The sequence below is a fragment of the Vibrio sp. SCSIO 43132 genome (assembly GCF_019904195.1).
Taxonomy (GTDB): domain Bacteria; phylum Pseudomonadota; class Gammaproteobacteria; order Enterobacterales; family Vibrionaceae; genus Vibrio; species Vibrio nigripulchritudo.
Genome location: NZ_CP063199.1, coordinates 922,744 through 980,414, shown reverse-complemented (window position 1 = coordinate 980,414; position 57,671 = coordinate 922,744). Strand labels below are relative to the sequence as shown.

53 protein-coding genes and 1 other RNA gene (2 of these 54 only partly in view) are annotated in these 57,671 nt (G+C 45.1%); 33 read left to right on the top strand and 21 right to left on the bottom strand.

Annotated features, from left to right (window positions below; all coding sequences use genetic code 11):
• Together INR79_RS04425 and INR79_RS04420 are read right to left on the bottom strand one after the other, a co-directional pair.
• On the bottom strand, positions 1 to 311 hold the 5' portion of the coding sequence (locus tag INR79_RS04425) for an RnfH family protein (protein WP_223096163.1). It extends 13 nt beyond the left edge of the window; the window shows 311 of its 324 coding nt (coding positions 1–311); it begins with the start codon at positions 309 to 311; its stop codon lies beyond the left edge, outside the window.
• Complete coding sequence (locus tag INR79_RS04420) at positions 311 to 742, bottom strand: SRPBCC family protein (RefSeq protein WP_004408522.1); 432 nt, start codon at positions 740 to 742, stop codon at positions 311 to 313. Before INR79_RS04420 ends, INR79_RS04425 begins: the two co-directional genes overlap by 1 nt.
• A 170-nt stretch (positions 743 to 912) precedes the next feature.
• Here INR79_RS04420 and INR79_RS04415 point away from each other — a divergent pair, with 170 nt between their 5' ends.
• The 5 genes from INR79_RS04415 (at position 913) to INR79_RS04395 (ending at position 5,480) form a co-directional block, all read left to right on the top strand.
• Positions 913 to 2,259, top strand: coding sequence for a response regulator (locus INR79_RS04415; RefSeq protein ID WP_223096161.1), 1,347 nt, complete (start codon positions 913 to 915; stop codon positions 2,257 to 2,259).
• Between the two features lie 18 nt (positions 2,260 to 2,277).
• Positions 2,278 to 2,763 (top strand): SsrA-binding protein SmpB, encoded by a 486-nt coding sequence (gene smpB, locus INR79_RS04410; RefSeq protein WP_004408524.1) that lies wholly within the window; start codon positions 2,278 to 2,280, stop codon positions 2,761 to 2,763.
• 68 nt (positions 2,764 to 2,831) lie between these two features.
• Positions 2,832 to 3,199, top strand: a transfer-messenger RNA (tmRNA) gene (ssrA, locus tag INR79_RS04405).
• Positions 3,200 to 3,426: 227 nt separating this feature from the next.
• Positions 3,427 to 4,383 (top strand): tyrosine-type recombinase/integrase, encoded by a 957-nt coding sequence (locus INR79_RS04400; protein ID WP_223096160.1) that lies wholly within the window; start codon positions 3,427 to 3,429, stop codon positions 4,381 to 4,383.
• A 23-nt stretch (positions 4,384 to 4,406) separates the two neighbouring features.
• Complete coding sequence (locus INR79_RS04395; RefSeq protein ID WP_223096159.1) at positions 4,407 to 5,480, top strand: ATP-grasp domain-containing protein; 1,074 nt, start codon at positions 4,407 to 4,409, stop codon at positions 5,478 to 5,480.
• Here INR79_RS04395 and INR79_RS04390 read toward each other — a convergent pair.
• On the bottom strand, positions 5,459 to 7,933 hold the full coding sequence (locus INR79_RS04390) for an AAA family ATPase (RefSeq protein WP_223096158.1): 2,475 nt from the start codon (positions 7,931 to 7,933) through the stop codon (positions 5,459 to 5,461). The two genes, INR79_RS04395 and INR79_RS04390, sit on opposite strands and share 22 nt — an antisense overlap.
• 524 nt (positions 7,934 to 8,457) lie before the next feature.
• On the opposite strand from INR79_RS04390, the gene INR79_RS04385 reads away from it, so the two are divergent.
• From INR79_RS04385 to thiD, 9 genes are all read left to right on the top strand, one after another.
• Positions 8,458 to 9,159: a biotin/lipoate A/B protein ligase family protein gene (locus INR79_RS04385; protein ID WP_223096157.1), complete on the top strand. Its 702-nt coding sequence runs from the start codon at positions 8,458 to 8,460 to the stop codon at positions 9,157 to 9,159.
• Between the two features lie 93 nt (positions 9,160 to 9,252).
• Complete coding sequence (locus INR79_RS04380; RefSeq protein ID WP_223096156.1) at positions 9,253 to 10,131, top strand: hypothetical protein; 879 nt, start codon at positions 9,253 to 9,255, stop codon at positions 10,129 to 10,131.
• Positions 10,132 to 10,263: 132 nt separating this feature from the next.
• Entirely contained in the window at positions 10,264 to 11,259 is a 996-nt protein-coding gene (locus INR79_RS04375) for a 3-oxoacyl-ACP synthase III family protein (protein ID WP_223096155.1), read from the top strand.
• Positions 11,256 to 12,242, top strand: coding sequence for an NAD-dependent epimerase/dehydratase family protein (locus INR79_RS04370; protein WP_223096153.1), 987 nt, complete (start codon positions 11,256 to 11,258; stop codon positions 12,240 to 12,242). The genes INR79_RS04375 and INR79_RS04370 overlap by 4 nt, the downstream gene beginning before the upstream one ends.
• Complete coding sequence (locus tag INR79_RS04365; protein WP_223096151.1) at positions 12,211 to 13,074, top strand: MBL fold metallo-hydrolase; 864 nt, start codon at positions 12,211 to 12,213, stop codon at positions 13,072 to 13,074. Before INR79_RS04370 ends, INR79_RS04365 begins: the two co-directional genes overlap by 32 nt.
• A complete protein-coding gene (locus INR79_RS04360; RefSeq protein WP_223096149.1) occupies positions 13,071 to 14,327 on the top strand; it encodes a F390 synthetase-related protein in 1,257 nt (418 codons plus the stop codon). The genes INR79_RS04365 and INR79_RS04360 overlap by 4 nt, the downstream gene beginning before the upstream one ends.
• The gene (locus tag INR79_RS04355; RefSeq protein WP_223096147.1) at positions 14,320 to 15,447 is read left to right on the top strand and encodes a carboxylate--amine ligase; all 1,128 of its coding nucleotides are present in this window, start codon (positions 14,320 to 14,322) and stop codon (positions 15,445 to 15,447) included. The genes INR79_RS04360 and INR79_RS04355 overlap by 8 nt, the downstream gene beginning before the upstream one ends.
• Complete coding sequence (locus INR79_RS04350; protein ID WP_223096145.1) at positions 15,441 to 16,514, top strand: GNAT family N-acetyltransferase; 1,074 nt, start codon at positions 15,441 to 15,443, stop codon at positions 16,512 to 16,514. Before INR79_RS04355 ends, INR79_RS04350 begins: the two co-directional genes overlap by 7 nt.
• A 142-nt stretch (positions 16,515 to 16,656) precedes the next feature.
• A complete protein-coding gene (gene thiD / locus INR79_RS04345) occupies positions 16,657 to 17,466 on the top strand; it encodes a bifunctional hydroxymethylpyrimidine kinase/phosphomethylpyrimidine kinase (RefSeq protein WP_223096143.1) in 810 nt (269 codons plus the stop codon).
• Between the two features lie 50 nt (positions 17,467 to 17,516).
• On the opposite strand, the gene INR79_RS04340 is transcribed toward thiD, so the two are convergent.
• The 3 genes from INR79_RS04340 to INR79_RS04330 all read right to left on the bottom strand — a co-directional run bounded on the left by INR79_RS04340 (position 17,517) and on the right by INR79_RS04330 (position 19,962).
• Positions 17,517 to 19,106, bottom strand: coding sequence for an AbgT family transporter (locus INR79_RS04340; protein WP_004401612.1), 1,590 nt, complete (start codon positions 19,104 to 19,106; stop codon positions 17,517 to 17,519).
• A 437-nt stretch (positions 19,107 to 19,543) separates the two neighbouring features.
• A complete protein-coding gene (ykgO, locus tag INR79_RS04335; RefSeq protein WP_004401614.1) occupies positions 19,544 to 19,687 on the bottom strand; it encodes a type B 50S ribosomal protein L36 in 144 nt (47 codons plus the stop codon).
• Positions 19,687 to 19,962 carry a type B 50S ribosomal protein L31 gene (locus tag INR79_RS04330; RefSeq protein WP_004401615.1) on the bottom strand — a complete coding sequence of 92 codons (276 nt, stop codon included), beginning with the start codon at positions 19,960 to 19,962 and terminating at the stop codon, positions 19,687 to 19,689. The genes ykgO and INR79_RS04330 overlap by 1 nt, the downstream gene beginning before the upstream one ends.
• A 133-nt stretch (positions 19,963 to 20,095) precedes the next feature.
• Here INR79_RS04330 and tsaA point away from each other — a divergent pair, with 133 nt between their 5' ends.
• The 5 genes from tsaA (at position 20,096) to INR79_RS04305 (ending at position 24,069) form a co-directional block, all read left to right on the top strand.
• A complete protein-coding gene (gene tsaA, locus INR79_RS04325) occupies positions 20,096 to 20,794 on the top strand; it encodes a tRNA (N6-threonylcarbamoyladenosine(37)-N6)-methyltransferase TrmO (protein ID WP_022591679.1) in 699 nt (232 codons plus the stop codon).
• Between the two features lie 127 nt (positions 20,795 to 20,921).
• On the top strand, positions 20,922 to 22,637 hold the full coding sequence (locus INR79_RS04320) for a proline--tRNA ligase (protein ID WP_223096141.1): 1,716 nt from the start codon (positions 20,922 to 20,924) through the stop codon (positions 22,635 to 22,637).
• A 152-nt stretch (positions 22,638 to 22,789) separates the two neighbouring features.
• Positions 22,790 to 23,470, top strand: coding sequence for a tellurite resistance TerB family protein (locus INR79_RS04315; RefSeq protein WP_223096139.1), 681 nt, complete (start codon positions 22,790 to 22,792; stop codon positions 23,468 to 23,470).
• A 200-nt stretch (positions 23,471 to 23,670) separates the two neighbouring features.
• Positions 23,671 to 23,877, top strand: coding sequence for a YaeP family protein (locus INR79_RS04310; protein WP_022549882.1), 207 nt, complete (start codon positions 23,671 to 23,673; stop codon positions 23,875 to 23,877).
• On the top strand, positions 23,878 to 24,069 hold the full coding sequence (locus tag INR79_RS04305) for a DUF4250 domain-containing protein (RefSeq protein WP_022549881.1): 192 nt from the start codon (positions 23,878 to 23,880) through the stop codon (positions 24,067 to 24,069). It begins immediately after the preceding gene.
• 47 nt (positions 24,070 to 24,116) lie between these two features.
• Here the strand turns inward: INR79_RS04305 and INR79_RS04300 are convergent, their stop codons facing one another.
• A complete protein-coding gene (locus INR79_RS04300) occupies positions 24,117 to 25,466 on the bottom strand; it encodes a sodium-dependent transporter (protein WP_004402226.1) in 1,350 nt (449 codons plus the stop codon).
• Positions 25,467 to 25,849: 383 nt separating this feature from the next.
• On the opposite strand from INR79_RS04300, the gene INR79_RS04295 reads away from it, so the two are divergent.
• Positions 25,850 to 28,393 carry an Ig-like domain-containing protein gene (locus tag INR79_RS04295; RefSeq protein WP_223096137.1) on the top strand — a complete coding sequence of 848 codons (2,544 nt, stop codon included), beginning with the start codon at positions 25,850 to 25,852 and terminating at the stop codon, positions 28,391 to 28,393.
• A gap of 69 nt (positions 28,394 to 28,462) precedes the next feature.
• Here the strand turns inward: INR79_RS04295 and INR79_RS04290 are convergent, their stop codons facing one another.
• Together INR79_RS04290 and INR79_RS04285 are read right to left on the bottom strand one after the other, a co-directional pair.
• On the bottom strand, positions 28,463 to 29,209 hold the full coding sequence (locus INR79_RS04290) for a YggN family protein (protein ID WP_038141969.1): 747 nt from the start codon (positions 29,207 to 29,209) through the stop codon (positions 28,463 to 28,465).
• Positions 29,210 to 29,278: 69 nt separating this feature from the next.
• The gene (locus INR79_RS04285; protein WP_022604676.1) at positions 29,279 to 29,761 is read right to left on the bottom strand and encodes a transcription elongation factor,GreA/GreB; all 483 of its coding nucleotides are present in this window, start codon (positions 29,759 to 29,761) and stop codon (positions 29,279 to 29,281) included.
• Between the two features lie 69 nt (positions 29,762 to 29,830).
• On the opposite strand from INR79_RS04285, the gene INR79_RS04280 reads away from it, so the two are divergent.
• A complete protein-coding gene (locus INR79_RS04280; protein ID WP_223096135.1) occupies positions 29,831 to 31,753 on the top strand; it encodes an ATP-dependent DNA helicase RecQ in 1,923 nt (640 codons plus the stop codon).
• On the opposite strand, the gene dinB is transcribed toward INR79_RS04280, so the two are convergent.
• On the bottom strand, positions 31,750 to 32,817 hold the full coding sequence (dinB, locus tag INR79_RS04275; RefSeq protein WP_022604687.1) for a DNA polymerase IV: 1,068 nt from the start codon (positions 32,815 to 32,817) through the stop codon (positions 31,750 to 31,752). The genes INR79_RS04280 and dinB overlap by 4 nt on opposite strands.
• 337 nt (positions 32,818 to 33,154) lie before the next feature.
• On the opposite strand from dinB, the gene INR79_RS04270 reads away from it, so the two are divergent.
• The 8 genes from INR79_RS04270 to INR79_RS04235 all read left to right on the top strand — a co-directional run bounded on the left by INR79_RS04270 (position 33,155) and on the right by INR79_RS04235 (position 43,907).
• The gene (locus INR79_RS04270; protein ID WP_004403064.1) at positions 33,155 to 34,378 is read left to right on the top strand and encodes a diguanylate cyclase; all 1,224 of its coding nucleotides are present in this window, start codon (positions 33,155 to 33,157) and stop codon (positions 34,376 to 34,378) included.
• A gap of 227 nt (positions 34,379 to 34,605) precedes the next feature.
• Positions 34,606 to 35,631 carry a porin family protein gene (locus INR79_RS04265; protein ID WP_223096134.1) on the top strand — a complete coding sequence of 342 codons (1,026 nt, stop codon included), beginning with the start codon at positions 34,606 to 34,608 and terminating at the stop codon, positions 35,629 to 35,631.
• A 5-nt stretch (positions 35,632 to 35,636) separates the two neighbouring features.
• Positions 35,637 to 36,206: a tetratricopeptide repeat protein gene (locus tag INR79_RS04260; protein ID WP_223096133.1), complete on the top strand. Its 570-nt coding sequence runs from the start codon at positions 35,637 to 35,639 to the stop codon at positions 36,204 to 36,206.
• Entirely contained in the window at positions 36,203 to 38,008 is a 1,806-nt protein-coding gene (locus tag INR79_RS04255; RefSeq protein WP_223096132.1) for a FliG C-terminal domain-containing protein, read from the top strand. Before INR79_RS04260 ends, INR79_RS04255 begins: the two co-directional genes overlap by 4 nt.
• A complete protein-coding gene (locus INR79_RS04250; protein WP_223096131.1) occupies positions 38,008 to 38,787 on the top strand; it encodes a motility protein A in 780 nt (259 codons plus the stop codon). The genes INR79_RS04255 and INR79_RS04250 overlap by 1 nt, the downstream gene beginning before the upstream one ends.
• 1 nt (position 38,788) lies before the next feature.
• Complete coding sequence (locus INR79_RS04245) at positions 38,789 to 39,433, top strand: flagellar motor protein MotB (protein ID WP_223096130.1); 645 nt, start codon at positions 38,789 to 38,791, stop codon at positions 39,431 to 39,433.
• A 172-nt stretch (positions 39,434 to 39,605) separates the two neighbouring features.
• A complete protein-coding gene (locus INR79_RS04240) occupies positions 39,606 to 43,529 on the top strand; it encodes an AsmA family protein (RefSeq protein WP_223096129.1) in 3,924 nt (1,307 codons plus the stop codon).
• Positions 43,530 to 43,538: 9 nt separating this feature from the next.
• Positions 43,539 to 43,907 (top strand): hypothetical protein, encoded by a 369-nt coding sequence (locus INR79_RS04235; RefSeq protein WP_022549861.1) that lies wholly within the window; start codon positions 43,539 to 43,541, stop codon positions 43,905 to 43,907.
• A gap of 109 nt (positions 43,908 to 44,016) precedes the next feature.
• Here INR79_RS04235 and nqrM read toward each other — a convergent pair whose 3' ends face one another.
• The 9 genes from nqrM to INR79_RS04190 form a co-directional block, all read right to left on the bottom strand.
• The gene (gene nqrM, locus INR79_RS04230; protein WP_004403034.1) at positions 44,017 to 44,250 is read right to left on the bottom strand and encodes a (Na+)-NQR maturation NqrM; all 234 of its coding nucleotides are present in this window, start codon (positions 44,248 to 44,250) and stop codon (positions 44,017 to 44,019) included.
• 15 nt (positions 44,251 to 44,265) lie between these two features.
• Entirely contained in the window at positions 44,266 to 45,270 is a 1,005-nt protein-coding gene (locus INR79_RS04225) for an FAD:protein FMN transferase (RefSeq protein WP_223096128.1), read from the bottom strand.
• Between the two features lie 141 nt (positions 45,271 to 45,411).
• Positions 45,412 to 46,635, bottom strand: coding sequence for an NADH:ubiquinone reductase (Na(+)-transporting) subunit F (gene nqrF / locus INR79_RS04220; protein WP_022594729.1), 1,224 nt, complete (start codon positions 46,633 to 46,635; stop codon positions 45,412 to 45,414).
• Between the two features lie 17 nt (positions 46,636 to 46,652).
• Positions 46,653 to 47,249: an NADH:ubiquinone reductase (Na(+)-transporting) subunit E gene (gene nqrE / locus INR79_RS04215; RefSeq protein WP_004403029.1), complete on the bottom strand. Its 597-nt coding sequence runs from the start codon at positions 47,247 to 47,249 to the stop codon at positions 46,653 to 46,655.
• A 7-nt stretch (positions 47,250 to 47,256) separates the two neighbouring features.
• Positions 47,257 to 47,889 carry an NADH:ubiquinone reductase (Na(+)-transporting) subunit D gene (locus INR79_RS04210; protein WP_004403027.1) on the bottom strand — a complete coding sequence of 211 codons (633 nt, stop codon included), beginning with the start codon at positions 47,887 to 47,889 and terminating at the stop codon, positions 47,257 to 47,259.
• Positions 47,889 to 48,677: a Na(+)-translocating NADH-quinone reductase subunit C gene (locus INR79_RS04205; RefSeq protein ID WP_004403025.1), complete on the bottom strand. Its 789-nt coding sequence runs from the start codon at positions 48,675 to 48,677 to the stop codon at positions 47,889 to 47,891. Before INR79_RS04205 ends, INR79_RS04210 begins: the two co-directional genes overlap by 1 nt.
• Positions 48,667 to 49,911, bottom strand: coding sequence for an NADH:ubiquinone reductase (Na(+)-transporting) subunit B (locus INR79_RS04200; RefSeq protein ID WP_004403018.1), 1,245 nt, complete (start codon positions 49,909 to 49,911; stop codon positions 48,667 to 48,669). Before INR79_RS04200 ends, INR79_RS04205 begins: the two co-directional genes overlap by 11 nt.
• 3 nt (positions 49,912 to 49,914) lie before the next feature.
• Entirely contained in the window at positions 49,915 to 51,255 is a 1,341-nt protein-coding gene (locus INR79_RS04195; RefSeq protein ID WP_022549858.1) for a Na(+)-translocating NADH-quinone reductase subunit A, read from the bottom strand.
• 444 nt (positions 51,256 to 51,699) lie between these two features.
• Complete coding sequence (locus INR79_RS04190; RefSeq protein WP_004403014.1) at positions 51,700 to 52,014, bottom strand: BolA family protein; 315 nt, start codon at positions 52,012 to 52,014, stop codon at positions 51,700 to 51,702.
• A gap of 363 nt (positions 52,015 to 52,377) precedes the next feature.
• On the opposite strand from INR79_RS04190, the gene INR79_RS04185 reads away from it, so the two are divergent.
• The 4 genes from INR79_RS04185 (at position 52,378) to INR79_RS04170 (ending at position 56,376) form a co-directional block, all read left to right on the top strand.
• Positions 52,378 to 53,514 (top strand): methyltransferase, encoded by a 1,137-nt coding sequence (locus INR79_RS04185; RefSeq protein ID WP_223096127.1) that lies wholly within the window; start codon positions 52,378 to 52,380, stop codon positions 53,512 to 53,514.
• A gap of 306 nt (positions 53,515 to 53,820) precedes the next feature.
• On the top strand, positions 53,821 to 54,393 hold the full coding sequence (locus INR79_RS04180) for a YajG family lipoprotein (RefSeq protein ID WP_004403012.1): 573 nt from the start codon (positions 53,821 to 53,823) through the stop codon (positions 54,391 to 54,393).
• Positions 54,393 to 54,935 (top strand): peptidylprolyl isomerase, encoded by a 543-nt coding sequence (locus INR79_RS04175; protein WP_022549856.1) that lies wholly within the window; start codon positions 54,393 to 54,395, stop codon positions 54,933 to 54,935. The genes INR79_RS04180 and INR79_RS04175 overlap by 1 nt, the downstream gene beginning before the upstream one ends.
• Before the next feature lie 61 nt (positions 54,936 to 54,996).
• Positions 54,997 to 56,376, top strand: a complete 1,380-nt coding sequence (locus INR79_RS04170) for an AmpG family muropeptide MFS transporter (RefSeq protein WP_022591697.1) — start codon at positions 54,997 to 54,999, stop codon at positions 56,374 to 56,376.
• A gap of 88 nt (positions 56,377 to 56,464) precedes the next feature.
• Here the strand turns inward: INR79_RS04170 and INR79_RS04165 are convergent, their stop codons facing one another.
• Both INR79_RS04165 and INR79_RS04160 read right to left on the bottom strand, forming a co-directional pair.
• Positions 56,465 to 57,148, bottom strand: a complete 684-nt coding sequence (locus tag INR79_RS04165; RefSeq protein WP_223096126.1) for a ChrR family anti-sigma-E factor — start codon at positions 57,146 to 57,148, stop codon at positions 56,465 to 56,467.
• On the bottom strand, positions 57,145 to 57,671 hold the 3' portion of the coding sequence (locus INR79_RS04160; RefSeq protein WP_045961902.1) for a sigma-70 family RNA polymerase sigma factor. 7 nt of this gene lie beyond the right edge of the window; the window shows 527 of its 534 coding nt (coding positions 8–534); its start codon lies off the right edge, out of view; the stop codon is at positions 57,145 to 57,147. Before INR79_RS04160 ends, INR79_RS04165 begins: the two co-directional genes overlap by 4 nt.

Sequence of the window (57,671 nt, the reverse complement as noted above, 5' to 3'; positions counted from 1 at the left end):
TTTGCCTGTTCGGCTTCTAGCTTGGCTTGCTCAGCGCGTTTTCTACGAATTTCTTTCGGATCAGCCAAAAGTGGGCGATAAATTTCAATTCTGTCTTTGTCCGTCACCGTAGAATCCAGCTTCACGTTGCGGCTGAACACACCGACTTTGTTCTTAGCCAAATCAATCTCGGGGTAGATATCCATCACTCCAGATTGCTCGATGATTTCTTTCACCGTCATTTCCGCTTCCACCGCTAGGGTGATCACCCGCTGTTCTAACGGTAATGCGTACACCACTTCTACGTGGATCATGTTCGGTTCACTACTCATTACACGTACACCTGTTTCGCACGCTGGGTAAAGGCATTCACCATATTATTGGTCAGCTCGTTAAACACTTTGCCAAACGCCATCTCAACGAGCTTACTGGTGAACTCAAACTCGAGTTTCAGTTCGACCTTACATGCCGTCTCATCCAACGGCGTAAATTCCCAACCGCCGTGGAGATGCTTAAAAGGACCATCCACCAGTTGCATCAAGATCTTTCGCCCCGTTTCCAGTTGATTAGACGTTGTAAATGTCTTGCTAATCCCAGCTTTAGACACATCAACCGATGCCACCATAGCGGTTTCCGAGTTTTCTATAATTCTTGAGCCAGAACAGCCAGGAAGGAAATTGGGGTAGCTGGCAACATCATTCACTAGGTTAAACATCTGTTCAGCGCTAAACGGCACTAACGCGCTGCGGGTCACTTGCGGCATATTTTCCCACTTAAACAAAACATTGGGGTTGTACAAAATAACTTAGGTTTTTCAGTTATATGACAATATCGTGACTGATTCAATCGTCCTATAATATCGAGCTGACTCTGGCTATGTTACCAACACCAGCTCTTTCAACCTCACCTTATGGTACTTCACGCAACCTCCCTATGAAAGTTTTGATTATTGAAGACTGCCCGACCACGCAACTGGCTATGACGCGAATGTTGGTAAAGATTGGTTTGAAAGAAAACAATATCACTTTCAGCTCAAACGCTGAAAAAGGTATCTGGCTTATCAGCCAACGTGAATTCGACCTTATCTTCATCGACCAAAATCTGGGGCAAGGAAGTACTGGTCTGGACTTGCTAGAAGCCGTGCGTATACAAAATTTGCTTCCCGACACCACCACACTTATCGCACTTTCTTCAGATTCAACTCGTTATGTTAAAGAAAGTTTTCTCGATTTGGGTGTACACCAAATCGAACGTAAACCGATTCTGATAGACAGGCTGGATCGGATCGTAAGCGAGCACTATCAGTTCAAAAAAGCGTTAAACACCGTACTTACCTCTTATAAACAGAGTGGTATAAAAGTCGCTGCATCAGGCTTGAAGCTCGCCAAAACACGCACACACATCCTGCGTATTACCCTTATCCTGGCAAACAAGCTGAAAGAACGAGGGCTTTTTAAGCTCGCTTCCAATTTGTGCCAAAAAGTGAATATGCAGCTCAAGAATCCTGAATTGAGTGCCACAATCCACGACCTCAACTTCGAACATATCTCTCCGCAAGAGAGTTTTGAGTTGGTATCGCAAGAAGCAGAGCGAATTGAGTTGCCGCAAGAAGTTGCGGACGTATACAGCAAAATGTTGCTCCAAAAAAAACACATTCAGCCTCTTAGCAAATCGTTGCAGCAAAACCTTGATAAATACCCAACGTCTTTGACTCGACTTATGCAAAACGTGTGGCTCCACCTAGTTACTCCTGACTGTTCGCAAAGACAGGCTAAAATTGTTCAGTCATTTGAAAAGATCGCCCCCACCTCCATCGCACTCGATAGCGATATCAAGATGCTTATCTTATGGGCACTAGAAAAATCAAACCAAGACGGTATAAACACAATAAAAGAACAATGGGCAAAATTCCCGACTAAAACCAAACGATTAGAGTTAGAAAAGTCCATATTCGATCTACTTGCACTTTGGAATCAGGCAAATCAATCAGAAAATAAGTTGATGGATGAAATTCTTGATATACAAAACCGAGTTGAAAGGATGGCAGGTCAAGCGTTTAGCTTACCTAGAGCATTGCTGTTGTTAGACGCAGGCAGACGACTAGAGATGGATGAATTCACACAGCAGATGCTACAAAATGCTATGGGTTTAGCCGCCAAAGAAAACAGCCTGCTGTCACGGTCCCTTATTCATACCAGCATCAAGCACTTACAGAGTTCCAAAAATCAGCAAAGCTTACACCAACCCCACGAGAATAGTCTTTCCCTAATGGGAGACTAGGCATATAATGCGCCTGTTATGGCAAAGAAAAACTCAAAATCAAAAGCGGGTAGCAATACCATCGCGCAAAACAAACGAGCTCGCCACGAATATTTCATTGACGACGAAATCGAAGCTGGTCTTGAACTTCAGGGTTGGGAAGTGAAATCCCTGCGCCAAGGTAAAGCCAACATCGCCGAAAGCTATGTATATATCCGCGATGGTGAAGCATTCATTAGTGGGATGAGCATCATTCCACTACAACAAGCAAGTACCCACATCGTTGCTAACCCAACACGTGTGCGCAAACTGCTGATGTCTCGTCGTGAAATCGACAATCTCTTTGGCAGAGTAAACCGTGAAGGCATGACTCTGGTTGCAACCACTATGTATTGGTCCCGATCTTGGGTAAAAATCAAAGTAGGTGTAGCCAAAGGTAAAAAACTGCACGACAAACGTACTGATATGAAAGAAAAAGACTGGGCTCGCGATAAAGCTCGGGTTATGAAGAGCAATCTGCGCTAATCTTGACCACTTGAGTTGCACAGTGCTAGACACGTTAAGCTTTTCTGGTACTATGCAACCTACACTTTGGGGCTGATTTAGGATTCGACGGGAATACTGCAGTCTGAGGTGCATGCCGAGGTGCGGTAGGCCTCGTAAAAAAGCCGCAAAAAAATAGTCGCAAACGACGAAAACTACGCACTAGCAGCTTAATAACCTGCTCAGAGCTCTCTCGCCCTAGCTTCCGCACGTAAGACGGGGACCAACGAGAGATCAAACCCAAACGCGCTAGTCCGGATTCTCCCGCCTGAGAGATGAACGACGAATTCTAATTCAGGCTAGTCATTCATTAGCGTGTCGGTTCGCAGGTGGGTGGCGAAATTAAAGATCGACTAAGCATGTAGTACCAATGATGAATGATTTTCGGACGCGGGTTCAACTCCCGCCAGCTCCACCAAACGTTTGGAAAGCCCGCTAGCTCATAGAGTTAGCGGGCTTTTTGTATCGAGCCTCATATTACCTCCTTTGGACTGGTTACCATACAAAACGAAAGTTGCTGACCCTCTACAATACGCTTTTTACCGCCAATATCTCAACCCTTAACATACCGTCACCACCTTATTGACATGCAAGTTATTTAATTATAATTACCGTTAGGACAATTTTTAAAGACGGAGATAAGCAGTGCAAACTCTTAAAGATGCTGTTTTAGAGTATCTAATTATTTGTGAGAAACAACGTGGGCTGTCTGATCACACAATAAAAGCGTACAACATTGACTTAAAACAGTTTACTTCCTTCATCAATAAACCCGTTAAACTCAACCACATAACTAAGATAGAAATTGCCGCATTTCATCGCCATCTAACTGAAAGTGAGCTAAGTTCCTCTAGTATTAAAAGAAAGCTTGCTTGCTTGAAAGCAATGTTCAAATGGTTTGATACAGAAGATGTTATTGAAGCGAACCCTTTTAATAAATTCAGGCTGGAACTCAAAACAACCAAAAAACTCCCAAGGAACGTCCCTAGGTCTGAGCTCCACTTGCTCTTAAATCATGCTCAAAAAAGTGCTTTACATGATAAGGGCAATAATAAAAAAAACCTCAGAAATATCAATCGAAAGAGAGAACTCAACGAAGTTACTAAGTTATTGTCATTAGAAATTCTCATTTCGACAGGGATACGAGTTGGCGAACTGGTGAGCATAAGACTAGAAGATGTGTTCTTGAAAGAAAAAAAGATTAAAATTTTCGGAAAAGGCGCAAGGGAAAGGTATGTGTATCTACCTGACGACGAGATATGCAAACTACTCAGCTCTTACTTAGAAGTACGTCCTATTGTCGAGCCAAAAGACACATCGCTACTTGTAAATAGTCGAGGGTATCCAGCATCCACCCAATTCATACGCAAACTCATTAGACAGCTTTCACATTCAGCTAAAGTAAGCTCTGCGACTCCACATATGCTCAGGCATAGTGCGGCTTGTGAACTATTGGATTCGGGATTGGATATTCGTTTTGTGCAGCGCTTATTGGGTCACAGCAGTATTTCAACTACTGAGATCTATACTCATGTTGCTGATACAACTCTACAGAAAAAACTTCAGGACGCAAAAGTTAGGAGGCGAATTATGATTCCTTAAGTAAGGATAACTAGGAATTATGGATGCACATCATTTCTGAGCTAGCGAATGAATGGTTTGTAAAAAACAAGAGCAACATTAATGTAGCACTAGTGACAAACCTTGAACCGAGTCCCCAAGAAGTTCATAAAAACAGCGCACTTCGATTAAAAGAGCGATATTTTTCTCATAAAATCATATCCCAATTTATACAAGGTTTTAGAGACTTAGGGGTGTACACCGAAGTTTTTGAGAATGAGGCAAAGTATCTTCAGTCCCTCGCCACTCAAAAATATCCAGATAACAAGCGGACGATGAATTTTGTATATAACCTAACTGAACCTGGTTTTGGGGCAGGAGGGATATCTCTTATCTCTGTTGTGAGCAGATTCTACGGGCTGATCTGCTGTAACTCAGATCCACATGCAAGCACGATGGGGCGCCATAAATTTCACTCATATTGTGTTTTGAAAGAAGCTGGTGTATCGCTTCCAAAGAGCTGGTGGTACATTGGGAATGGGAAATGGAGTTCTAACAAAAAACCTCAGTTAGGCACAAAGGTAATAGCAAAATCGACTTATGAATCATGCAGTATAGGCATAGATAGCAGTTCAATATTTGAGTTTGATGCCGATAGTACTAAATTGGAATCTCAATTTAATAAAGTTAATCAACCGCTGTTTGTACAAGAATACATCGCAGGGAAGGAACTCTCTATACCTGTAATTATAGGAGATTCCATACAAGTCCTGGACCCCGTTCTGAATTATTTGGACTCTCCGGATACTGATGATCTTCTATTGACAGAAGATGCCGTATTTAAAGGAATAAACGTCAAAAAAATCAAGTTCACATCATCTAATCCTGGCTTGATAAAGGACTTAAAAGACTCTGCAGCTTCTGCTGCAAAAGCATTAGGATTCAGTGGTATCAGTCGCATAGACTACAGGGTCGATTCTAATGATAATTATTACGTTATTGACGTAGGTGCTGTTCCTGTCTTGTACAAAGGAAGCTCTGTTGAAGTATCATCTTCTTGGTCAGGAATTAGTTTCCATAACTTACTAGAAATTATGCTTTTTTCTAGCTTTGAGTGTCATATGTCAACCCAAGAATGAATACCGCACAGTATTAATCTTCGACCCCAAAATGTCCAAGCGGGGCCTAGGATATCATTGGATTTTGAAGGCTCTGTATCCCACTCTTCAATAGATTGGTGCACGTGGCTATCCGTTGTATCGTTGATCAAGTGATGTAACCTGAAAGACTCAACCCCTTGCCCAGAAGGATCGATTTCACTAGTTAATGATTGGATCTGACTGACAGATATTCCACACTCTATATTTGATAGCTTAGATATTGCAAAAAGATTCGTCCCAATAAGGTAACGGAAAAATATCTCGTATCCTGGGATACTACTTACTCTATTCCAACATTCGACGAGAGTACTATGTGAAAAAACAAAATCATGATTGTATGCGGAATAAATAGCCATATTTGATAACGATATAATGTTATCGTGTTGCGCTCGACTAGTTGAGGTAATTTCTTGTTGCCTAGATAGGCATTCAGAGGGTTTTATAGTTTTATTAACAAAACAAGCTAATACATAATTGTTCCAGATATACTCTGGCCTTTGAATTAATCCTTCATGAAAGTATTCTGCATTGATTACTTCTTTTGATATTTCTTCTGCCTCTTCACTTCGACCAGTATAAGTTAAAGATGCAACTAAATTGCTTGTGGTTCGGTAGTATTCCTGAGGATATTTGGGAAGTAAGCTTGCTGAAGCGCCTTGCCAGTATCTGCGAGCTTCCTTTAACTTAACTATTGCTACCTCTTCCGGATATAGTTGCTCGCATCGACGAAAAATCACGTGCCTAAAGTACTGCCCTATTGGGTGATTTGAATAGTTAGAATCTATAAAATTAACAATGTCCTCTTCCTTCTCAAGGGCCTCTGTTTTTTTTCCTTGATGGCTTAATAAGTATATTTCCAACAATTTAAGTCTTGCTGCCAATTCAAACTCTTCTGCAAGACTAAGAGATATAGATTTAACAATGTCATAAGACTTAGTCCGTGTATAAGATAATTTTAACAGTGCTAAGGATAAGGCCAAGAGGTATTGCCTTTCTTTGTTAACAATAGAAGAGTCATTGATATCTACATCTTCTAATAATCCTCGCATTTTAGGAAAGTCCCCCTCATGATAGGCACGTATCGAGTTAGCAAGAAACTGAAATTGAGCTTTCTTTTCCGGTGGAAGCTTATTGTAGGGGAAGATATCAATACTTAAGGATGAATCCCTCCTAAGCTCTTGTAGCCATTCGAGGATCCACATATCATCGGCTTCATTCGTGCAACCTGCTAGCTCCAGGTGTATGGCTCTTGCGCCATAATCTCCAGGATTTATAAGTCGTATACATTTCGCGAACTTTGAGTGAAGTTTATTTTTGTCTAATAAACTCACATCTCGAAAATAGCTATGAATACAACTATGTGAAAATTCTAATTTATTGTTAATTTTGTTTAGAAATAACTTACTCTGAGCCTTTTTAATGCTAGTTCGTACATCTTTAACTACCGAATCTGTAAGACAGATTAACTCACTACGTGACATCGATTTACCAATAGTAGCTGCACAATTTAGAGTAATAGCTATTTCTTGTTCCGAGCTTGGGTCTTCATCAAATAACTGGCTCCTAATCACAACTTTAGCCAACTCTTTGTTGCTTTCTGATGAAACAACTCTTTCTACATCACCATTTAGATCATTAAGGTAGGTAACAACTTCTTTTAATAGCCTTAAATGCCCAGAAGTCAGGGAATATAGTTTCTGGTAATTCTTTTCAGTCAGGCTTTCTTTAAATCCTAACTCTCTCAAAACTCCCTCCATCCGAGCTTCAGGAAAGTAGTTCACGCTCCGTGATTTATCTGCCTCTACATTAATAGCATCTATGACAGGATTTTGATCGTGTTTTTTCGTCGTTGTTACAAATATATAACGAGCATTTCGAAAAAATTCCAGCCCTTTATACGAAGAATAATTTCTCCTTATCTTTTTAATAAGTTGGAACGATTGTTCATCAATAGAATGTGCATCATCAAAGAGAATAATGAATGGTTTATTTCTAGATGTTTTGCTAATGTTGTGTATAACAGAGGCTTCTATATCTGTTATCTGAAAATTAGAGTGTGCTACGTATTGGTCAAGGGTCTCTTTCGCATATTGATCATAGACTTTTCCTACTACACCATACGATCCAGCGAGTTTTTCAGCTAGCTTTATCCCTTCTTTGACGCCAAACTCCAGGTGATGTGATACCCCCTTGTATGACGTCAACTGCGTCATTGCTTTTAAAGAAGAACCTTTATGATTTTTATCGCACCTCGTTACTAAGACCTCTCCTCCTAGTTTTTTCCATTCTTCTAACATTGCAAATGCTAGATTTGTCTTGCCGGATCCTGTCGGGCCTGATATGTGGATAACACTACCCGGTTTTTCAGTTATTGATTCTAAAATATCATTAGCCAAAGAGTCATGCTCTAAAACTGAAAACAAGTTATCCATAATTCCTAGTTATCCTTACTTAGCCGATATACAGCATGACTCATTATTTCTTATACTTCAATAACCTACATCAAAACAACAAGATTTCACTTGCAACACATTTGCTTGTCCTTAGTTGACATGAAAGTACGACATAGCCCTCTATAACCCTTCAACTAATTTCTTCAAACTTAACTTTCCAAGTCAAACTTACTACATTCCTGAAAACTATTATTGAGGCATGTCAAACTAACAACATCATGAATCAGCCTACTGTACCCAACCAACTTTCCTGCTATCATTTAAACAAAACAATAAGTTACAAAGCTAGACCAGCAAGATTTGAAGCGTAAAACACACATCATAAGCGAAAACAATCAGGAAGATTTGAATTACTAATTAAATCAATGAATTGACAAGGCATGCAGGCAGCGGAGTCAATATGTGTGCAAACCGTGTATCAGTGGCATTGAATGTTATCCGTTATTAATAACTTAAGTGCATATTCAGCGCTTTCTTGCTCAAGCCTGAGGTAAAGTAATTTTATGGCATCAAAAAATAAGCTCGTTCGTTTTAAAAATATTGAAGTAGAAGATGTATTTGAAAAAGAAAGCGAGCTGCTCAAGCAGGTTCAATCGGGTGTGCTTTCGCAAGTACTAATGTTATGGCAATCCAAGAGTGCGACACTGGTTTTGCCTTCGGGTAAAAAGTGGAAGACATCGGCGGAACTGGAAAACGGGCTAGGTGATCTCGGGTGGCGACTGATATCTCGGAAAACAGGTGGTGCCCCTGTCCCACAAATTCCTGGCATTATAAACCTATCCCATATCTACCATTGGAATGAAGATTCCCCCTATGACATTCAAATCTCTTATCAGAAATTGTGTTTAGTACTCACCAAGTTCTTTGAATCGTTAGGGGTGAAAACGGAAATCCATGCCACACCAAGTTCTTATTGCGATGGCGATTACAACCTGAACATAAATGGAAGAAAGATCGTAGGAACCGCTCAAAGGGTACTGCTGAAAAAAGACGAAGGAAGAGTCGTACTTTCACAAGCCTGTATTTTGATAGATGCCATGATGGATGAAATCGTTCAGCCCGTAAACCTATGCAACCAGCTATGCGGTCATAGTGACAAAATAGAAGCAGGGGTTCATACGTCATTGCTTGAACATTTAGAAAGTAAACCCAACACAGATACCCTATTCCAACTTCTTACGGAAGCGTTCTTGAACCACGCTTAAGCCACAAAATGACTTGTTATTCACAGTGTCGTCATAGGAAATTATCACGCTAAAGCTATAATGCACCTACCTCTTTTTCATGGACTTGTTTTTATGGACCATTCTGACCAACTGCCCTCTCAACCTGCACCTTCCTCGTCAGGAACAGGGTTATCCGATACCAAAAAGTTTTGGATGACGTTGTTGATCATCGCCATTACCGCTTTAGGTTTTGTGCGAGTCACCGATGAGAAAGCCCATGAAATGGTCAATGAAAGCATGTTGGTTGCGGGTGCCAGTTTTGCTACGGCGAGAACGTTAGATGCGGCAATTTCGCTGGTAAAAAGTGCAGAAGTATCGGTTGGTGTCGCGTCTGTAACGTTGGGGCAGGTATTAAACCCAGTGAGCGATTTAATAGATAAGTTTGCTTGGGTTATGACACTTTCCGTGGGCTCGCTGGCATTGCAAAAGGTACTGCTATTGATGATGTCGTCCCATTTAGCTAATGCGTTACTGGCATTTTGTGCACTGGGTTTGCTGTTAGCCATGTGGTCACCTGTCATGCAAAGCTATCGGAAACACTGGTTTAGCGCGTTTAAATTTATGGTCCTTATTCGCTTTGCGGTGGTGATTTCTTTGGGTTTGAATATTGCTATCGATACCCTGTTTCTGGATAAGCAGATTGAATCACGCGCAAATTACATTGAAGAAGTGACCATGCTGGTTCAGCAAGCCTCCGATCCGTCTTCCATTGAGCAAGAAACGGAAGAATCCGGTTTTATGGGTTCCATTCGAGATAGCTGGGATAGCCTGACAGGAAAGCTGAGATCACACACACAAAGGTTAGACATTATCCAGAACAGTGTAGAAGACTCCATCATCAGTCTGATGGAACTCATCGCCCTATTTATCTTAAAAACGGTGTTACTCCCCATTGGGTTTCTGGTTGTCTTTAAGAACATCATTTTGAGTAAATCTATTAACCTCCTCTAAAAATAGAGATTAATAACAAATAGTTATCTGATATTAACTTTCTTGATGATAATTTATCCGTCAAAGGCTCTTTTATTTTGAACACTGTTTTATTACTATAAAAAGAACAGCAATGGAAAGTTGGATAACAATATGGCTTTTAGGATTGTCTCGAGTGACATATATCTCCCTGAGTACCCATGGATCGCGGAAGACTTTGATGTCTACCTGGGTTTAAGTAAGGGAACCAGCAAGAAAAAGTTCGCAGTAGAAAAGCGCTATATCGCATCAGGACAAGAAAGCGCAATATTCATGGCAACACAAGCCATTCTTAAGTGCTTAAAACAGAGTCCTTATTCGCTTTCTGACATCGATTTACTCATCTATGCCAGTGGCACCCACCATCAATCACTACCCTATGATGCTGCCGCGGTATTGGCAGAGCTCAAAGCCCCACCTTCAATCACAAGTTTAGACATCAATAGCACCTGTCTTTCATTTTTGTCTGCTCTCGATTATGCCCAATGTGTTTTTGCGGCTAAACGTCATCAACGGGTTTTGGTCGTAACAAGTGAGCTGGGATCTGGGATCACCTTAAACAAGTTCAGAAAGCCCAAACCTGAAGTGGCAACCCTATTTTCAGACGGAGCGGCCGCATACCTTCTGGAGGCTTCGGAGCTCAGTTATGGCTTGCACGGCGCATTGTTCGAAACACATCATGAAGGCTATGAATGTTGCCAGATTAAGGGGGGTGGCAGCCATGTCAATCCACATAAAGTCTCTCACTCTGAATACCTAGCTGCCTGCCAATTTGAAATGGATGGTAAATCCCTGTTCAGACATATTGTTAACGTCATGCCTGAGTTTTTGAAACGTGGAATAGCCAACGCTGGGCTTACCCAAAGCGACATTGCTTACTTTCTTCCGCACCAAGCCAGTCATCATGGCATGGCAAAGCTGCCGAAACTCACCGGTTTTAGCGCGGAAAAAATCGTCAACAACTTCCGTGAATTAGGCAATCAGGTGGCCGCATCACTCCCCATTAACCTGCACTTACTTCGCCTAGAGAAAGCGGGAAGTGGTGAAAAGGTTTTGCTCGCTGGCTCTGCCGCTGGTCTCTCTTTAGGAATGGGAGTCATAGAGTTATGAGAATATTGGTCACTGGGGGAACAGGCATGCTGGGTAGTGCTATCTTGCGTATGTACCACCAACAACACGATCTGTCTTTCCTTGGAAGAAATCAAACCATAGCAGAAAACCTCACTCAAAAATATGGGGTAACGGCTCATATTGGGGACTTGTCCAACAAAGCCGTTTTGCGAGCGGCATGTGAAAATGTGGATGCCATTATTCATACTGCTGCGCTTTCTAGCCCTTGGGGAACCTACCAAGAGTTCTATCAGGCGAATGTTGCCGGCACACAAAACCTGCTAGAAGCGGCTACGGAAGCGCAGGTTAAAACCTTTATTCACATCTCCACCACCAGCGTCTATTTTGATGAAACCGATCGCTGGTCAATTAAAGAGTCTGACTCAGTTGCCAGCAAGTTTTGTAACGACTATGCGAAGACCAAGTACCAGGCAGAACAGCTTGTGCAATCTTCTCCTGTTCACAGTGTCATCTTAAGACCAAGAGGCATATTTGGTCCTAACGACCGAGCCATAGTACCAAGGGTAATGAACGCTATTAGGGGGCAAACTCTGTTGCTGCCTTCAAGTCGCAACCCGGTTCTGGATCTGACATACGTAGATAACGTTGCCGAAGCGGCTTTGTTGAGCTGTGAAAAAGCCGAACGAATCGAATCAGGTACCCTTTTAAACATCAGCAATGATCAACCTATGCCTGTCGAACATATTTTGTCTGAGCTTTTCAGCCAAAGTAACATGACGATAAAAATGAAAAGGCTACCGTATCCAATTCTTTTATCCATCCTGACGTTCAGTGAATGGGTCAGAGATAAACTTCCAAATCGACCAGAGCCAAAAATCACGCGCTACTCCGCTGGATTATTCCATTATCATCAGACTCTGGATATCAACCGAGCGAAAGCACTACTCGGATACCAACCCAAAATATCAATAAAAGAAGGGATTCAACGTTATGTCAGTTGGCGTGAAAATCAGATTGTATGAAGGCGGTCACTGCGTTCACCCAGGCTTTGTGGTGAAACCGGGCAGTGGTTTGAAACCGCGAGCCTTTCCTGCGGCAGTGGCATTGCTGCATCATCCAGAGCATGGATACGTCCTGTTCGATACGGGTTACCATCAGGAATTTTTTAAGCAGACCCGACCATTCCCAGAGCGATTTTACGCGTGGACAACACCTTGTCACTTCAATCAAGGAGATGGCATCCTTGAACAGTTTGAAAAAGAAGGCATTCAGAAAAGTCACATTGAACATGTGGTGCTTTCTCACTTTCATGCCGACCACATCGCGGCTATCAGTGAGTTTGAACATTGCCCCGTTCACTGTGATCCGCGAGGTCTTGATGCTCTAGTACATTCAAGCCGTATGGGTGGGGTTCGCAAAGGGTATTTAAAAAAGCTCCTTCCTGAGCACGTCAAAAAGAACATTCAGTTTCATTCAGACTATTCTATTCCACTGAGTACTATTTTCCCTCAAGCAAAGGGGATTGATTTGCATTGTCTGGATTTGTTTGGTGACGCTTCGATGTATCTGGTCGACCTTCCCGGTCACGCTGCCGGGCAAGTCGGCTTGCTTGCCAGGCTGGAAAGCAAGTGGGTGTTTTTGCTGGCTGATGCATGCTGGTTGATTGAAAGCCTTTCAGACCGAATTGATCAACACTGGCTTGCCAATATGCTGTGTGATGATGTGAAAGCCTATAAGCGAATCCTGCACGAACTCAGAAAATGTCATGACCAGTTAAGCGATGTTGTCGAACTGGTTCCATCTCATTGCTCTGACACCATTAATCGCCTCAAAGCAGAAGGGTGGATATCATGATCACCCTTCTTCGCCATTACGTTCAGGCTCGCTACCCAAAATTTAAATCCCGAGAACAAGTAGAAGACTGGCAACAGAACCGATTGCAACGTCATCTGAACTGGGTGTGCGATAACTCCCCTCTTTACTCGCCACTGAAAGGGCTGCCGCTGGATGCTTTTCCTGTCATAAACAAAAGTTTCATGATGGAAAACCTGTCGAAAATAAACACGGAAAGGCTAAAAGGTGAAGACCTTATGTCGCGGGCGCTAGAGGCAGAATCTTCACGCCAGTTTAATCAATCCAAAGTTGGGAATATTACCATCGGGCTTTCATCCGGTACGTCAGGGCAGCGTGGGCTTTTTCTTGCAAATAACCATGAAAGGCAAATGTGGGCAGGTAACATTCTCGGAAAACTCTTACCGAATATCTGGCAAAAACACCGCATCGCACTTGCACTCAGAGCCAACAGCCCACTTTATAGCACCATAAATCGAGGCCCTATCCAGTTCTTTTTCGCTGATTTGATGAAGCCAACCGATGAATGGATAAAAGAGCTCGATGAATTTCAGCCCACGCTTTTGGTAGGGAGTGCGCAGGCATTGCAGTTGTGTGCAGAGTTCAGCGGTACTTTTGGGTTACCGGCAATGAACCCACAACGCATCATTTCCGGAGCAGAAGTGCTCACACCATCTGATAGAGCTTTTATCGAAAACCGGTTCAACGCTGATTTGCACGAAGTCTACCAATGCACTGAAGGCTTTTTAGGCTGCACCGACAACAATGGTCAAATGCGCTGGAATCAGGACATTGTTTACATCGAAAAGCACTGGTTAAACAAAGAAAAAACACACTATAGCCCTATCATTACCGACTTCCGGAGGCGCACCCAACCCGTTATTCGATACCAACTGGATGACATCATAGAAGCCAAAGAAGACGAAGGCATTTTCGAACCCATTGGAGCAATTGCCGGCAGAAGTGGAGACAAACTTCTTCTGCCGAGGAACTCTATGCCAACACCTGTTTTACCCGATTTGATTTACCGCGCTGTCACCTTAAATTGCTGTGAACGAGTTGATTACCGAATCACACAATCTGCACGAAGTGAAGTAACCATTGAGTGCGACTCTAAGTGGCATGAAGCAATTTGCAACTCGCTGAAGCAGCTATTTCTAACTCTTCAGCTTGATGAAGTGAATTTTAAATTTGGTGCCCCGCCCGACTGGACACCAGCGAATAAACAGCGAAGAGTGGTAAACCAATATGTCTGATACGAAAAGAGTTTTAGTTACCGGAGCCAGAGCACCTGTAGCTGTCGACTGGGCGCGCGCATTAATGCGTCAGGGTCATCAGGTGTTCATGACCGATTGCAGCCGCTATCCGTTAGCTCGCTTTTTAAAAGGTACTCAAGGTTATCTGCGAACTCCGCCACCAAGGCAGGCATTCTCTGACTACAAAAATGCAGTCTTACAAATCATTGATGCTCACAACATCGACATGGTGATTCCTACTTGTGAAGAAGTGTTTTACCTTGCACAGATAAAAGCTGAGCGACCTGATGTCGATTGGGTTCTGGCTGATTTAGATCTGCTGCATGCTCTTCACAATAAAAAGCGGATTTTTGAGGTTCTGGAAGGGCTTCCTGAAATTAAGCTTCCCACTACAAATGTGGTCATGGCAAAGCAGCAGATTGAAATAAGCCCAGAGATCATACTCAAACCTGTTTACTCTCGCTTTGGCGAGGAGATCATCAGAGACGTTACCAAAGAGGCGATTTCAGGCATCGAAGTATCGGACCGTATTCCCTGGGTTCAACAACAAAAGCTACGAGGAAAAGCCATTTGTCTGTACGCTCTTTTCTCGCACGGAAAGCTCATTGCTCACCAAAGCTACTTACCACGCTATTGCCTGAATAAATCGGCTGCTTCCTATTTTGAACCGATAGCAGATAAGCGAATTCAACGTTTTCTTGAAGCGTTTGGAGAACGGCACCAATTTCACGGGCAAGCTTCTTTCGATTTTATGGAAGATGAAGGCGATCTATATGTAATCGAATGCAACCCAAGAGCAACCAGTGGCTTACACCTTGTGGCAGAAGGAATAGATTGGGGGAAAGATGGATTTATACGGTCATCTAATCACAAATCTGCTCCTAAACATTTAGGTTCGGTCATGCTGTTATCCGATGGACTTAGCACTCTGACCTCGAAGAAAAGCTGGCACGATTACCGCACTACTCGTTGCGCTATCGATTGTAAACGCTATCCAATTTCAGGCTTGGCACCACTGTTTGTGCATTCTGAGCTGATTTATAACGCGATTAAGCAAAAGCGTACCCTCTCCGCTGCAACGACTTTCGACATCGAATGGGATGGGGAGAATGCATGCTAACGTCGAATGAATGGCACCAGCGCTTTTTAAAATTAATGGCTGAACCAGACATGATTCAGCAGTGCAACGCCAAATTCATAAACTACGACGTCAACAGTGTGTTCATTCCAGCCACGGTTTCTTTGCCAGTGCACAACAACTGTTATGCGGTTTCGCCTCTGACATTGATTTCTGGGTACGGTGAAGACGAACTGCCAAAGCTTCAGAATCCCCTGCTCAGAATACTCAGTTCTATACTGTTAAAGGCTCTGACCAAACCATTGGAATGGGCTGGGCTGAATCAGGTCCAAATACTCAACAATCAATGCCTTTCTACCAATATGTACAGTTCACACTGGAATACCATTCACCTTAGTGGACTTAGAATAAAAGCAATCGCAGCGTACCCTGACAAAGCGCTGCTCCTGCGATCGTTAAACAACGTGCAGCATAGTTCAATCCTTCAAAATGCGAGGCGCGATGGCTGGCTAGCTGTCGCGACTCGCCAAGTGTACTTGCATTGTGATTGGCAAAGTTTCATTCCTAGCACTGACATTAAAAGGGATAGAAAGCTTTTAGAAGAGAAAGGCTGGCAGTTCAGGCTATTGAAAACTCAGGATGAATGCCGTCAGGCAAAGCAGTTGTATGACGCTTTGTATCTCGATAAGTACAGCCAGCACAACATTCAGTTTTCAGCCGAATATATGTATCACGCTGTTCAACACGAACTGGTTACGTTATTAGGGTTGTTTTATCAAGATGAAATGGTGGCTACGTTAGGTCTTGTTGTAATCGACGGAGACATGACTTGCCCGATATTTGGATATGACGTCAAGAAGCCATCAAAAGTGGGGCTTTATCGTCGAATATCGATATTCACAATTGAATATGCCAGAGAAAGAAATCTCAATTTCAATATGAGCTCAGGTGCCCCCAATTTCAAAACCAACCGACGAGCCAAACCAGAAATTGAATATTCTTACGTATACACCCGACATCTCAATCCCTACAAAAGGCTAGTGTGGGGAGTACTGTCGTTTCTCACTAAAACGGTATACAAGCCAATTCTACAGAAGTATCGGCTATAGCTCTTGGTACTCACTCAGTCGCATTGTCTTATGCTTTGACAACCTCAAAACTGGTCAAATAATAGTCTTCTTATTTTCTAAGAATCGCTTTATATTAGTTTTATCATTTACTTCAAATGAGCGTCTTTGAAGAGGAGTCACCATGTTTAAACCCTCTCCACCTATTGTGCTAACGATTGCTGGTTCAGACAGCAGTGGTGGTGCAGGCATCCAAGCTGACATCAAATCTATCTCGGCTACGGGGGGATATGCGTGTTCGGTGATCACTGCTCTGACAGCTCAGAATACTCAAGGAGTGTCAGGTATACATTCCGTTCCAGTCGAGTTTGTCGAACAACAGCTCGATTCGGTATTTAGCGATCTCAATGTGATTGCAGTGAAAGTGGGCATGCTGAACGACACTCAGATCATCAAATCAGTCGCTCGTCGATTACGTCAGTACCAGCCTCAATATTTGGTTGTCGACCCAGTGATGGTTGCAACCAGTGGGGATAAATTATTAGAAGACAGTGCGGTTGAAACCCTAAAGCAAGAATTGATTCCTCTCGCAACTCTGATCACTCCAAACTTACCTGAAGCAGCAGTATTAACTGGGTTAGACCTTCCAGATAATGAAGACGATATGGTAGCAATGACCGATGCATTAAAAGCCACTGACACTTTAAACATTTTATTGAAAGGCGGTCATCTAGAGACGGACGACAGTAGTACCGATCTACTCATCACTTCCCAAAAGATATCGCGGTTCAGCGCGAAACGTCACACATCCAAAAACACTCACGGCACTGGGTGCACGCTTTCATCTGCGATTGCCTCTTATCTGGCTCAGGGTCAGCCTTTGGAGCAGGCTGTCAGCATGGCAAAAAACTACATTACGAAAGCCATTGCTCATGCTGATGAACTGGAAGTAGGAAACGGTCGCGGACCCGTTCACCATTTCTATACCGATTAAAAACAAAAAAGCCGAAGCATAAGCTTCGGCTTTCTTTAATCATCTAACGACTAAGGCGTATAGTATGTTGCTGCACCTGGTCCAACAGGCAAGCCAAATACGAATACCCAAGCGTAGAACAGGATACTCCAACCTATGATGAAGCAGATTGAGTATGGCAACATGGTCGCAATCAGCGTACCGATGCCCAAGTTCTTCATGTAGCGCGTTGCAACCGCCAGGATCAGGCCAAAGTAACTCATCATTGGAGTGATGATGTTAGTGGTCGAGTCACCAATACGGTACGCCGCCTGAATGGTTTCTGGCGCGTAGCCAACCAGCATCAACATTGGAACAAAGATAGGTGCTGTTACCGCCCACTGAGCAGAAGCAGAACCAATCATCAGGTTGATGAAACCACACATCAGAATGAAGGCGAAGAATAGCATAGGACCTGTCAGACCAATGCTTTGCAGGAAGTCTGCACCCGCAACTGCGAATACCTGACCAAAGTTCGTCCACTTAAAGAAAGCAACAAACTGAGCCGCGAAGAACACCAGCACAATGTACATGCCCATAGAAGACATAGACTTCGCCATGGCATCAATCACATCGCGATCCGTTTTCATTGTGCCCACGACTTTGCCGTAAACAAAACCTGGAATTGCAAAGAAAACAAAGATAAACGCTACGATACTCTTCAGGAATGGAGAGCCAGCTACTTCACCTGTAACCGGGTTGCGAAGTACACCGTTTTCAGGAACGATAGTCCACGCCAGTAAACCGCTCACTACAAGAACTGCAAGACCAGCAAGTTTCAGGCCTTTCTTTTCCTGAGCAGTCAGTTTACCCATTTCATCTTTAGACAGATCTTCAGACGCTTCTTCAGAATTGTATTTGCCTAGCTTAGGCTCAACAATCTTCTCAGTTACGAAAGCACCCGTGATGGCAATGAAGAAAGTAGAAACAAACATGAAATACCAGTTTGATTCAGGTCCTACTGTGTAAGTAGGGTCGATCATCTGTGCTGCTGTTTCAGTAATACCTGAAAGAAGTGGGTCAACTGTGCCGATCAGCAGGTTCGCAGAGTAACCGCCAGATACACCAGCAAATGCCGCAGCCAGACCCGCTAATGGGTGACGACCCAAAGAGTGGAATAGCATCGCTGCCAGTGGAATCAGAACAACGTAACCAAGTTCGGAAGCGGTATTGGAGATGATGCCGGCAAAAACAACCGTGAAGGTTACCATGCGTTTAGAAGCACCCATTACCATGCCGCGCATTGCTGCAGAAAGTAGACCAGAATGTTCAGCAATCGCGACACCAAGCATAGCTACCAATACAGTACCTAGCGGTGCAAAACCAACAAAGTTTTTCACAAGGTTAGTTACGATTAACTGCAAGCCTTCCGCATTCAGCAGGCTGACAACCTGAATCATGCCATCTGCTGAGCGACCTTTTGCTCCTTCTGGACGCGGATCGACAACAGAGACTTCAAAGTACCCTGCGATACCGGACATAACCAGAATAGCAACACAGAAAATAGCGAATAGAGTGATTGGGTGGGGCAATAGATTCCCCAAATATTCCACACCATCAAGAAAACGTGTAAATAACGACTTTTTAGGTGGATATTGTGTATTTGAAGCAGATGAACTCATCTGTTCCCTCCTTGTAGTAATTCCTCGCTTTGTTTGACGTACCTATCAAAAAAGCAGGCGGAGATTACGTTACATGGAGAGTAATTTAAAGTCATAAATGTTACAAATGGTAAATCTGTAACAAATTTAAAACCAGTTTCACGATTTTATCTAAACAAATACTCCAAAATATTTATACTTTACGACATATCAAATACACAATTATGAAACTCTGCACACTTCTACCTACCAATTTTCACGAAGCGGCGAACGGTATAAATTCAATAGAAATGTTGTTCGAAATGAATGAATTAGATTCTTATAAAATGGTGCACAACCGCTACAGAACGTCCGGGTAAAATTCAGGCATAAAAAAATCGGTCTCAGAAAGATATCTGAGACCGATTTTTTAAGCCGTTTATCGTTTAAAACTTTAAACGACCTACACAAAGGTTTGCTTACTTGCGCTTCTTAACCTTTCCCTGAACCGCTTTGAAACGAGGGTTGGTTTTGCAAATCACGTAAACACGTCCACGACGCTTAACAATCTGGCAGTCTGGGTGACGCTGCTTAGCGCTTTTTAGGGAACTTAGTACTTTCATTATTCACTTGCCTCTTCTTTTTTCTTAGAAGTCATACCGCCAAAGCGACGGTTAAAGTTAGCCACACGACCTTCTTTATTAACCACACGTTGTTTGCCTGTGTAGAAAGGATGGGACTCAGAAGAAACATCCAAGGTGTAGTATGGGTAAGTATTACCGTCTTCCCATTCGATCGTGCGATCTGTTTGCAGCGTCGAGCCGATCAAAAAGTACTTATCTACACTCGTGTCATGAAATACGACAGTTCTATATTCAGGATGAATACCCGGTTTCATTTTAAGTTAACTCCGAAAAACTTAGTGTTATGTTATAACAGTGCATATTGATAACGATTATCACTTAAGATTGCAAGTATTTTTTATGATATCGTCAGCTTAATTACTCTGTTTTGAGCACCGATTCCCATTCATGACACACTCCATCGTTCCTATAGGTTTTATAGAATCTCCCTATAAAGAAAAGTTTGCTGTGCCTCGTCAGCCAAGGCTTGCGCCAAGTTCAACAGCACGAATCAAATTAACAGGAGAAGCGAATTCTCCAGAAGCTGTTCGAGATATTGAGCAATTCAGCCACATTTGGCTGTTATTTCTGTTTGACCAAAATTTAACCGCAGGTTGGAAGCCAACGGTTCGCCCTCCAAGGTTAGGGGGCAATGAAAGAATCGGGGTATTCGCCTCACGAGCCACATTTAGACCAAACGGTATTGGCATGTCAGCGGTCAAATTAAAAGGGGTTGTAAAAGAAGGTGAACAGGTCTATTTGGATCTGGGCAGTGTTGATTTGGTAGATGGCACACCTGTCATCGATATCAAACCGTATATTCCGTATTCCGATTCTATCCCTGACGCAACGGGAGGGTATGCGGAACAAGCGCCCAGTAAATTAGAGGTCAGTTTTTTGCCTGCCGCATACGAGGCACTGGATAAACACCCGAATCGCACTCAAATTGTGAATGTCATAACCGAAGTGTTAGCACAGGATCCGAGACCGGCTTACAAGAAAAACAAGCCGGATAGCAAAGAATACGCAGTAAATTTGTTCGATTTGAATGTAAAATTTTCGGTCAGCAACAACTTAGTGCTTGTTCGGGCAATTGAACACTTTTGACAATCACATTTGGCTGATATCATAAGCGGCTTGATTCGGGCTGACAGCCCCAACCTCCCTGAATAGGGACTCTTTACTCCTGCCCATTCTGGCTTGAGTAGCTAACTTTAATAAACGGATAAATTGAATGCGTACCAGTAACTATCTTCTTTCTACTCTGAAGGAGACCCCAAACGACGCAGAAGTAGTGAGCCACCAGCTCATGCTACGTGCAGGTATGATCCGTAAGCTGGCTTCAGGTTTGTATACCTGGCTGCCTACTGGTCTTCGTGTACTGCGTAAAGTCGAAAACATCGTTCGTCAAGAAATCAACAATGCAGGTGCAGTTGAAACTTTGATGCCCGTTGTACAGCCGTTTGAACTATGGGAAGAGACAGGGCGCAGCGAGAAAATGGGCGCTGAGCTACTTCGCCTTACTGACCGCCATGAACGTCCGTTTGTACTTAGCCCTACAGCTGAAGAAGTGATCACTAGCCTTGTGCGTAACGAAGTGAACTCCTATAAGCAGCTTCCGCTGAACCTTTACCAGATTCAGACCAAGTTCCGCGACGAAAGACGCCCACGTTTTGGTGTTATGCGTTCACGCGAATTCTCAATGATGGATGCGTACAGCTTCGACATTGATAAAGACGGTTTGCAACAATCTTACGACGCTATGCATGATGCTTACTGCAAAGCGTTTGATCGTATGGGTCTTAACTACCGCCCGGTTCTTGCTGATACTGGCGCTATCGGTGGTAATGGTTCTCACGAGTTCCACGTACTGGCAGAAAGTGGCGAAGATCTGATCGCCTTCTCTTCTGAGTCGGATTACGCAGCGAACATCGAAAAAGCAGAAGCTCTAGCTCCAACAACCGAGCTAGCAGCACCGACTCAGGAAATGACGTTGGTCGATACACCAAACGCGAAAACCATCGCTGAGCTGGTAGAGCAGTTTGAACTGCCAATCGAGAAGACAGTGAAAACTCTGTTCGTGAAAGCCTCTGACGAAGTAGACGCCGATATCATCGCGTTGATCATTCGTGGCGATCATGAGCTAAACGAAATCAAGGCTGAAAATCTAGCGCAGGTTGCCTCTCCACTTGAAATGGCAACAGAAGAAGAGATTCGTGCACTGATTGGCGCAGGTCCTGGTTCACTTGGTCCTGTAGGTCTAAAACTTCCGTTCATTGTTGACCGTACCGTTGCCGTAATGAGTGACTTTGGCGCTGGTGCAAACATTGATGATAAACACTACTTCGGTATCAACTGGGGTCGTGACGTCGAGCTTGGTCAGATTGAAGACCTGCGTAACGTAGTTGAAGGCGACCCTAGCCCATGTGGTCAAGGTACCATTCAGCTTAAGCGCGGTATTGAAGTCGGTCATATCTTCCAGTTAGGTAAGAACTACTCTGAGAAGATGAACTGTGGCGTACTTGGTCCAGATGGCAAAAACGTCATCCTGGAGATGGGTTGTTACGGTATTGGTGTAACACGTGTTGTTGCTGCCGCTATCGAACAGAACCACGATAAGTTCGGCATCATCTGGCCAGACGCGATTGCACCATTCCAGGTAGCTATCGTTCCTATGAACATGCACAAATCTGAGCGTGTGAAAGAAGCCGCTGAAAAACTGTACGCTGAATTAACCGCAGCAGGTATTGAAGTACTCTTTGACGATCGTAAAGAACGCCCTGGCGTCATGTTCTCTGATATGGAGTTGGTTGGTGTCCCACACACTATCGTGATTGGCGACCGTAGCATGGACGAAGGCAATTTCGAATACAAAAACCGCCGCACAGGTGACAAAACACCTGTAGCCATGGCAGATATTGTAGACCACGTTAAAGGTCAGCTGGTTTAACTCCTCTCTACAGTTTTTAACCCAAAAAAGAGCAACTGAGTTGCTCTTTTTTTATTTCTGATTCCACTCTCTGGCTCCTCACAGATTCATATTCATCTTTCATTCATATTGCCGGGCGTACTCTGGCTCAGTCCTTTAAAGCGGAGGTGAGTATGGATCTCAAAAGTCTGTTAAACCAAGCACTGAATTCTGATGTGTTAAAGCAAGGTAGTCAAAGCCTAGGGAACACTGCGCAAAGTCTCGGTAAAAGTGCGCAGCAGTTTGGGCAAGACAAAAGCCAATTAGCGACATTAGGAGCTGGTGCAGTAGGAGGTGGTTTAATCGGCTTGCTAATGGGTTCCAAAAAATCCCGCAAAATGGGGAAGAAAGCCTTAGGAGTAGGAAGCGCCGCCGCCCTTGGAGCACTTGCTTTTAAAGTTTACAACGACTGGCAGAAAAGCCAGTCAGGGAATACTTCCCCACCCCCTTCCGTTCCTCAGCTTTCAGAAGATCAACACAGTATTTTGATCTTGAAATCCATGATTGCCGCAGCGAAAGCCGATGGTCATGTCGATGCTGATGAACAACAAAAGATCCAGCAAGCCGTTGCTGAATTAGGTGCGGACGAATCGGTTCAACAGTTCGTTCAAGCCGAGCTGAATAAGCCTCTGGATCCTTCTGAAATTGCGTTGGCAGTTTCCCACAAAGAACAAGCAGCTGAAGTATATTTAGCATCGCTTCTGGTCGTCGATGATCAGAACTTTATGGAAAAGAGTTATCTCAAAGAACTCGCTAATCAGCTTGGTCTTGCTGAAGAGCTTGTGCAACAACTCGAAGCTCAGGTACAACGTTAAGTTTTCTCAGGTGGCTTTGTTCCCTCATTGCGGAGCCACCTGAGCTTTATTCTTCCTAATTGAGCGCTTAAATAAGCACCAACCTGTTCCCCATCTTGCGCTGAAACAAACTCATGTTTTGAGTTTGTTTTTTTGTATATTGAGGTCACTAGGGTAACTATGTATATTGACCGCAGTTTTCCTTTTTCTAGGTAGTTGTTATGAAAGTATTCGATTGTTGCGAAATGATTCGTGAAATGTATGCGCAGATAGGCAGTGGTGACCAAGCTTATGTGCCTAAAGCCATCGCTTGCTCTATTCGAGCACTCAATGACATCGCAGCAGACTCTAACCTTCCAAAAGACGTTCGTGAAAAAGCAGCATTTGCGGCAGCGAATCTCCTGATCTCCGATTTCGAGGATGCTTAAATGAACTTATCGAATTACGAAAATATGGATCCGGTCATGCTGATGAGTATCGTGAACATGAAACTTCGCGATGACTTCGGTGGCGATCTTGACAAGCTGGTCGTTTTCTTCGACATCGATAAAAGCAAACTGGAAGCGAGACTGGCAACGGCTGGTTTCGAGTTTCTACCTGACGCAGGTCAGTTCAGATAAAAAAACGCCGCTCAACTTGAGCGGCGTTTTTTCGTTTTCAATTTCTATTAACCGAATGAAGCCCAGATGACTGTAGCAACAAGAACAGGGCACACAAACTTCACATAAGCAGGCCATATCTTACCGAACCAACCTAACTGGAAGTCTGGGTTTCCTTGCTCTAGTTCCTTAATTTTGGAATGACGGTTCCACACCCAGCCACCAAATAAGCAGAACATAAGAGCTGCTGTCGGCTGAAGATATTGCGTTGCCACCATAGCCACCAGACCGAACAGGTCGCCAAAGTTAAAGACAATCACCACACTAAAGAGTGCGATTAATCCGCCAAGCACCCAACTTGTCAGGCTACGACCTGTATCCATTCTCTCACTTACCAGTGCGACAGGGCATTCAAGCATCGAAATTGAAGAAGTCAGTGCCGCAATCGTCAGTAATAAGAAGAAAATAATGGCAAAGATCTGACCAAGAAGACCAAGGCTTTCAAACATCAAAGGCAATACCGTAAACACAAGCGTATCGGAGCTCAGAAGAGAGCCGTCTTCCGCGTAGATTTGCACCCCTTTCTGCATAGCAACAAACATCGCAGGCATCACAACAAGACCGGCAATAAATGCCACGGCGGTATCTACGAGCGTTACATTCATCGCCATTTTAGGCAGGTTCTCTTTTTTACTCAGGTAAGAACCATAAATCAGCATTGAACAACCACCAATGGTTAACGAGAAGAAGCCTTGCCCCATTGCTGCAAGAATCAGTTTTCTGTCCCACACTTTTTCAAAATCTGGGATCAGATAGTGTTTCAGACCTTCCATCGCTCCGGATTGCATCATGATATAGATGAACAGCAGACCAAAGAGAATAAACAACGCAGGCATCAGACGAGAAGACCACTTCTCAATACCTTGTTTTACACCACCTTGAACAATCAGAATGGTAAGAACGTAAAAGGTGATGGTACCAAAAAGGTTACGTTCTACACTGAATCCTTTAAACCACTCCGCCGCCGAGACAAATCCAAATAACTCAGCGATGGCACCTAAAAGAAAACAGATCAACCAACCGCCTACAATGGAATAAAACGCCAGAACAGCACTTGGTACACTGAGACCAATCCAGCCGACTAACCCACCAACGGTTTTGCCAACCGGGTTAGCTGTTAACGACTTCATACTGTCGACAGGGTTAGCCTGACCGTGCCTGCCTATCGCCATTTCGACCACAAGCATTGGAAATGCCACAACCAAAATCATAATGAGGTAGACCATTAAAAATGCGCCACCACCATTACTTGCTGCCTGAGTAGGAAAACCCCAAATGTTTCCAAGCCCTACCGCTGCTCCTGCCGCTGCTAGAACAAACCCTAAACGCGACCCAAAATTCTCTCTTGTACTTGCCATACTTCGTTACTGACACACCTTTGAACTAGTTGACTAGTACAATAGTGTTTTCAACGCCAAATAACAAGAGATAGCAGTATCATTAACCAGCTAACAGCTCGCAAAACAAACGATTCATCTAGTAAAAAAGAACGGGCTATTCATCAGATAGAAACAACCTTTTCAATAAAGTGAGATGCCTCGTAAAGCTGTTGAAATAGCCAGTTAGCAGAATATTTCTCTGTGATATTCCATCTAGTTTTGCAATTAATTCAAAACCCTACCAATGACATTGCTTAAAAATCCATCTAATAAGGGAAAGATTCGTGCTTTTTGCGTTTGTAGATTGAAGCACTTTAGTTCTGGGGGAGCAGTCAGTCCCCATTTTTATGACGGGAGAAGAAATGAAAAGGACAATTATCAGCGGCGCTATTCTGTCCGCTCTTAGCCTTGCTGGCTCAGTACAGGCGGCGACGGTCGACTGTACTGCTTTGCCAGTTTGGCAACCAGAAACAACCTATTCCACAGATGGAAAGGTCCAGTTTGAAAACAATGCTTATCAAGCGAGATGGTGGTCGCAAGGAAAATCGCCGGCTACCCATTCTGGTGACTGGCAGGAGTGGCAATGGTTAGGGGCTTGCAGTGGTTATAATGCACTGCCAGAAGTGACCATCACTTCCCCATTGAACAATGCTCAGCTATCCACAGGGCAGATAATCGGATTACAAGCCAACGCATCAGACATTGACGGAAATGTCGCACAGGTAGAATTCTTCCTTTCTGGTGTAAGCCTGGGTGTTGTAACTGCCGCTCCTTACACTCTGGACTGGACAACAACGACAGGTAGCCACACCATTTCTGCTGTTGCAACTGACAATCTGGGCGCAACAAACGAAGCCACCGTGCAGATCAGCGTAAGCCCTGCGGGTGATTTGGTTCCGCCAAGCATTCAATTGACGTCTCCGACAGGCTCAGAAACCTTAGTTCAGGGTGATGTGCTGGCTATCGCAGCTAACGCTTCTGACACCGATGGCTCTGTCTCGAAAGTCGAGTTTTATGTTGATAACACCTTGGTTGCAACAGACACCACCGCACCATTTGAGCACAACTGGACAGCCGTTGCGGGTTCGCACGTTGTTTCCGCTAAAGCAACGGACAATGACAACCAGTCTACCGCTAGTCAGGAAGTCACAGTTAACGTGAATTCAGGGTCTTCTGGTGGTTGTGCCGATGCTGTTCCATACGTAGCTGGGACAGCTTACTCAAACGGCGATCTGGTTGAAAACAATAACCAGAAATACCGTTGTGACCAAGCTGGATGGTGTTCATCAAGCTCCGCGTGGGCGTATGAACCTGGAGTAGGAGCTCACTGGCAGGAAGCGTGGACAGGTTTAGGCGCTTGCAGCGCGGCACCTGAAGTAACACTAACTGCACCAGCGACAGGTGACGTCATCCTCGCAGGATCCACGGTTGCTGTCAGCGCCAATGCATCTGATGCAGACGGCACAGTGACGCAAGTTGAATTCTTCGCAAACAGCACCAGCATCGGTGTTGATACTCAAGCGCCTTACACTGTGAACTGGTCTGCAACTGCTGTTGGCGAGACAACGGTCAAAGCCGTCGCAACAGACAACGGTGGTTCAACGGGTGAAGCTTCGGCTTTGGTTACTGTTAGCGATCAGCCTGTTGTTACCCGCTTAACAGCGCCTGCAAACGGCAGTGTGGTAGGAGTGGGTAAATCAACACTAGTAAGCGCTGACGCCACCAGCCTGACAGGCACAGTCCAAAGCGTTGATTTCCTGGTGAACGGTTCCGTCATTGCTTCAGATACTACTGCGCCTTACAGCACAAACTGGACTCCGGCAGCAATTGGTAGCTACACACTGACGGTTATTGCGAAAGATTCGGCTGGCAACAGTGCAGTATCGTCAGGTGTTACAGTGAGCGCTGTTGAACAGGTAGCGAAAAAACATAACCTGATTGGTTACTGGCACAACTTCGTTAACGGCTCAGGGTGCCCAATTCGTCTAGCGGATATGTCTGAGCGTTGGGACATCATTGATATCGCGTTCGCAGACAATGATCGCAACAGCGACGGAACGGTCCACTTTAACCTTTACTCTGGCGACATTCACAGCACCTGCCCTGCAATGGATCCTGTTCAGTTCAAGCAGGACATGGCAGCGCTACAGGCGAAAGGTAAGATCTTCGTTCTCTCTCTAGGCGGTGCAGAAGGCACCATCACTCTTAACACAGATCAGGATGAAGCTAACTTTGTCAGCAGCCTGACCGCTATCATCAAGGAGTGGGGCTTTGATGGCCTAGATGTAGACTTAGAAAGCGGGTCAAACCTTGTTCATGGTTCCCAAATTCAGGCTCGTCTCGGTCGTGCTCTGAAGGCTATTGAAGCTAATACAGGCGGAGATATGTACCTGACCATGGCACCTGAACACCCTTATGTACAGGGCGGAATGGTCGCTTACACGGGTATCTGGGGTGCGTATATTCCGGTCATTGACCAAGTACGCGATACGCTAGACCTGCTTCACGTACAGCTCTACAACAATGGCGGTTTACCTAACCCTTACATGCCAGGTGCAGCGCCTGAAGGTTCTGTCGATATGATGGTGGCTTCAGCGAAGATGCTGGTGGAAGGCTTTGCTCTGGCGGACGGTTCTCAGTTTGCTCCGTTGCGTGACGATCAGGTAGCCATTGGCTTGCCATCTGGACCTAGCAGCGCGAACTCTGGTCAGGCTCCGGTTCAAAACATCTACGACGCTCTGGACTGTCTGATTAAGGGCACTAAGTGTAGTTCTGTTGTTCCGGCGAAACTGTACCCGAACTTCGGTGGCGTGATGACCTGGTCCATTAACTGGGATCAGCACGACGGTTTCAACTTCTCTGTCCCTGTTGGTAACAAGCTAGACCAACTGAACGCAGGCAAGTAAAACGAACTCAAACACAAAGGGGAGCCATCGGCTCCCCTTCTTTAATACATACCTAACTTTAATACATACCTAAATTAAGAACACCGGATAATCTTTTAGCTCTGGAATCTTCTCATGCAGCTTCTGTTCTTCTGTTGCCACGTCTTTCAGTTGGTCACAGTATTGCTGTGCTTCTTTACGAATCTCTTCAGACTGTCCTTGGATTTTCTCTTTTAAAGAATCTTTAAGAGCACTCATCTGTTTTTGCATTTCGGTAAAGTTAATGCCACCGTCGGTTTTCATTTTTTCCGACAACGCCGAAAAAGCGCTCGAGAAAAACTCACCATTAAAGGTTTGCATGGCACCTTCAAAGTCTTTCTTCCAATTGCTAAAGGCATCTTTGAATGCATTTTCCTTCAGGATGAACTCTCCTTCCTGATAGTAACGTGACTCGAGCTCTGAATAGAAATCATCAATAGCGGATTTCACATTGCTAAACGCTTCGCTATTGTCAAAGCTGGCACTGACGTCATCCACAATGTCTTTTGCCAGATCAGCACCGTTATTGGCAATGTCTTTGGCTCTTGGGACGTACTCGTTCATTTTTTCGCGGTAAGTGTCCACTGCCTGAGCTTGCCACTCACTGAGTGACAATTTTTCTCCATTAATGAATACGTTGTTGTCTTTGTCGATCAGAACTTTCGCCTGACCTTGTTGATATACTTCGACTTCATGTCCGTCCAAATGGACTTCATTTTCTACATCTACTTCGCATTGAGACGCATGTGAGTAAGTACTCATTGTCAGCAATGCCAATCCTATCCATTTTTTATACATAGTCACCTCAACATCGACCACTACTTCGCCCAAGTTAGCAAAGTGAGTGAGTAAAATGTCAGTAGTTTGTTATATAAGGGAAACAATTTCGTATTCGGTTCGCTGGTGTCCCGCTTGCAGAGACACTTCATCTCCCAAGTATTTTCCCTTCAATTCTTGTCCAAGAGGCGCTTGCAGAGTCACAACAGCAACTGGTTCGCCATTAAGCTCAACGCTCATTCCACCTGCAGAAGGACCGATAAAATACCAGAAAGTTGTGCCTTCTCGGTTTTCAAGTTGGATCAGTGCCGTCATGCCTATCGGTGTATCTTCGTCATACTCACGCAAGATCAGTTCTGAGTACAAGCGGATATTTTCTTCACACTCAGCCACTCTCTGAGCCTGGCCATGCGCCAGGTACGCCGCTTCCAGTGCCAGAGTGTCGTACTTGTGTTCGGGCACGGTTTCTTCATCTGTCGCAGAATCAATGGCAGTTTGCGCAGCGCTGTACGCGGTTTGATGAGTGCGTTGCAATTCAACCAGAAATGCCTGTCGGAGTTCAGACTTGTTCATATTCTTTTGATTATGGTTTCCAATGAACTGCTAGAATACTCGCACTGATACTCATAGGGGAAGTTTTAGATGGTCGATCAGGCTGTTCGCCAAAGTTTGCAGCAGGTTTTTGGCTTTGATTCATTGAGAAATGGTCAAGAAGAAGTGGTTACTCACATACTTCAGGGACACTCCAGTGCCTCTATTTTTCCAACGGGTTCAGGTAAATCACTGTGTTATCAATTGCCTGCGCTGCATTTACCTCACCTGACATTGGTTATCTCTCCACTGCTTGCCCTGATTAAAGACCAGCTTCAGTTTCTCAAGAGCAAAGGCATAGCCGCCGAGTCTATCGATTCAACGCAAGACAGAGAAACCTCACAACGCATTATGCAGTCGGTACGAAACGGGACCACCAAGATCTTAATGATTTCTGTGGAAAGACTGAAAAACGAACGTTTCAGACAATTCATTTCGCAAGTGCCGATTTCCATGTTGGTGGTGGACGAAGCGCACTGTATTTCGGAGTGGGGGCACAACTTCCGCCCTGATTACCTTAAACTGCCGCAATATCAAAAATCCCTGAATATCCCGCAAGTACTTTTGCTGACCGCGACCGCGACGCCGAAAGTCATCGAGGATATGCAATCTAAGTTCAATATCCAGCGAGAGCACATAACGGTGACCGGGTTCTACCGTTCCAACCTGCGACTGGACATTCAACCCTGCCTTCAGTCTGAGCGTTTGGACAAGCTGACGAATATTCTTCACAGCCAGTCTGATAGCCCAACGATTGTTTACGTCACACTGCAAAACTCCGCAGAACAAGTCGCCAGTTATCTGCGCGAATATGGTATTAACGCGCTGGCATACCATGCGGGTTTAAAAAGTGAAGACAGAGAATGCATCCAGCACGACTTTATGACGGGTGCCGTTCCTTGCATTGTGGCAACCATCGCTTTTGGTATGGGCGTAGATAAATCTGACATTCGACGAGTGATTCATTTTGATTTACCTAAATCGATAGAGAATTACTCGCAGGAAATTGGTCGTGCAGGTCGGGATGGGCAACACTCTGACTGCATTTTACTTGGAGACAAATCTGGACTGACCATTCTGGAGAATTTCGTTTACGGCGACACACCCGACGCCAATTCCATTCAGTTAGTGATAGAACAGATCTACCAGAGCGGAAGTGAGTGGAGCATTATGCTCAACCGTCTTTCTAAAGAATCCAATATTCGTCAGTTGCCACTTAAGACTCTGTTGGTGTATCTGGAACTGCAAGGCGTGATTGAGCCAAGATTCAGTTACTTTGCAGACTATCGATTTAAGCTGAATATGGAACAGCAACAGATTTGTGCTCGTTTCCAGGGCGAAAGAAAACAATTTGTAGAAGCGATTTTCCAGTGCTCGCCAAAGGCCAAGACGTGGCATACCTTAGACTTTGATGCGCTTTGGCAAGGATACTCTGCCGAGCGAAGCCGAGTAGTGTCTGCCTTAGACTACTTCCATGAAAACGGATGGATTGAGTTGGAAAGCAAACAAGCCACCGATGTGTACCGAGTGCTGAATACACAATCTGCTCCAAATGAACTCGCTCATCAGATGCATAGCCTGTTTGAGCAAAAAGAGCTAAGTGAGGTAGAACGTATACGAACTATGGTAGCGTTTTTTGAAGAGTCACGCTGTCTGAGTTATCAACTTGCCTCCTACTTTGCCGATGAAAACGCACCAGCGGAATGTGGTCATTGCTCGGTCTGTGAAGGAAGAGTCGCTCAATTGCCCGGAGCAGAGCCAGTTCCTGTTGATTCCACAAATATTGAGCATTGGATCGCTCCTTACTTAAAGGCAACGAGAGGCTCGGCAACTCCTCAGGCTTTGGCTAGGTTCCTTTGTGGTATTGCGACCCCTGAGTCCACCAGCGTCAAAGCAAGGCAAATGGAAGGCTTCGCGAAATTAGAAAGTACGCCATTTAGTGAAGTGCTTAATCACTTAAAACAGTCTCTCTAAAAGAAACTGAGCTGACGCGCCTCCTGCTCGGGTTTAAGCATCACGTTTAACCCGAGTAATCGAATCTCACGACCTTTCTGGCGTTGAAGTACTTTTTCTAATAAGCCCCGAAAATCTTCCAACTCCAGTTCACCGTGAATGTGTTCAATGGTGGTTTGCTGAAAATCGGCAAACTTCATTTTAATGCCTTGCTTAATGATGGATTTATCCGGTGATGCTTTTACCAGTCGCTGCTCCAGTTCCGGATACAACTTTTCAGAAATCACCTGCCAGCATTCATCAAAGGTACTGATATTTTGTGAAAAGGTTCGCTCTACCCCAACTGATTTCCGTTCGCGCTCTGTTTCAATATTCCGGTTATCAATGCCATGGCTTCGTTTCCAAAGCGACGCCCCTAATCTGCCAAAACGAGTCAAAAGGTCACGATAGTCGGACTCACGAATGTCCAGGCAAGTGTAAAAGCCAGCATTATTAAGTTTTTCCAGGGTCACTTTTCCAACCCCAGGGATCTTATCTAGCGTCAGTGTATCTATGGTCTCCTGCACCTTCTCAGGTGGAATGACACACAGACCATTCGGTTTATTAATGTCAGACGCCACTTTCGCCAGAAACTTGATGGGGGCAACACCAGCCGAAGCCGTTAGCTTCAGCTCATGCCAAATATCGTATCGGATTGCCTCGGCAATTAATGTGGCGCTACCGTGAAGAACGTTGGACTCCGACACGTCCAGATAGGCTTCATCCAGTGACAGAGGCTCTATCAGTTGAGTGTATCGTTCGAAAATACTGCGGATCTTGCGGGATGTTTCTACGTAAACTTGCATGCGTCCGGGAACCACTAACAAATTGGGGCATAACTTGAGTGCCTGCCCCGTAGGCATGGCAGAACGCACTCCGAATTTTCGCGCTTCATAATTGCAGGTACTCAGCACGCCGCGCTGTTTTTCGCTTCCCCCAACGGCCAGAGGACGACCACGATAGGAAGGGTTATCGCGCATTTCAACGGCGGCATAAAAACAATCCATATCAACATGGATGATTTTCCTCGTCGTATCTACTGACATGGCTATCACTCAAAGCACAAAAAACACTGTATATAAAGTCAGTATAATAAAACTCATGCTCTTTTCACAGTACAAAGATGAGCTGAGTGCTCGCTCTGCTGACAGCTCATGTCAGTAGTCAAGATTCGCTTAGCCTTCAACCTAAGAATTTTGATTGTGATCCAGAAAGAAATCCGCCCTTTGAAAATGATTGATTATAAAGCTGAATCATATTTGGAATATGTCTCAACCTTTTTACCAGTGTGGAAATAATCCAGTTTTTAATGGAAGTACTCATTTTTGTGATTAAACTTAACAAACGGGTAACGTGTATCAAAAAGAAGAAGTTGGAGCTCTGGTGTTAAATCGGATTTTGGTTGTCGAGGATAGCCGCGCTTTTCGCAACTATCTCAACTCACAACTTGGACAAATTGGTTTTGAGGTCGTTCTGGCAGAATCGCTGGAAGCAGCCAATAACATAATAAAACATGATACTAACTTTCTATGCGCTGTATTGGACTATTGCTTGCCGGATGGTCCCGACGGCGAAGTGATCGATCTTGTCTTGTCGCACAAAGTCCGTGCTATCGTCCTGACTGCGCAATTTAACGAGAACATTCGTGAAAGTGTTATCGCAAAAGGTGTGTTGGATTACATCACCAAAGACAGCAGTGCCTCCGTTTCTTATCTTATCCCTTTACTGAAACGCCTGATGGCAAATCACACTCATAAAGCCTTGGTGGTTGACGATTCAGTGACCGTCCGCAACCATGTCGTCTACCTCCTGGAACATCAGTATATCGATACACTGCAAGCTAAAGATGGCGAGCAGGCCATGGAAGTTCTGGCGAAAAACCCTGATATCACGATGATCATCACCGATCATGACATGCCAAATAAAGACGGCATTACCATGACTCGTGAGATCCGCAACCAGTACGACAGAAACCACCTAGCTATTTTGGGGCTATCTGGAAACAACGACAGAACCATGACCGCTCGATTTTTGAAAGCGGGCGCAAATGACTTCTTGTATAAGCCGTTCAACCAGGAAGAATTTTACTGTCGGGTTCAGCACATATTGGATATGAAAGACGCCACCGACGAGTTGTATCGAATAGCTAACCAAGATGCTCTCACCGGATTATGGAACCGCCGCTACCTGTTTGGCGAAAACGGCACTAAATGCTGCGATAACCGCAATGTTGCCATGATAGACATCGACTTCTTTAAGAAGGTAAACGACACCTACGGACATGACGGCGGGGATCGCGCACTGGTCACAGTGGCTCAGATTATTTCTATTTACTTTAAGAATGAAATTGCTGCCCGATTCGGGGGAGAAGAGTTCTGTATTCAGCATTGTGGTGATTACGAAGAGTTCCAGACCCGATTAGAAAACATGCGTCAGCGCATTGAAAAAACAGCGGTTCAATACGAAGACCAGCGAATTAATCTCACCGTAAGTATTGGGGTGAGCTGCGGCGACCAGAGCAAGTCTTTGGAAGACATTATCCGTGACGCAGACGATCTGCTTTACCAAGCGAAAGAAGAAGGTCGAAATCGCCTCATTGCGCGGTAACGACCTCCGACCTCCCCCATAAATCTCCAAAATTCACCCAGACACTAAACAAAGCACAGCATACGTTTAATTTTCTAGCCGCGGCTTTATTGCACCGAACCCCAAGGGTTTTCACAATACCTTAGTCACCCTCAGTGACCTTATGAAGCCGCGAAAATTGGGACTCTCTTTTTCCACATCAGCTTCCAGGGTCGCTCAACTCAAATTCGACCAAATGGAGCTTCATTGTGTGGAAGAAACTGACTTCTCTTGCTGCAAGTACAATCCTGCTTATCCACTCTCCTTTCACTGCTGCGAAACAATTTAACGAGCTTTTTTCTTCCGATAATAACGAAGCACAAACCGTCGAAGAATTTCTAGAACAAGACGACCTGTGGTTTGAAATACTCGATAACAAAGCACTGGTAGAAATCAAAAGCGTTTCCCTTTATTTCGAAGGAAAAGCCGTCACTGAAAAAGAAAAAACCGAACTGCTTAAGCTCTCTTCCATCCTGACTAAAAAGATGAAAGACAATGGACTGAAGGTGCGAAGCTGTATTGAGTGTGGCAAGACTCAAGTGGCGATGTCTGCGTCGAACGTAAGATATAAGCACGGTTTAGCCAGCAACGACGAACTGAGAAAGCTCGGTAAGCAAATTCGGGTAGATGCGTTTCTTTCATGGCGCGCCCCGCTGAATCAAGACACACACAGCATTACCATGTCACTGGTGAGCACCAAAAATAACGAAGTGGTGTGGACGGGAAACTTCGACCTGAAGGAGTCGCCGGAAGAGATAGCAAAGAAGAGTGTCAAGGAGAGCGGGTTCGGGGTCGCTCTTGGTTACATTGGTATCGCCGGTACTTCTAATAAAGGCGAAGACATTCAGAACGTCACCGACATTTCTGTCCGATACTACAGCGGGCACAGTCCGTCGGAAAAAGCACACTTTGCATTTATTGGTAACTACTTCCGCAATTTCGACAGCAGCAGCGATTTCTCCATTCAGGGTTTTGGTGCGGAAGCGCGTGCCCTTTACGCCATTACTGATGACTGGCTTTCCATTTATGCGGGATCTGGATTTCAGTTTGTAGAAAACAAGCAGAAAATCTCGGTTCGAACCGGTATTGAGCTTTCTCCACCTCGCAATGCTTTCTTTACTCATGGCGACATCTTCGTCGATGTTGGTCTGATGTACATTACCAAAGACACCTACGAAAACGGCACCTGGGGTGGTAATCCTGCGTTTGATCTGACCTTAGGCGTGAGGTTCTAAATACGATGAAACTTAAATTAGCTTGCCTGTCATTAATGCTAGTCGCATTTCAGTCTATGGCGCAGGAAACCGATACTTCAGCTATCAATCAGAGAGTCAAAATGAAGGACGGTAAGATCACCATCCATTTACAGGGGCATGCCTATGAGTCTGGAGTTCAGTTCGACCTCTCTGACCCAGATATGGTGCTTACGATTGAAACCGATCCAAGTGCAGCGCCTCAGGTACTCCAGCCATTGCCAGAACCAACAAATGACGAGTTGGAAAGTGAACCGGAAAATCACCAGAACACCCCTGCTCCAGAAGAAGACTCTCCCTTTAATGAAGCTAAGGCACTAGCGTTAAAAGTAGAAGCTCAAGAAAGAGCAGTGAGCGGAGATTTTGATCAAGCTTTACAGCTTCTTAATGAGGCACAACCTCTTTCTGCCCAACCTGCAAAAATATTAGCCACAAAAGGCAGTGTTCTATACAAGCTGGGAAATGTTGAAAGCGCGATTGTCGCTTGGCAACAAGCATTGGAACTCGACCCGAATCTCGGTGAGGTTAAACGTATGATGGAGTGGCTAGAGAAATGATTAAACTGCATCATCTGACCTTCGCGGTTGCATTAGTCGCAGCTTTTGGCGTGGTCGCTCAGCCGTCTAGTGAAATTCAGGCACTGGAATTTTCAGCAAAGCTGGAACAGCGTTTGAACAGCGACATTGAACGTATTATTGGTGCCAATAAGCACGTGCTGACTATTCAGTCGGAGCTGGTTACCAAGAAGCTTCAAGCTGATCCTCAAAATCAGAAGTCTGCTGCACCTGAAATATCTGAAAGACCGGAAGCGCCACAAACTGTCGCCGTTCCAGTGACCATACCTACGCAACCTGTCCCCGAATTGCCTGGACTGAGTGGCATCCCCGCTCAAGACACGATAGACGTACCTGCTCCTGCAGCACCTGCTGTTGAGCCTGTTTCATCACCTAAGCCAAAGCTACCTGCACCTAAAGCATCAGTAGCGCCAACAAAGCCAGAGAGTTCAACGGAGATCAACAAAATAGCCGTCACTTTATTGCTTGAAAATCAGGTAACGAATGAAAATACTCAGCTAATTAAAAAACTGCTGATTCAAAAAGTGGATTACAACCCATTGCGAGGAGACACCATTGACATCATTCGCACAGAATTCTCAGTACCTGTACCAGAAGGTACACCTCCGGTTGAAGCTCAGCCTTTGTGGCAGGAGCACCTGTGGGTAGCCTGGATCCTTGCCGCACTCATTTTGCTGCTGTTGGTCATGCTGTGGAGAAAAGCGAGAGCAAACAACCAAACTTCAGTCACTAATGCTGAACCAACTACAGGCGTAAAAGCATTGCAAGCAGAACCGCTGCTTTCTCAACAATGCTACGAACACGAGGCTTGCCGTCAGGAGCTAGTTAAATACAGCCTGAGCGAACCTCAGAAAGTCGATAGCGTTATCCGAAAGCTGAGTCTGAATGAGCAGAACCTGCCTATGTTCGCCTGTGTGTATCAAGAACTGGGACGCGCGCTGTTTACTACCATGTACCCAAGTCTGACGGCAAAAATACCGAGTTACATCAAGTACCTTGAAGAATCGCCAGCCGATAAAGAGCAGGTAATGGCTCACTTAAAATCGTTTAAACAACTTCTGGTGGATTCCAACCCAACGACCGATTCCGCAAGGAAAAACCAGCCATTTGATTTCTTGGAAAACCTGACGACCAACCAGCTAAGATGGCTTCTGGAAAACGAATCTGACCGAATTCAGGCAATGGTGATCTCTCAGCTTTCACCTTCACGCTCATCAGAATTGTTGGCGGCTTATCCAACAGAAAGGCAGGCGCATCTTGCGATGGAGATTGCACGACTAGAGGCATTACCCATGACCGCATTTAATGATGTTGCTTCCTCCCTGGCGGCAAAAGCGCAGTCTGTTCCGGATTTCCGTACTCTGCCAACTGACGGTCCTCAGGTGCTTTCTAACATTCTGGATGGGCTGAACATCAGTAAACAAACTGAGCTGCTGAACCAGCTAAAAGACACATCTCCAGGGGCTTATGTACAGCTTAAGCAAAGCTACTTCACCTTTGATGACATCTGGCGCACACCTGCCAAAGTCATCAGCAACCACATTCGAAGTGTCCCGCCTCAGACTCTGGCAATTGCGCTTTCTGATGTACCAGAAGAAAAAGTATGCAGCCTGATCTCCGAGTGCCCGGAACGTTACATCACCATGGTGTCCAGTGAGGTTGAAATGCAATCCGATGTGGATGAAGAAACCAGAAATGCTGCCAAGCTTGAAGTCGTGCAGGTGATGCGACAGGCGCTGGAAGAGAAAAAATTTAAAATGAGCGATCTGGAGGTCACTGCCTAATGTCGATTAGCACCATTACAGGCTGGATTTTTGCAGCCGCGGTACTGGTCACCGCAGTGGTCACCAGCACCGATAATTACTGGCTCTTCGTCAGTTTATCGAGTTTTCTCATCGTATTGGGTGGCACATCTACCGCGGCGTTGATCAGTTACTCATACCCGCTGTTCTTCCGTGCAATTCAAGCTGTGCTAAAAAGTCTGTTTGATGGCAAGAATGAAACCAAGCTCAAACACTCATCTATTCTCCGTTCTATCGAGTGGAACAAGGTATACCGCACGGATGGTATTACCGGGCTGGAAAACTCTCTATCAGAAAAAGAACAAAAGGATCCTTTTATCTCAATGGCTATTGAGCTTTTAGGTACAGGGTACAAAGGGAAAGAATTGCATGCACTGCTGATGGAAAGTAACGAAAGCCAGCGCGCCCGCGAAGCTCAACCCGCCAACGTTCTGAGCACCATGGCAAACTTTTCACCCGCATTTGGCATGATAGGGACATTGGTGGGTCTGATTGTCATGCTTGATAGCCTGGATGGCGATATGGCGACCATGGGCAAAGGGCTGGCTATCGCATTGTTGACGACACTTTACGGCACATTGATGGCACAGGTGTTCTTTAAGCCTTCGGCCATTAATGTGCGTCGGAAATCCGATGAAAACTACCACCGAAGAGAAATGCAGATTAAAGCGTTTGTGATGATGACAGAAAAGCAGCCTGATCTGCACATCAAAGACTCCATGAACTGCTATCTTCCTCCTAAAAAGCGTCTGGAGTCTTAATATGCCTCGAAGACGCCACAACGATGCTGATGTACGTGAAGACAACGACTGGCTTGTCACCTACAGTGATTTCATCACTTTGCTGATGACGTTCTTCATCGTCATTCTGGCTACGTCACAAATCGATCAGGGTAAGTTTGAAGACTTCAAAGCAGGCTGGAATGCACTGACTCAACGCGATGTGCCTTTACCCATGAATGATCTGCTCAAATCACTGGAGTCTGCCACGGAACAAGAGCCCATCACCCTGACTCAGGTGCCAGACGGCATTAAAGTGGACTTTGATACCGAGGCGCTGTATCAGCAAGGCTCCGCAGATTTGAGTGAAGAAGGAATAAGATTGCTTGGCATTTTTGCAAACTCTCTCAAACAGGTGGACATCTCTGGCAAAGAAGTGGTTGTCGAGGGGCATACTGACGATGTACCTATTCAAAATGAAGAGTTTGACAGTAACTGGGAGCTTTCCGGGGCAAGATCCATAGGGGTAGCACGGCATCTGATTTCGCTGTCTGTCGACAGAAACAAAGTCAGCGCCGTTGCCTTTGCAGACACTTACCCACAAAGCGCAGAGACTGACTCAATTGAAGAACAGAGAAAACAGAACCGCCGGGTAAGCATCTATATTCGACGTAGTTCGAGGCACTGATGTTCGAGGTATTAATAGCCTAGATACTTACTGGTTCCCTTCACCGAAGAATAATCCAAGTATGGGTGTAACCGTATGTATATTTCTTCGGTGATTGCTTTACAGTTTTCGTCCTGCTTGTGGTATCGTCCACCGCTATATTTATGAAACCAGCTCCCAACCCTGAAAAGCCATGACCACGGAAAATGAAACACCTGTAACCAAACCATCGATCTTTCGAAAAATATTGATGTTCTTAGGTTTGGCTATTTTTGGACTGGTGGCTGGGGTCGCCATCGCGTTAGCCGTTGGTGTGAACATTAACCTCACACCCTATAAAGGAAAACTGGCTGACCTGATTCAACAACAAATCTCCCACCCGGTATCCATCGAAGGTGACATCCGACTGCGCCTTTCGTTTCGCCCTGAAATTGAAGTCAATCAGATTGAAATTACCAATATTCCGAGTATCGAGTGGCAGCCTACCCTAAAAGTAGGTCATGCATCGGCAAAAGTGGCGGTACTTCCTTTACTCGACAATCAGGTTTACATCGACTTTATCGATCTGAAAGACATTCATTTGTATCTGGCTAAGGATTTTGATGGTCATTCAAACTGGGAGTCTTTTCAGGCAAACTCAGAGCAACCACAAACCCTTTCAGTTCAGCCTCATCAAGCTTGGTCACTCAACCTCGGGGAACGAATTCATGCAGAGAACCTGAGTGTCGTGTACGACGACCAACAGGAAAACGTTTATCTAGACTGGTTTCTAGACACTTTTGATTTAACCAAAGACGGCAAAATCTGGAAGTTAAATACTCAAGGGGCAACCTTAGGTCAAGCTTACGATCTGGCTATCACCGGTGAGCTGGAGAGCATCCTTAATCACCAGTCGGGTAAGCTGGATATCCAAGGCAGCTTTGCGGGCGCGGCTTTATCCCTGAGCTCGGAAATTCATCCTCTCGATGAAGGGCTATCTACTGCTAGCCTTCAACTTGACTGGCAAGATACAGGTCCCATTGAAGCGCTGCTAGGATGGGATGTATATCACATAGCTCCGTTGCACATTTCAGCTAACTTAGCCGCTCAGCAAGGTCATTTGAGTGTGAAAGACTTAACTCTGGACAGCCCGGCAACTCGGGCATCTGGATATTTGGAAGTCACACTAGGCGACATCAACACGATTGATGGCAAGCTCGATGTACCCGTGGTTGACCTCAGACCCTGGCTTCAGCCTGAACTAGAACAGCACGCGATGGGCTTTGCTTCTGCCCCACCACAAAAATCACCATTACAGCGAGCATTGGATCAGTGGTTGGTTGCAACCCATACCAACCTTAACTTGACCATAGGTGAGATCTTGGGGCTGGGAACGGACATCAACCGCCTCTCGCTGTCTGTTGTAGGTAAAGAAGGCAAGCTGAGCGCCCCCCTCGCCGCCAATATTGCTCAGGTTCCTTTTCAGGGGAATGCGGAAATCGACGCCACAGAGTGGTCATCAAGATTAAACATAGAACTGGGTGCAAAAGACTCCTCATTAGGAGAGCTGGCAAGTTGGCTTGCAGGTATGGATAACGCACGTGGCCATTTAGACAATGCATTGCTGACCGTATCAACGGAAGGAACCAAGCTCAAGGAATGGATCAGCAACAGTGATCTCTCTTTTAACGTCGACAATGCTCACGTTGAATGGGCACAAGATGCCAGCTTCGCCATTGATAAAGCAAGATTCAGAGCAGGAATGAACATTCCCGTCGACATTGATGTTCACGGCAAACTGCAAGGCGTGCCTGCGACTATTACGGCAGACGCTGGTGCACTATCTGATATTGTCAATCGCCGTGACTGGCAAACCACGCTTACTTTAGATAGCCCAGTATTGCAATTGTCCGCATCTGGAACACTGCCACAAACCAAGTGGGGCGTTGGCAGTCGATTTGCGCTTCAAATCCACAGCCCGGACATTGCTAAACTTAGCCCTTGGCTGGGAACTCAAGCACAGGCGACGGGTCCCCTTAAGTTTGGAGCCAACCTTGTCCATCAGGGTCGTTGGATAACCTTTGAATCCCAAAATCTTCAGTTAATGGACAGCAAAGGGAAGTTCAATCTCAAATGGCAAGAAGGGTCTGAACAAGGTTTAGTCAACATTGATGCTCAATTCGACAAACTGGATTTCAACCAGTTGGCGCTGCTAGCGAAAGAAGAGTCTCTGCCAGAAGTTGAACAGGCAGTTCCAACTAAAGGGGTCAACCTTTCCGTTCCGCTACTTAGTAATGACATCCATATTCTTGATGCCAACCTCTCATTAAAAGTGAACCAAGTACTCTGGGCTCAGCAGCGACTGGAACGTTTATCTTTTAGTGGGAAAATCAGAAACGGGATGATGAGCTCAGCGCCCTTTTCCATGCGTTTTGCTAACAGTCTTCTCAAAGGAGATTTGTCCCTCAGCGTAGATGCAGCAAAAATCCATTCAGAGTTGAATCTTAGTGCCAGCAAACCTGACATTTCAGAAATGGCAAAGACATTTGGTGTGGCTGATGACATGAAGATGTCGCTGGACAGTGCAAAGATCAGATTGGCACTCTCGGGCAAAACCTTGCTTGAATTTATGGAGATGACCGAGGTCGATGCCCTGCTCCAGGGTGGACACCTAGAAATTCCCGATATCTACACAGGCAAGGCAATGGCAATCCGCATTTCGGAAGGACGCTTTCATACAGGACCAGAGCGTTCAACAGAGTTGCTTATAAACGGCGACGTATCGGGGAAAGACACACAATTACAAATCACATCGGTGTCTTTGAAAGAGGCCAATCAGCTGACTGAGAGTCTGCCTGCCGACCTCATATTCAATATCGGTGACATCGCGTTTAAAGCTCAAACTCAGCTCTCCTTACCCCTTGATTTCACCAAGCTAGCGTTAAAGCTAAATGCCGACATTCCTAACCTAGATCGCCTTAACGAATTCACTGGGATTGCGCTTCCTCCCTACGGTCCCATCAAGCTAAGCGCGGAGCTTTCTCTGGATGAAGTCCAATATCAGCTAAAACATCTGATTCTTAATGTTGGCAGCAGTGAACTTGAAGGTAGCGGTCATCTTCGCCCGCTTGGTCGATTTAGTCGACCAGACATTGCTCTGTCCCTTTCCTCTGATCTGATTCAGATGGACGACTTCAAAGTGGGTAACTGGAGAGCATGGCTACCAAATGATGACAAAAAAACAAAAGAGCCAGAAGAAACGAAACCGGAAGAACACAAGCAGCCGTTGGTACTCAGCCCAGAAGGGCTATCGTGGGCGAATTTAGAGCTCTCTCTGGACGTCAACAACGTGCGTTCAGGCAAAGACTGGCTGGGCGCTACAGAAGCCCGACTAAACCTGACAAACGGAAAGATGACCGTGTCGCCTTTAAAGGTTCGTATTCCGGGCGGTTCTGTATCCCTGGCTGGAGAAATAGCCGCGCAAGAAGAGCTGTTTGATATTGCCATGCAAGGTCAGGTTCATCGTTTCGATTACGGGGTAATTGCTCGTCGTATCGACAATAAAACAGACATGGGTGGAGAGCTCAGTACATACTTTAATCTGACCAGTCTGGCCAACACCCCTGACAGCCTAATGAACAACGCCAATGGCTTTATTGGTTTTTCGGTTTGGCCGAAGGAGTTTGAAGCCGATCTTATCGACTTATGGGCAGTGAATTTAACGGATGCCATATTACCAAGCTTTACTGAAGAACAAGAGTCGGTGCTTAACTGTGTCGCGGGCGGGTTTGACGTTCAAAATGGTGAGATGAGCCAGCGTGATGTGTTACTCGATACCACACGAATTCAGGTAAACGGTTCGTTTAACGCTTCATACCCAAATCGCACATTTGACCTGTACCTGACACCAAGACCTAAGTCAGCGCAGATATTTAGCTTACAGACACCAGTAGAAGTGTCTGGCAGTTTTGAGGACTTTGATTTCAATGTCCCACTTTCCGCAATTTTGGAAACATCCGTACGCTTCACCACCAGCCCGGTTATCTCGCCGATTCGCTGGCTGGTAGAAAAACCATTACAAAGCGACGGCAGCCATGTATGTGAAGCGATTTCACGCGGAATAGCAGTTAAGCAGTAAGGGTTAAAAATGAGAAAAGTATTTGCAGCAGTGGTGCTGTCTACAATGTGCTTTCCCGCATTTGCCAATTTCGACTACAAGCTATGCATCACTTTAGATGAAGGGGCACGGAATCACTATTTCGAGGCGTTTCTGGAGTCTAATGAGTGGGGAGCTGCAGTTTCAGGTGAATGCAAATACTTAGGGCGAATCACCCCTAAGTCGGACGGGCAGGTAATAATAGAGAGTAACCTGACCTGTCAAAACAACGGACAGCCAGTGACAACTGAGTTGCCCGTCTACACGCTGGACAAGCGCGGTGGAGAGGCAAACATGGCTTTTCAGGGGGCTCAGGGTGAATCGTGGCGCTACGCTGTGGCTCTGACCAGCCCCAAATAGTCTGAACTTGGTACAAGCGCCTGACTTCAACACCACATACATCCAAAAAGCCAAAGATCAAAAAAGCTCAGCAATTTGCTGAGCTTTGTTCATTCTGGCAGCAGAAAACTCAAAGAATTTTGTCTTTTTCCCAAGAGGCAATCTTTTCAGCACGCATCGCTTCTCGTGCTTCACGCTTCTTACGCGCATCGCAAGGCTCTGGGCAATTACATACTTTATCAATACCTACAGCATCCAAGCCGCCACAACTGCCCTTAACCACTTTTTTCTGGAAGATGTAACCAACAGACATAGCGGTAACAATCGTCAAGAAAAACCCGAATGTAACGATAAACTCAGTCATTGCTCACGACTCCTATTATTTATTTAAATACTGCTTAAAAGTGTCTGAGTAGATTTCTTCGAACCCTTGCTCTGTTTTTACAATAATCATAACGGCAAGGTTATTTTCGTTCGCGATCTCCAGACCAGCATCTTCACCTAACACCATGATACCAGTAGATAGACCATCTGCGGTCATACTGGATGGGTGAAGTACTGTGACCGACACCACTTTATGGCTAATCGGTTTCCCGGTTTGCGGGTTGATGATATGCGAATAACGAACACCATCCTTTTCAAAGTAGTTTCGGTAGTCACCTGATGTGGCAATCGCCATGTTACCCGGCTCAATGATTTCCTGAATCGCTCGCTCAGTGGTCGATGGCTTCTCAATCGCTATGCGCCAAGGCACCTCTTCCTGATTGACGCCTTTTAAGCGAATCTCACCACCAATCTCAACCATGTAGTTGTTGATGCCCAGCGATTCAATGTAGTTCGCCACTACATCCACACCCCAGCCTTTTGCGATTGTCGATAAATCAACATACAAGTCTGGTAGTGTTTTGGTTAACGTACTCGACGTAACGCTAAGATGCTGAATACCTGTCATCGCTTTGCGAGCGTTCAGCTCTTCGTCTGACGGAACCACTTCAGGGCGAGCTTCCGGACCAAATCCCCACAAGTTAACAAGAGGACCTACAGTCACATCTAAAGCGCCACGAGTCAGCTGGTTCAGCCTGATCGCTTCCTTCACTACAATTGCCGTTTCAGGCGAGACTTCAAATGCGTCGCTACCTTTGTACTGGTTGAAACGGCTCAGCTCAGAATCTTTACGATACGTCGACATCTGGTCGTTAACCAGTTCAAGCAATCTGTCCAATTCAACCTGAATATCGCCAGATGCTGGCGCACCGTCCACCTCGATATATTTAATATTATAGGTGGTTCCCATAGTAGGACCGGATAAATGGATCTGTTCTTTCGGTTGGGTACATCCCACCAGTGCCAGTAAGGAAGTTAATGCAACAAGCCAAAGTTTCACTTGCTCACTCCTGATAATTATTATGAAAGTTGATAAAGAAAAGAGTCTTGCACCGAAGGCGCTGTTCTATAACAACTTGAGACTGCAAAAATAAATGGCCGACTCAAATGAGTCAGCCATAATTCAATCACTTAGGTGAGATTAGCCACCGAAGTCATCCAATAGGATGTTTTCGTCTTCTACACCAAGATCTTTCAGCATGCCAATTACAGCCGCGTTCATCATCGGTGGACCACACATGTAGTACTCACAATCTTCAGGCGCGTCGTGGTCCTTCAGATAGTTTTCATACAGTACGTTGTGGATGAAGCCTGTGTAACCTTCCCAGTTATCTTCTGGCATAGGATCAGACAGAGCACAGTGCCAAACGAAGTTATCGTTCTCAGCTTGCAGACCGTCGAAGTCTTCCACGTAGAACATTTCACGCTTAGAACGTGCACCGTACCAGAACGACATCTTACGAGAAGAGTTAAGACGCTTAAGCTGATCGAAGATATGCGAACGCATTGGCGCCATACCAGCACCACCACCAACGAATACCATTTCAGCATCAGTATCTTTCGCGAAGAACTCACCAAATGGACCAGAAATCGTACACTTGTCGCCTTCTTTCAGAGACCAGATGTATGAAGACATGATACCAGGTGGTACATCAGGATTATTAGGCGGCGGCGTAGCAATACGCACGTTCAGCATAATAATGCCTTCTTCTTCTGGGTAGTTCGCCATTGAGTATGCACGAATGGTTTCTTCGTCAACTTTAGACTCGTAACGGAACAGGTTGAACTTGTCCCAGTCTTCGCGGTATTCCTCAGGAATATCGTAATCAGCGTATTTCACGTGGTGAACAGGTGCTTCGATCTGAATGTAACCACCAGCACGGAAAGGTACTGACTCGCCATCAGGGATCTGAAGCTTAAGCTCTTTGATGAATGTTGCTTTGTTATCGTTAGAGATAACCGTACATTCCCACTTTTTAACACCGAAGATTTCTTCTGGAAGCTCGATGTCCATGTCGGTTTTCATTGCAACCTGACATGCCAGACGCTCACCTTCACGCGCTTCACCTTTTGTAATGTGGTCAAGCTCGGTAGGTAGGATATCACCGCCACCAGATTTCACTTTTACGCGACACTGACCACAAGAGCCACCGCCACCACAAGCAGAAGATACGAATACACCTGCACCAGCCAGAGCACCAAGCAGTTTGCTACCTGGTTGAGTCACGATCGCCAGATCAGGGTTATCGTTTACGGAAATTGTAATGTCACCTGTTGGTACTAGCTTGGATTTGGCAAACAAAATTACCAGAACCAGGGCTAGAACAATCAGTGTAAACATCACTACACCAAGAATAATGTCCATTGACTATTCCTTATACCTTACAGTTGAACACCAGAGAAGGACATGAAGCCCAGCGCCATAAGACCAACAGAGATAAACGTGATGCCTAGACCACGTAGACCCGGAGGGACGTCTGAGTACTTCATCTTCTCACGAATACCCGCCAATGCGACGATTGCAAGCATCCAACCCACACCAGAACCGAAGCCGTAAACCACAGACTCAGCAAAGTTGTAATCACGCTGTACCATGAATGATACGCCACCAAAGATCGCACAGTTCACCGTAATAAGCGGCAGGAAGATACCCAGTGCGTTGTATAGAGGTGGGAAGAATCGGTCTAGAATCATTTCCAGAATCTGAACCAATGCTGCGATTACACCGATGAACGTAATGAAGTTCAGGAAGCTAAGGTCTACACCTTCAACCAATGCGTTCTCTTTAAGAACCAGGTTATAAAGCAGGTTGTTTACTGGTACTGCAACTGTTAGTACGAAAACAACCGCTACACCAAGACCGAATGACGTCTTAACTTTCTTAGATACCGCAAGGAAAGTACACATACCTAAGAAGAACGACAGTGCTAAGTTTTCGATGAAAATCGATTTAACTAACAGACTAATATAATGTTCCATGACGCCCTTACTCCTTCGCTTCTACTTGTTCTGGTTTGAACGTACGGATCGCCCAGATAAGGAAGCCGATCAGGAAGAATGCAGACGGTGCAAGAAGCATCAGACCGTTAGGCTGATACCAACCACCGTTGCTCACTAGAGGAAGTACTTCCATGTTGAATAGTTTGCCCGAGCCAAACAATTCGCGGAAGAATCCAACAGTAATAAGAACGAAGCCGTAACCCAGACCGTTACCAATACCATCGATTAGAGATGGCAGTGGAGCCGATTTCATCGCGAATGCTTCAGCACGACCCATTACAATACAGTTTGTAATGATCAAGCCAACGAATACAGACAACTGCTTAGAGATGTCGTACAGGTATGCTTTCAGGATTTGGTCTACCACGATTACCAGTGATGCGATGATTGCCATCTGAACGATGATACGCACACTGTTAGGAATGTGATTACGAATAAGAGAAACAAAGAAGTTAGACAATGCAGTAACAAATACTACCGCCAGTGTCATAACGAATGCTGTCTCTAGTTTGGTGGTTACTGCAAGTGCAGAACACACACCCAGTACCTGAAGCGCGATTGGGTTGTTATCCAATACAGGCGCTAACAGGCTCTTTTTAACATCTTGTGCACCAGACATTAGTTCAGACCTCCGTCACGAACTTTAGCTAGGAACGGACCAAAGCCCTTGTCACCTAACCAGAAGTCGAATGTACCTTGAACACCATTACCAGTCAGTGTTGCACCTGATAGACCGTCAACGCCGTGCGCTGAACCTTCAGGAGCTCCACCTTTTACAACCTTGATTGCTGGTTGATGGTTTTCGTCGAACAATTTCTTGCCTACGAACTGTGCACGCCAGCTTGGGTTTTCAACCTCACCACCAAGTCCAGGAGTTTCACCCTGCTCGTAGTAAGTGATGCCCGAAACTGTGTTGCCGTCGGTTTCAACCGCAACAAACGCGTACATCATTGACCATAGACCATTACCGTGAACAGGGATAATCACTTTAGATATTGCGTCGCCATCTTTAACCAGATAAACGATACCCGTGTTGGCACGACGAATGATTTTCGCTTTGTCGTCGTCAGCGGTCAGTTTGATTGACGAAGAAGGATCTTTCGATGCTTTACGCTGATCGTAGTCAGCCGCAGTGAAGCCATCTTCTGTTTTTTCAATGAAGTCACCTGATTTAAAATCAACCAGACGCGGTTCGATTTTCTCACCAAACAGTGAACGAACCTCTGCAGCACTACCTGCTTCATAGCCTGCAACTTCAACGATCTTGCTTTGTTTGTCGAGTACAGCATTAGCTTTCTGCTGACTACGTAGACCTACGGCTGCTGTTGATACAACGATTGAACAAACCAGGCTCAATCCGACAACAACACCCAGCGTCTTTTTAATGCTATCGTTATTACTTGCCATAACGTGCTTTTCTCCGCTTGATGTTCTTCTCGATCACTACGTGGTCGAACAGAGGTGCGAATAGGTTCGCGAATAGAATCGCCAGCATCATACCTTCAGGGTAAGCTGGGTTAACTACACGAATCATCACACACATAGCACCAATCAATGCACCGTATGCCCATTTACCTTTGTTGGTAAAGGAAGCTGATACTGGGTCGGTTGCCATGAAGAACATACCAAATGCAAAACCACCCAAAACAAGGTGCCAGTGCCAAGGCATGCTGAACAGTGGGTTCGTGTCTGAACCGATGATGTTGAACAGGAATGACGTTGCCACCATACCCAACATAACACCAACGATGATTCGCCACGAGGCAACCCCAATGTAGACAATAAACGCGGCACCAATCATCAGTGCCAGAGTTGACACTTCACCAATAGAGCCAGGGATATTACCTAGGAATGCATCCATCCAAGTGATTGCTTCACCAGTGATTGTGTTCACTAGTGCACCGTTACCGCCTTGAGCCCACTGGCTTAGAGCAGTTGCACCTGAGAAACCATCTGCCGCAGTCCAAACTACGTCACCAGAGATTTGTGCTGGGTAAGCAAAGAATAGGAAAGCACGACCTGCAAGCGCTGGGTTAAGGAAGTTACGACCTGTACCACCGAAGATCTCTTTCGCAACAACAACACCGAAGGTAATACCTAGCGCTGCCTGCCATAGAGGAAGTGTTGGTGGAACGATTAACGCAAACAGGATAGAGGTAACAAAGAAACCTTCGTTAACTTCGTGCTTACGAACCATACAGAAAAGGACTTCCCAGAAACCACCCACAACAAAGACTGTCAGGTAGATCGGCAAGAAGTAGGTTGCACCAAGAATCATCTTGGTCCCCCACCCCGCTTCCAGGGAGAGTGGTCCCGCAATCATCTCGGTTAACCAGTAGTGCCAGTTGCCAGCAACAACGCCTGCAAGCTCTGCACCTTGGTAAAGATGATTCAGACCCATAATTGCTTGGTTACCTGCGTTGTACATACCCCAGAAAATTGCTGGGAAAGTCGCAAACCAAACCATGATCATGATACGTTTCAAATCAACGCTATCACGAACGTGAGAACCACGTTTTGTCACCAAACCTGGTGTGTAGAAAACTGTTGCTACAGCTTCGTACAGAGCAAACCATTTCTCGTGTTTGCCACCTGGCTCAAAATGGTGCTCGATATCTTCAAGAAACTTCTTCAGGGCCATGACTTAACCTTCCTTCTCGATCTTGTCTAGACATTCACGAAGCAACTCGCCGTATTCATATTTGCCAGGACACACAAAGGTGCACAATGCCAAATCTTCTTCGTCCAACTCTAGCGCACCCAGTGCTTGAGCACTGTCAGTATCGCCGGCACACAGGTCACGAAGCAGCAAAGTTGGTTCCATATCCAGAGGTAGTACCTTCTCATAGTTACCGATTGGCACCATAGAACGATCACTACCGTTGGTCGTTGTTGTCATGTTGAATAGACGACCTGAGAACAGGTGACCAAGATATGCGCGAGTAATCGAGTATTTGTTCTTACCAGGCATTGCCCAGCCAAATAGCTCTTTCTCATAGCCTTCACGAATTGCAGATACTTGAAGGTGGTAACGACCAAGGTAGGCATGAGGACCTTTCGCTTGGGTACCAGCAAGCACAGAACCGGAAATAATACGTACATCGCCAGGCATCAACTCGCCATCAGCCAGTTGTTCCAGACTTGCACCTACAGTTGTGCGAACCAAACGTGGGTTGTTTACAACTGGACCTGCCAGAGAAACCACACGATCAGTGTATAGCTCACCTGTTAGGAATAGCTGACCAAATGCAATCACATCTTGGTAGTTGATGCTCCATGCAGATACAGCTTCATTAACAGGGTATAAGAAGTGCATGTGTGTGCCAGCAAGCCCAGCAGGGTGCGGTCCATCAAATACATGTTCTTCAACATTAGATTGAGATGAGCGAGGCAGGCTATTGCCATTTTTACATACGTAAACTTTGCCTTCAGTCAGACGAGAGATAATGTCTAGACCAGCGGTAAACGCTTCGGCTTGCTCATTGATGATAACTCCAGCATCTGCTGCCAATGGATTGGTATCCATTGCCGTAACGAAGATAGCTTGAGTTGAAGACTCGATCGCAGGAACCTTGCTGAACGGACGAGTACGAAGTGCAGTCCACATACCAGATTCAACTAGCTGAGTTTTGATCGCTTCACGGTCAAGACTGACTAGTTTATCGGCTGCGTAACTGTCGAAAGTCACTTTCTCATCACCTTCTACTTCAATTACTACAGATTGAAGTACGCGCTTAGCGCCACGGTTAATTTCAATGACTTTACCACTCGCTGGAGCAGTGAATTTAACGCCTTCATTCTTTTTGTCGACAAAAAGAACTTGACCTTTTTTCACTACATCGCCTACGCGACAATGCATCGTAGGACGCATTCCAACGTACTCTTCGCCAAGCAAGGCGACTTTATTGATGGACTTGCCATCACTTATCACCTGGGATGGAACTCCAGAAATTGGAATATCCAAACCCTTCTTTATTGTAATCATACGCACTTGCACTACTTTATCGGGAAAAAGATTCTTTTAATTGCGTAAAAGTTAGACACGACATTTTGTGTCCGGTTTTGACCTGACACCCTGGTCAAAATCGCAACATCCTCTTAAATAACTCGTCACAAAAAAATGCGAGTTTTATCAGGTGCGATAGTCTAGCATCTTTTGTGAAGGTGATGCCATGACCATGCACCGGATTAATCTGTAATTTTTCGTTTGTTGGTTACAGATTAGCTAGTCAATGTGAATAAGTTTGAACTGTCGCACAAATGTTAATAAATCATAAAAATAACTGGATCTAACCCATTCATTTTTATTTATAAGTTTTTTTAACAAATCATTTCGTTCACAAATATTCACTCAACAGACATTTAAAACGCAAAAGCACTTTAAACACACTCAAATGAGCCGTTTTCTAAAGTCTTATTGTTTTATTTGTTACCCCAGTTTGCTTCCACCCAAACACATTGGGCTATCTGGAGCACCACCTGTTTGTTGTAACCATTCTGATTCAGTATAGGTATGAATAGAGAGAGCGTGTATGTGATTTTCTAATTCTTCTGTCAATACACCATTTACTTTGCGGTGACGACCTATTAAACGTAGCCCCTCAAATGCTTCACTCACAATAATCACTTTAAAGTGACTTTCTGAACCTTTAGGCACATTGTGCATATAGCTTTCATTCAACACTTCCAAATGCTTAGGTTGAAATTCGTTTTGCAGTTTTTGCTCAATGATTTCTTGAATCATGTCCTTTCCTTGCTGTAAGCGGTTCACCTTATTGTGTATTGATAAGATTATATTCGGACTTAACTCTACTCGCTATGTTCTTTCCCACGATCCTGACTCAAATCTAATTCATTTGGGTATACGGAATAAACACGATATATGACACAGCAATCGATAAAAAAGTGGCTTTGATCTGATTTTCTTGCAATTAAAGCCATCAAGCTTATCTCTTAGATCAGACCGAACATCTTTTATTAAGCTTTCTTAAAACACGATAAAAGAGAGCCGAAAAATAACTTACAAAGATAAGCAGCTAACTTCCGGTTGCTCGCGTACTGCGCTTTCTGCGACAATGCGCACTTAGCCCACTACCTACCTTATTCCATGAACACCGAGTTACAACTTCGAGGTCGAAAACTGACCTTACATCGCTTCCCCAAAAAAGCTCAAGAAACCCTACAAGCATGGAATGCCGGCGACGAATATCTCATCAACCATGTCGAGGATGAAATTCAGCTGGCAGAAGGCAGTAAAATTCTGATCTTAAATGATCATTTTGGCGCTTTGTCGTGTTGGTTTTCAGAAAAATACCAAGTCACCATGATGACAGATTCGTTCATCTCTCACCGTGGTGCTTTGAAGAATTTGCAACGTAACCAGTGTAATAAGATTGAGTTTTTAACGAGCTTAGAATCAATCCCAAGCGACGTTGATCTAGTTCTGATGCAAATTCCAAAAATCAACCGGTTTCTGACGTGGCAACTTAGCCAGTTAAAAGAAACTCTTCCCAAAAACTGCAAAGTCATTGCAGTCAATAAAGCAAAAGAGATTCATACCTCGACACTCAAATTATTTGAAAAGCATTTGGGGACGACAACGACATCGCTGGCATGGAAAAAGCACCGTCTGGTGTTTTCAACGTTAGATGCGGAGCAACCGCCAACGGTAGAGCCAGAAACAAGATGGAAAGTCGAAGGTGAGAACTTTGAACTGGTGAACCTCGCCAACGTTTACTCTGGAGAAGGGCTCGACTTGGGTGCTCGCTTCATGCTGGAACATATCCCTCAAGATAAGGATTTACGCCATATTGTCGATTTAGGATGTGGGAATGGCGTTCTGGCTGTAAAAGCGGGTCAACTTAATCCTCAGGCTCGCATTACCTGTGTGGATGAAAGTTACATGGCGGTGGAATCAGCAAAGCGCAATCTCACAGAAAACCTGGGAGAAGATCGCAATATCCAGTGTATCGCCAATAATTGCCTTGATGGTTTTAAAAAAGAGAGTACTTACTTAGTGTTATGTAATCCTCCGTTCCATCAACAACAAGCCATTACTGACCACATCGCATGGCAGATGTTCTGTGATGCAAAGCATGTTCTTAATAGCGGAGGGGATTTATTTGTTATTGGCAACCGTCACCTGGGCTACGATATAAAACTTGAACGTTTATTTGGAAAATCGCAGGTGAAGCTCGTCGCATCCAACAGTAAATTTGTTATATTACAAGCCACTAAGAAATAGGGTCTGTTGACCTTTCGAGCTGATTTTTGCAGCGAATTGTGGGTTCTTTATACAAGGCAGCGCTTATTCGGTGTAGTCGCTCTACATCAATAAGCGATAACGCAGTAGAAAGGAGCCACAAACGCTGCCCAAAGGGTTCGGCTATAAGCGTTTTACTCTTTGTTGCAAGGTATTTGCTTAGAGTGACTAGGCTAAAAACCTTGCGCCGCGATTAAAACGCTTATAGCTCGAACAAAATTTAACCGCGAAAGGTCAACAGACCCTAAAAAACCATCCTGCGAGATTGTTTAATTAAAGGAATTAGTCATGAGAAAATTGATACTTGCTGCATCTGTGATTTTGTTGGCAGCATGTGCTTCTCCTCAGAAAGAAGAGCAAATCAACCTCACGCCAACCCCTACCCTTAGCAGCGTTAAATTGGTCGATGGTCAGTCTTTCTCTTTAGAAAGCCGCGACATTCGTACCTCTCAATATGTTGCGCTGGTGAATAGCGGTCGTCGCTCTACACAACCAATCCATACCAAGCAAAACCTGCGTATTGCTATTGAAACCGCTGTATATCAACAGTTGGTGTCTCAGGGTTTTCAACTGGTCGCTAACAGCAACAACACACTAAGTCTGGAAGTTCAGGAAGCGCTGGTCAATGTATCCAATACGCTGATGGAAAACGAACTGGACGCCAAAGTGACCTTGCAGGTTACGGCTGAAACACCACGCGGTAAGCTGGTTAAGTCCTACAACGGTACTGCGAAAAAGACTGGCACTTTATCGGCATCCAATGAAGACATTGAACTTGTATTGAATGATGTTGTGGACTTGGTTCTGGCAGAAATTGCTAACGATAAAGAACTTCTTAATTACATGAAGGAGAGATTCTAATGCGCAGCCTGATTTTATCTTTGGTATGCCTTTTTTCATTACCAGCCTGGGCACAAAGCGTGGTCTTCGAAACCAACTTGGGTTCCTTTACAGTTGAATTGGATGAAGCCAAAGCCCCTGCCACGGTGAAAAACTTCCTTCGCTATGTAGAAGATGGAAGCTACGAAGGTTCTCAGTTCCATCGCGTTATTGCAGGATTTATGGCTCAGGGAGGCGGTTTTGACGCCAAGATGGGTCGTCTTCCAACCTATGCTCCCATCAAGAATGAAGCGAGTAACGGGCTTAAGAATGACGCCGCAACAATTGCGATGGCACGTACGTCCAATCCGGACTCTGCAACTCGTCAGTTCTTTATCAACCTACAAAACAACGACTTCTTAAACTACTCTGCTGCTAACCCTGGCTACGCGGTTTTTGGCAAGGTCACAAAAGGGTTTGAAGTGGTTCAGAAAATGGCAACTAAGCCAACCAAATCCATGGGACGCATGCAGGACATTCCTGTAGAGCCAATCGTGGTGAAAAAAGTCACACTACAAAAATAATAATTAAAAAAACGCTGGCTCCTCGCCAGCGTTTTCTTTTCTCTCTTACAAGGAGTGTTCTATGTCAAGCAACATGACCTGGCTTGAAACTATCCGTAGTTACTTCGACAAACGCTTGCTCTGGGTATTTATGTTGGGCTGCTCCAGCGGCTTTCCATGGGTGCTTATCGGCTCCAACATGTCTGGCTGGTTAAAAGATGCCGGATTAACTCGCGCAGCCATTGGCTACTTCGGTTCTATTTTCGCTGTCTACGCAATTAACTTTTTATGGGCACCTTTAGTCGACCGCGTAAAATTACCCGTTCTAAATGCACTGTTTGGTCAGCGCCGAAGCTGGATCTTACTTTGTCAGGTCGTCATTTTAATCTGCACGCTTGGCATAGCAGGTGTCGACCCCGCTAAAAATCTGATGATCACTTCAATGATCGCTTTTGGTATTGCCATTGCCTCGGCGACACAAGATATCGCTGTCGATGCTTACCGTATTGATACCTTTCCGAAATCCGAATCCAACAAACTTCCACAAGCCTCTGCGATGGCAGTTGTTGGCTGGTGGACGGGGTATTCATTACCGGGTTATCTCGCCTTTATTAATGCAGACAGTATTGGCTGGAATGGTGTGTTTTATGGAATGGCGGTGATTGTCGGCATTCTCATTCTATTTACCATTTTGGTTGGCGAACCGAAAACCGATCGTGAAAAGCTCCAGAAACAAGCCGAAGAGCGTCATTCACAACTTGTAGGTTCTCCTGTGGCTGCCTGGTTCACTGTAACCGTCGTTGAGCCGTTCTATGACTTCTTCCGTCGTAACGGTGTTCAGGTTGCTGTCACGCTGCTGTTGTTTGTTTTCCTGTTCAAGATTGGTGAAGCCTTCCTGGGTCGAATGTCCATCACCTTCTACAAAGAGGTAGGCTTTAGTAACGAGCAGATTGGTTACTACTCCAAGTTAATTGGATGGGGCTTCACTATCCTGTTCACCATTTTGGGCAGTATGGTCAATGTGAAGTTTGGCATTGTCCGCGGTCTGATGATCGGCGGTATCGCGATGGCGGCAAGTAACCTGATGTTTGCTTGGATTGCAAAAGCAGGTCCAAGCGAAACGCTGTTCTTTGCGACTATTGTGATTGATAACTTCACCACAGCATTCTCGACTGTCGCTTTTGTTTCGTTCCTAACGGCAATGACCGGGCAAGCCTTCTCTGCGACTCAATACGCGCTGTTGGCTTCTCTGGGTAACTTTGGCAGAACAACATTGGCTTCATTCAGCGGTGAGCTGGTTGACTTTCTGGACGACTGGACGACGTTCTTTATCATTACATCGTTGATGGTCATTCCAAGCCTGTTAATGCTTTATTCCCTAAGACATTACTTCGCAAGGCTTTTGGACAAGGCAAAGGAAGATGCCTATGAAGAAAGCTTAAAAGCGAAAGGACAGGAGTAACGCCCAGTTCAATGGTTACAGAAAGAGGCTCGAATGAGCCTCTTTTTCTTTCTTGGACTTTGTTTTTTTATGTATAGAGAAACAAAGATTAAGGAAATACACCGCGACCAAACAGGTTGAACACTCTTGCTACGCCTTGTGTGAAAATCATTGGCTCGGTTAACACAGTTAGGCACAGACAGTCCTGTCCTTCTGGAGTCTGGGGTGAATGTTTCACAGACGCATCCCGAGTCATAAAGTCACCTTCATCATAGTGACCATGCTCGTCTGTAAATCCGCCGTGTAGCACTAAAGTCGTTTCAATCCCTTTGTGAGTGTGTTGTGGCACCTGAACCCCTTCTTTTATATAAAGCAGATTCATTCTGGCACCTTCTTCTTCCAGTTCGACAGCAGCGCTGTAAACCTTTCCACCGTAACTTCGCCATTCACCAATACGAGTGATATGGTTTCGCAGTGCTTTGGGAAGAACAAATTTCTTGCCATTCAGCTCAATGTGGTGGTTTGCGGGCTGTTCTTTAACTTGTGTATCTGGCTTAAGTTGCTTCATGCCCATAATTGAAGACAACATATCTTCCATTTCCGGTAGGTCGGTGTCGGCTTCAGTTACATCAGCACTGAACATCTCTTGCGCCGCTTCCGCTTCCAGACGTTGAACCGTCTGTCTGGATTCGCTGGATGTTTCAAGATGAGCTGCCACCATGATTCCGTGGCATGGGTCTATTGTCCCATCGACGTAAGCTTTAAACATTTCTAAATCCGGGTGATAACTCATAGCGACTCCCCATTCATTGAATGGCGCAATTTCTCTACCGCCAGTCGCAAACGTGACTTCACGGTCCCCAACGGTATATCAAACATATCGGCCACCTGCTGGTGCGGCAGCTCGTCTAAATAAACAGCTTTAACCACGTCTTTCTGGCTTTGTGGTAACACGTCTAAAAAACGGACAACCTGTTCTTTCAACATGTTTTGTTCCGGCGAGTAATGGTCAACAAGATCCGGCGGACAGTAATCGCTCGCCCAAATATCTTCAGAGTGAACGTGTAAGTCTTTGCCTTTTTGCTTTCTGAGCAGGTCAAAACTTAAGTTTCTCGCGATAGTGTAGATCCAGGTCGACAAAGAACTTTTTGCTGGATCAAACAGGTGGCTTTTCTGCCATACCATCGCCATCGTATCCTGAATGATTTCGATAGCAACGTGCTCGTTACTCACGTGTTTGATGACAAAAGTTTTCAGTCTTGGTGAGAAGAACCGAAATACTTCAGCGTAAGCCTGTTTGTCGCCGTTTTGTATTT

Coding starts and splice junctions, on each gene's coding strand:
- INR79_RS04420 (WP_004408522.1), bottom strand. CDS start 742: ATGCCGCAAGTGACCCGCAGCGCGTTAGTGCCGTTTAGCGCTGAACAG.
- INR79_RS04415 (WP_223096161.1), top strand. CDS start 913: ATGAAAGTTTTGATTATTGAAGACTGCCCGACCACGCAACTGGCTATG.
- smpB (WP_004408524.1), top strand. CDS start 2,278: ATGGCAAAGAAAAACTCAAAATCAAAAGCGGGTAGCAATACCATCGCG.
- INR79_RS04395 (WP_223096159.1), top strand. CDS start 4,407: ATGCACATCATTTCTGAGCTAGCGAATGAATGGTTTGTAAAAAACAAG.
- INR79_RS04390 (WP_223096158.1), bottom strand. CDS start 7,933: ATGGATAACTTGTTTTCAGTTTTAGAGCATGACTCTTTGGCTAATGAT.
- INR79_RS04385 (WP_223096157.1), top strand. CDS start 8,458: ATGGCATCAAAAAATAAGCTCGTTCGTTTTAAAAATATTGAAGTAGAA.
- INR79_RS04380 (WP_223096156.1), top strand. CDS start 9,253: ATGGACCATTCTGACCAACTGCCCTCTCAACCTGCACCTTCCTCGTCA.
- INR79_RS04375 (WP_223096155.1), top strand. CDS start 10,264: ATGGCTTTTAGGATTGTCTCGAGTGACATATATCTCCCTGAGTACCCA.
- INR79_RS04370 (WP_223096153.1), top strand. CDS start 11,256: ATGAGAATATTGGTCACTGGGGGAACAGGCATGCTGGGTAGTGCTATC.
- INR79_RS04365 (WP_223096151.1), top strand. CDS start 12,211: ATGTCAGTTGGCGTGAAAATCAGATTGTATGAAGGCGGTCACTGCGTT.
- INR79_RS04360 (WP_223096149.1), top strand. CDS start 13,071: ATGATCACCCTTCTTCGCCATTACGTTCAGGCTCGCTACCCAAAATTT.
- INR79_RS04355 (WP_223096147.1), top strand. CDS start 14,320: ATGTCTGATACGAAAAGAGTTTTAGTTACCGGAGCCAGAGCACCTGTA.
- INR79_RS04350 (WP_223096145.1), top strand. CDS start 15,441: ATGCTAACGTCGAATGAATGGCACCAGCGCTTTTTAAAATTAATGGCT.
- thiD (WP_223096143.1), top strand. CDS start 16,657: ATGTTTAAACCCTCTCCACCTATTGTGCTAACGATTGCTGGTTCAGAC.
- INR79_RS04340 (WP_004401612.1), bottom strand. CDS start 19,106: ATGAGTTCATCTGCTTCAAATACACAATATCCACCTAAAAAGTCGTTA.
- ykgO (WP_004401614.1), bottom strand. CDS start 19,687: ATGAAAGTACTAAGTTCCCTAAAAAGCGCTAAGCAGCGTCACCCAGAC.
- INR79_RS04330 (WP_004401615.1), bottom strand. CDS start 19,962: ATGAAACCGGGTATTCATCCTGAATATAGAACTGTCGTATTTCATGAC.
- tsaA (WP_022591679.1), top strand. CDS start 20,096: ATGACACACTCCATCGTTCCTATAGGTTTTATAGAATCTCCCTATAAA.
- INR79_RS04320 (WP_223096141.1), top strand. CDS start 20,922: ATGCGTACCAGTAACTATCTTCTTTCTACTCTGAAGGAGACCCCAAAC.
- INR79_RS04315 (WP_223096139.1), top strand. CDS start 22,790: ATGGATCTCAAAAGTCTGTTAAACCAAGCACTGAATTCTGATGTGTTA.
- INR79_RS04310 (WP_022549882.1), top strand. CDS start 23,671: ATGAAAGTATTCGATTGTTGCGAAATGATTCGTGAAATGTATGCGCAG.
- INR79_RS04305 (WP_022549881.1), top strand. CDS start 23,878: ATGAACTTATCGAATTACGAAAATATGGATCCGGTCATGCTGATGAGT.
- INR79_RS04300 (WP_004402226.1), bottom strand. CDS start 25,466: ATGGCAAGTACAAGAGAGAATTTTGGGTCGCGTTTAGGGTTTGTTCTA.
- INR79_RS04295 (WP_223096137.1), top strand. CDS start 25,850: ATGAAAAGGACAATTATCAGCGGCGCTATTCTGTCCGCTCTTAGCCTT.
- INR79_RS04290 (WP_038141969.1), bottom strand. CDS start 29,209: ATGTATAAAAAATGGATAGGATTGGCATTGCTGACAATGAGTACTTAC.
- INR79_RS04285 (WP_022604676.1), bottom strand. CDS start 29,761: ATGAACAAGTCTGAACTCCGACAGGCATTTCTGGTTGAATTGCAACGC.
- INR79_RS04280 (WP_223096135.1), top strand. CDS start 29,831: ATGGTCGATCAGGCTGTTCGCCAAAGTTTGCAGCAGGTTTTTGGCTTT.
- dinB (WP_022604687.1), bottom strand. CDS start 32,817: ATGTCAGTAGATACGACGAGGAAAATCATCCATGTTGATATGGATTGT.
- INR79_RS04260 (WP_223096133.1), top strand. CDS start 35,637: ATGAAACTTAAATTAGCTTGCCTGTCATTAATGCTAGTCGCATTTCAG.
- INR79_RS04255 (WP_223096132.1), top strand. CDS start 36,203: ATGATTAAACTGCATCATCTGACCTTCGCGGTTGCATTAGTCGCAGCT.
- INR79_RS04250 (WP_223096131.1), top strand. CDS start 38,008: ATGTCGATTAGCACCATTACAGGCTGGATTTTTGCAGCCGCGGTACTG.
- INR79_RS04245 (WP_223096130.1), top strand. CDS start 38,789: ATGCCTCGAAGACGCCACAACGATGCTGATGTACGTGAAGACAACGAC.
- INR79_RS04240 (WP_223096129.1), top strand. CDS start 39,606: ATGACCACGGAAAATGAAACACCTGTAACCAAACCATCGATCTTTCGA.
- INR79_RS04235 (WP_022549861.1), top strand. CDS start 43,539: ATGAGAAAAGTATTTGCAGCAGTGGTGCTGTCTACAATGTGCTTTCCC.
- nqrM (WP_004403034.1), bottom strand. CDS start 44,250: ATGACTGAGTTTATCGTTACATTCGGGTTTTTCTTGACGATTGTTACC.
- nqrF (WP_022594729.1), bottom strand. CDS start 46,635: ATGGACATTATTCTTGGTGTAGTGATGTTTACACTGATTGTTCTAGCC.
- nqrE (WP_004403029.1), bottom strand. CDS start 47,249: ATGGAACATTATATTAGTCTGTTAGTTAAATCGATTTTCATCGAAAAC.
- INR79_RS04210 (WP_004403027.1), bottom strand. CDS start 47,889: ATGTCTGGTGCACAAGATGTTAAAAAGAGCCTGTTAGCGCCTGTATTG.
- INR79_RS04205 (WP_004403025.1), bottom strand. CDS start 48,677: ATGGCAAGTAATAACGATAGCATTAAAAAGACGCTGGGTGTTGTTGTC.
- INR79_RS04200 (WP_004403018.1), bottom strand. CDS start 49,911: ATGGCCCTGAAGAAGTTTCTTGAAGATATCGAGCACCATTTTGAGCCA.
- INR79_RS04195 (WP_022549858.1), bottom strand. CDS start 51,255: ATGATTACAATAAAGAAGGGTTTGGATATTCCAATTTCTGGAGTTCCA.
- INR79_RS04190 (WP_004403014.1), bottom strand. CDS start 52,014: ATGATTCAAGAAATCATTGAGCAAAAACTGCAAAACGAATTTCAACCT.
- INR79_RS04185 (WP_223096127.1), top strand. CDS start 52,378: ATGAACACCGAGTTACAACTTCGAGGTCGAAAACTGACCTTACATCGC.
- INR79_RS04180 (WP_004403012.1), top strand. CDS start 53,821: ATGAGAAAATTGATACTTGCTGCATCTGTGATTTTGTTGGCAGCATGT.
- INR79_RS04175 (WP_022549856.1), top strand. CDS start 54,393: ATGCGCAGCCTGATTTTATCTTTGGTATGCCTTTTTTCATTACCAGCC.
- INR79_RS04170 (WP_022591697.1), top strand. CDS start 54,997: ATGTCAAGCAACATGACCTGGCTTGAAACTATCCGTAGTTACTTCGAC.
- INR79_RS04165 (WP_223096126.1), bottom strand. CDS start 57,148: ATGAGTTATCACCCGGATTTAGAAATGTTTAAAGCTTACGTCGATGGG.